Below are 57112 nucleotides of genomic sequence, written 5' to 3'. Positions count from 1 at the left end.
CATCGACGGCGGTCCGGGCATCCGCGATCTGGAACTGGCCATGACCGACGGGTACACCACCGGCGGCGGCCTCGGGCTGGGACTGAGCGGAGCGAAGCGGCTGGTGCACGAGTTCAGTGTCGACACCGAGCCCGGCCGGGGCACGACCGTCACGGCCGTGGCCTGGGTGGCCCAGGTGCCCGCCTCCCGCCCGGGGTTGTGATGGGCCGGGTGTGGGAGATCCCGGTGCACGACTCCACCCGGGTGCGGGACGCCCGGATGGCGGCCCGGGAGGCATGCGACGACTCCGGCCTGGCCCCCACGCGTACGGCGGCGGCGGAGCTGGTCGCCACCGAGCTGGCCACCAATCTGCTCAAGCACGCCGGCGGCGGCCGCATGGTGGTCAACCTGCTGGAGCCGGCGGCCGACGGTACGGGTGGGTCGGTCCAGCTGTACTCGCTGGACCACGGTCCGGGCATCGCCGACGTGGACGCCGCGCTGCGCGACGGCTACTCCACCGCCGACGGCTCGCTCGGCGCGGGGCTGGGCAGCTGCCGGCGCAGCGCCAACGCGTTCCATCTGTACAGCCTGCCCGGCCGGGGGACGGTCGCGGCGGCCCGGATCGACCCCGAGCCCGGCGAGCGCGGGGCGCCCCCGGCGCGGCTGCCCGCGGGCGGGATCACGGTCTCCCTCGGTCAGGACGCGCAGTGCGGTGACGCCTGGAGCTGGGTGCGCTCCGGGCCGCTGCTGACGCTGCTGCTCGCGGACGGTCTCGGGCACGGGCCGAAGGCCGCCCACGCCTCCACCGCGGCGGTGGCGGAGCTGCACCGCACCGGGCATCTGCCGCCCGCGGACATCCTGCGCCGACTGCACACGGCGCTGCGGCCCACCCGGGGCGCGGCGGTCACGGTGGCCCAGGTGGACACCGACCGGGCGGAGCTCAGCTTCGCCGGCGTCGGCAACGTAGGCGCCCGGGTGCGCACCGGGGGGTCCTGGTCGTCCCTGGTGCCCCATCCGGGAATCGTCGGGGCGTACTTCCCGGCGCAGGTCCCGGTGCGCCGGCTGCCGTGGCACCGGGACAGTCTGCTCGTGGTGCACAGCGACGGGCTGCCCAGCCGGTGGGCTCCGCCGGAGGACCCCGGGCTGCTCGCCCACGACCCCTCGGTGGTGGCCGCGGCGATCCTGCGCGACGCAGGCAGCCCCGCCCGCCCCGTTCGCGACGACACCAGCGTGGCCGTACTGGCCCCCGACCGCCGGACCAGCTCCCCATGACAGCCGCCCGCGACACCTGGATCATCGCCTCCGCCGCCGACGCGGCCCGCGCCCGTGCCCGGCTGGCGCGGCTCACCGCGGACGCCGGGGTGCCCGCCCTCGACCGGGCCCGTTTCCTCAGCGCGCTCGGGGTGCGGCTCGGGCGCGCCCTGGACGCGGGCGGCGCGGAGCTGACCGTGACCGCCGGGTCGGACGGCCGGCTCGGGGCCGCCCTGGACGGGCCGGAACCCTGGCGGCACACGCTCGTCTGCCCCGCCGCGGTGACGCTGCCCGACCCCGAGAACGCCCCGCTCGCCGAGGCGCTGCTGAGCGCCGACGAGGACGCCGCGGCCGTGCTCACGAGCCTCACCGAGACGGAGGAGCTGCTGCGCCTCCACCGGGAGGAGCTGCACCAGACCAACCAGGGCGTGCTGGCGCTGCACGCCGAGCTGGAGGCGGCGGCGCTGGCCCAGCGCGACCTGCTGGACGCCGAACGGGCGGCCCGCGCCGAGGCGGAGAACGCCCGCCGGCTGCTGACCTTCCTGGCCAACGCGAGCGCGGTGCTGCACGCCTCCCTGGACCACGAGGACATCCTGGGCCGGCTGCCCGAGCTGCTGGTGCCGGAGTACGCCCGGCATGTCGACGTCTGGCTGGTGGACGACGAGCGGACCCCGCCTGGCGACCGGGCGGCGGCCGCGGTGACGGCGGCGCGCACCGGCCGCCCCCAGCACGCGGGCCCCCACCCCGGGGAGCTGCCCGGGGTGGACGACCTGCCGGCCTCGGCGCTCTCCCCCGACCGGCCGCTGCTGTGCCTGCCGCTGGGCGCGCGCACCGTGCAGGGGGTGCTGACGCTGTCCGCGCCGGGCGACCGCTTCGACCCGGACACCACCGTGATGCTGCTGGAGCTGGCCCGGCGGGCGGGTATCGCGCTGGAGAACGCCCGTCAGTACGAACAGCACCGGGATGTCGCCGAGGCGCTGCAACGCGCGCAGCTGACCGAGCTGCCCGCCGTGCCGGGCCTGGACCTGGCCGCGCGTTATCTGCCGGCGACGCACGGCCTGAACATCGGCGGTGACTGGTACGACGCCTTCTCCCAGCCGGACGGCAGTGTGCTGGCGGTGATAGGGGACGTCACCGGGCACGGGCTGCGCGCGGCGGTCATCATGGGCCAGTTGCGCACCGCGCTGCGCGCCTACGCCGTCGAGGGCAACGGCCCGGCGCGGATCCTCACCCTGCTGCACCGGATGCTGCGCCACCAGCAGCCGGAGCTGTACGCGACCTGTGCCATCGCCCGGTTCACGCCCGGGGAGCCGGAGGTGGTGTGGGCCGCCGCGGGGCATCCGCCGGCCGTCGCCCGCGGCCCCCGGGGGGAGGTGCGGGTGCTGGAGGCGAAGCCGGGCATCATGCTGGGGGTGCCGCTGCCGTACGAGTACGAGGAGCACACCGTCGAGTTGCCGGCCGGGTCCGTCCTCGCGCTGTACACGGACGGTCTGGTGGAGCGGCGGGCCGCCGGGATCGACGCGGGCATCGACCGGCTCGCCCGGGCCATGCAGGTGCTCGGCGCGGCGGAGCTGGCGGAGCTGGACACGGCGGCGGACACGCTGCTCAAACCGATGCTGCACGACTCCGAACACGACGACGACATCTGCCTGTTGCTGTGCCGCACCACGTGCGGCTGAACGTCCGTGCGCCGGCCCCCCGACCGGGGGCCGGCGCACGACCAGGGGCTCTTGTCGGCGCGGGCGTTGCCGAAGGCCGGGTTCGGCAGGCCGCGCCGCGCCGTCGGAGGCGACGGCGGCGGCCGTGCCGGCCAGGGCAAGGGCTGCGGTGACGACGGCGCTGGTCGCCAACCCGCGAAGGCGCGTGTCCTGCCTCACTGGTTGACGTAGGGGCGCCTCCATCACACCGGGGGTGGGCGCCGTCCGCCGCTGCTACGCCGTCCGCGCGCCCCCGCCCCGGCATTCCCTCCTCCGGCCGGTCAGGCGGCGGACGGGAAGCGTTCCCAGACCCGGTGCGCGCCGAGCAGCCGGGTGATCTCCTGGAGCACGCCGGTGGCGGTGTCCCCGGCGATCACACCGGGTGCGTCGAGCGGGATGCCGGCCGCTTCCAGGGCCGCCTCGCCACCCTTGGCCGCGCCGATGGCCTTGCCGTGCCGGAACGCCTCGCCCAGCAGCAGCCCCACCCGGGGGTCGGGGGTGGCGAGTCCGGCGGTGGGCTGGCCGGCCTTGGCGTCCCGGGCGCCGTAGGCGTCGGCGCCCACGCCGGGGGTGCCCGCCACGAGCACCGCGTCGAACTCCACGGAGCGCGCGGTGGCGTAGGTCCGCTGGACGGTCAGGGCGTCGGCGCCGTCGCCGAGGGTGCCGCCGACCGGTGCCACGATCAGCGGGACCATGCCGCCGTCGAGGACCGCCTGGCGTACGGCGCGTACGCCGTCGAGGTCGCCGTCGGGGCCGGTGAGGATGCCGATGATCCGGCCGTCGGTGGGCCAGGTGTGCCCGACCTGGGAGAGGGCGGGGCTGGGCTCGACGTCGGCGAGGGGCACGGTGGGCTCGGGGGCGGGCAGTCCGAGGCCGGCGGCGACGCCCGCGCACAGCTCCGGGTCGATGTTCGCCAGGACCTGCAACGCCCTTTCCCGGATGGCCACTTCGTAGCACTTGCCGAGTTCGAAGGTGTAGGCGCCGATGATGTGCTCGCGCTCGGGCGGGCTCATGCTCAGCCAGAACCGGCGCGGCTGGCTGAAGTGGTCGTTGAACGATTCCGGCGCCTCGCGGACCTTGGTCGCCTCGGGGACGCGTACGGGCGTCTCGACATACGCGCCCAGATCGGCGCCCGCGGTGAACGGGCAGCCGCCGTCGAGGGAGTTGGGCCGGTAGGGGGCCACGCCCCGGTGGACGGCCGTCTGGTGGAAGCCGTCGCGGAGCATGTCGTTGACCGGGGCGTGCGGCCGGTTGATCGGGATCTGCGGGAAGTTGGGCCCGGCCAGGCGGGTGATCTGGGTGTCCAGGTAGGAGAAGAGCCGGCCGGCGAGCAGCGGGTCGTCGGTGATGTCGATGCCGGGGACGAGGTGGCCCACGTGAAAGGCGACCTGCTCGGTCTCGGCGAAGAAGTTGGACGGGTTGCGGTCGAGGGTGAGCAGCCCGATCGGCTGGATGGGGGCCAGTTCCTCGGGGACGATGTTGGTCGGGTCCAGCAGGTCGATGCCCTCGAAGGTCTGGTCGGGGGTGTCGGGGAAGGTCTGGATGCCGAACTCCCACTGGGGGTAGGCGCCCGCCTCGATGGCGTCGGCGAGGTCCCGGCGGTGGAAGTCGGGGTCGACGCCGTTGATGATCTGCGCCTCCTCCCACACCAGGGAGTGCACGCCCAGCTTCGGCTTCCAGTGGAACTTCACCAGCGTGGTCTCGCCGGCGGCGTTGACCAGGCGGAAGGTGTGGACGCCGAAGCCCTCCATGGTGCGGTACGAGCGCGGGATGCCCCGGTCGGACATGTTCCACAGGGTGTGGTGGGCGGCCTCGGTGTGCAGGGTGACGAAGTCCCAGAAGGTGTCGTGGGCGCTCTGCGCCTGCGGGATCTCCCGGTCGGGGTGCGGTTTGCCGGCGTGGATGATGTCGGGGAACTTGATGGCGTCCTGGATGAAGAAGACCGGGATGTTGTTGCCGACCAGGTCGAAGACGCCCTCGCTGGTGTAGAACTTGGTCGCGAAGCCCCGGGTGTCGCGGACGGTGTCGGAGGAGCCCCGGGAGCCGAGCACGGTGGAGAAGCGGACGAACACCGGTGTCTCGACGTCCTCGGCGAGGAAGGCCGCCTTCGTCACGTTGGCCGCGGTGCCGTAGCTGCGGAACACCCCGTGCGCCCCGGCGCCGCGGGCGTGCACCACACGCTCGGGGATGCGCTCGTGGTCGAAGTGCATGACCTTCTCCCGCAGGTGGTGGTCCTGCAGGAGCACCGGGCCGCGGGGCCCGGCCTTGAGGGAGTGGTCGGTGTCGTACAGCCGGGTGCCCTGGGCGTTGGTCAGGTAGCTGCCGCTCTGCGCCATCCGGGCCTGGTCGGCGCCGGTGGGCTGCCCGGTCGGGGAGACGGTGTCGGGGCCGGTCTGGTCGGGCTTGGGCGGGAAGGGCTCATGGGGGTCGGTCGGCTCGGCGACCGGCGGCGTCCTCGGGCCCGGCTTGCCCGGGACGCCGTCCTCGGGGCCCTTGGGTCCTCCCTGGAGGGCGTCGGCCACCTTGTCCGCGGCTCGCTTCAGAGGGTTGGTCTCGCTCATCAGTGGCAATTCCTTCGCTGGTCACGGGGGCGGGTCCGGCGCGGACGAGCGGGTGTCCGCCGCGCGGTGGCCACGCCGGGGGGCGTACGGCCGGCACCATGGCTTGCGTCGGGTGGGTCCCGGGCGGAGGGGGCCGGTGGCGGCCTCGTACCGAGGTCCCCGGGCCGGGGCGTCCGAAACCGGGAACCTCGGGGAGTTCCCGGTCGGGGTGAAGTCGGGCCGTCTCGTATCGAGTTGCCGGGACGGCAGGCCCGCCGGACGCGCTGATCCGGCCCGGAGACCGTCGGCAGGGCCACAGCCCCCTGCCGCGGACGTGTCCGTGGGCAGGGCCGGCTGCTCGACCCGGTGCAGGCCGCCGGTACCCGGCCGCCCGCACCGCCACCCTAGGCGCTGACACCGCGCGGCGCAGTCCGAACGGTGTTCCGAACGGTGTGCGGTGTCCGGCCGGTCAGGGACGGGCGACGACGCGCAGGGTGTCCAGGGAGGAGTCCGTCGCGTCCGGGACGAGGAAGCCGTGGGCGATGCCGCTGCGCAGATAGTCCACGATCTCGGCGGTGATCACCTCGCCGGGTGCCACGACCGGCACGCCCGGCGGGTAGGGGCTGAGCATCTCGGCAGCGATACGGCCCACGGCGCGTTCGGCGGGCACCTGTTCGGCGGGGCCGAAGAAGGCGTCCCGGGGCAGGATGGCCTGTTCCAGTTCCAGGGCGCCCGGCTCGGGCAGGTGCACGGCCGGCTGCCGCTCGATGGAGTCGGCCCGCTCCACCAGCGAGCGCACGGACTCCACCAGGAGCTTCTCGGTCTGCTCGTCGTCGGAATGGGTGATGGAGGCGCTGATCCGGCAGCTGTCGGAGCCGCCCATGTCGATGTGGCAGTTGGTGCGCAGCCACTCGGTCGCCTGCATGCCGCTGATGCCGAGGTCCCGTACGTCCACGACGATCTTCAGCGGGTCGAACTCGGCGGCCAGCCCCTCGTCGATGATCTCGCCGCCCATCACCCGCAGCCCGGGCAGTTCCCGCAGCCGGGCCCGGACGCGTTCGGCGCGGTGCAGGGCCTCGTCCAGCAGGTCGTGTCCCTGTTCGACCATCTGCCGCCGCCAGCCGTCGAGGGCGGCGTAGACCAGGCAGGAGGCGCTGGTGGTGCCGAGCAGGTCCTCGCGCTGGTTGAGCACGTCGGGGGAGACCCGGTCGCCCTGGAGGTGGAAGACCGAGCTCTGTTCGATGGCGCCGCCCATCTTGTGGACGCTGGTGACGACGAGGTCGGCGCCCGCGTCCATGCCCCAGGCGGGCAGGCCCGGGTGGAAGGGCAGATGGGCGCCCCACGCCTCGTCCACGATGAGGGGGACGTCGTCGGCGTGACAGACGTCGGCGACCGCGCGCACATCGGCGCAGGTGCCCCAGTCGGTGGGCGTGATCAGCAGCATGCCCTTGGCGTCGGGGTGCTCGCGCAGCCGGTCGCGGACGTCGTCGGCCTCCGGCGGATGGGCCATGTGCCGTTCGCCGTCGAACTTCGGGTGCACCCAGATGGGCTCCACACCGTTGATGATCACCGCCGCGATGACCGACTTGTGCGCGTTGCGGGACAGCAGCAGCTTCTCCCCCGGCCCGGCGACCGCGAGCATCGCGGTCTTGACCGACAGGGAGCTGCCGCAGGTGGAGAAGAACGCCTGGTCGGCGCCGACCGCGTCGGCCATCAGCTCCTGCGCCTGCTCCAGCACGCCCTGGGACTGGCGGCGGTCGTCCAGCCCGTTGAGGGTGAGCACGTCGGAGCGGAAGACGTCCAGCCCGAGGATCTCGGCCACCCGCGGATCGGTTCCCCGGCCCTGCTTGTGCCCGGGCGGCCCGAACACCACGTCCCCTCGTCGCCGGAACTCCTGCAGAGCCTCCAGCACGGGTACGCGGGAGTGATCCATGGCTGCCTCCTGAACTGTTCGGTCGCGCACCCACCGTGTTGCACAGGAGGGGCGCCCCAAACCCGGCGGCCCGGTGTCAGGGGCCGTCCGGGTGGAACCCGGCCGGGCACGGAGCACACCCGCCGCACCGAGGAGGTCTCGTGTCGCTGTACCGCAGGATCGGGGAGGAGGTCGCGCGGCGCGCCGACGCGCTGTGGTCGGTGGCCTCGGCGCTGCACGCGGACCCGGAGACCGCGTTCGCCGAGCACCGGGCGGCGGCGCTGCTCTCGGGCGAGCTGGAGGGCGCGGGGTTCGAGATGCGGCGCGGGACGGCGGGACTGCCGACGGCGTTCACGGCCCGTTCGGGGCGGGGGCGGCCGGTGGTGGCGTTCCCGCTGGAGTACGACGCGCTGCCCGGGCTCGGCCACGCCTGCGGGCACAATCTGATCGCGGCGGCCGGCCTCGGGGCGGCCCTGGTCCTGGACGCGGTGCGGGACGGCACCGAGGGCACGGTCCTCGCGGTGGGCACGCCGGCCGAGGAGGGCGGCGGCGGCAAGGCGCTGGAGGTGGAGGCGGGCGTCTTCGACGAGGTGGACGCGGCCTTGATGTTCCACCCGGGGGTGTACGACTGGGTGCGGGCCCCACTGACCGCGCAGGAGCAGTACCGGGTCGCGTTCCGGGGCCGGGCCGCGCATCCGACGGGCAACCCGACCGAGGGCATCGACGCGCTGGCGGCGCTGATCGAGCTGTTCAACGTGGTGTCGGCGCTCGGCCGACGGCTGCCGGAGGGCTCCCATGCGCAGGGCATCATCACCGAGGGCGGCACGGCCACGAACATCGTCCCGGAGTACGCGGAGGGGCGGTTCGGGCTGCGGGCGCTGACGACGGCCGCCCTGGACGAGCTGGCCGGGCAGCTGGGCACGGCCGCCGAGGGGGTGGCCCTGGCGACCGGCACGACCGTGACGGTGGAGCGGGTGAGCGTACGCTACGAGCACTTCCGGGACAGTCCGGCGCTGTCCGAGCGGTTCGCCGGGCATCTGGACCGGGCCGGGATCGCCCTCACCGCGCCCGTGCCCGGCGTCTATCTGGGCTCCTCCGACATCGGCAACGTCAGCAACCGGGTGCCCGCCATCCATCCCTTCGTCGCGATCATGGACGCCGGGGGTTCGGACCACACACCGGAGTTCGCCGAGGCCGCGGCCTCGCAGCGGGCGCGCCGGGTGCTGCTCGCCGTCGTGGAGGCACTGGCCTGCACGGCGGCGGACGTCCTGGGCGACGCGGGTCTGCGCGGCCGGGCCTGGGAGGAACTGCGCCAGGCCGAGGGGTGAGGGCCTGGCGCCTCCGGCGGATGGTGCCTTACGCCTCTTACGGGTCCGGGTCTTACGGGAAGGACGTCACCTTGGACGGGACGGTGTCGGTGCCCGAGGTGGGGGCGCCGGTGTTGTTGACGACGTGGGCGTACTGGCCCTTGCCCCCGAGGGAGATCACCATCAGGTGGTGCATCCTGACACCCGGGGTGACGGGCACCTGGAAGCCGTGGGTCTGGACGATCGACGGATCGGCCGTGAAGTTGCAGTAGCTGCCCAGGGCCCAGGCCTCGTGGGTGGTGACGGAGTCGGCGACCTTGTAGGCCGCGTAGCCGACGATGCCGTCATGGGTGACGGCGGCGGCGTTCGGGACGTCGTACGCCTTCTCGTTCTGGAAGAAGATCGTCCGGCCGCGTTCTCCGCTCCAGTAGACGTCGTACTTGTTGAAGTGCTCCACGAACAGGCCGGTGGCCAGGACGTCGTCGCCGTTGACGCGCAGGCCGTAGTCGGCGCGGTTGGTGTCCCAGCCGACGCCGCTGCCGTGGTCGGCGCGCCAGATCCAGGTGTGGTCGATGACGACGTCGTCGCTGTCGACCACCACGGAATCGGTGGCGAGTCCGGGTCCGGCGCCGCCGACGCGGATGAACACGTCCTGCATGGTGGTGGGGTTGGCGGAGTGGTCGGCGCCGGCGCCGGGGGTGCCGATGCGCAGCAGCGTGCCGGAGTTGACCGGTCCCGCGTCGATGAGGAAGCCGGCGAGCCGTACGCCGTCGACGTCGGCGACGTGCATCGCGTCGACGCCGTTGTCCGGGACCAGGGTGGCCAGGCCCAGGCCGAGGACGACGGTGTCGGGCCGGGTGACGTCGAGGGTCTGGTCGAGGTGGTAGACGCCCGGGGTGAACAGGAGGTTGAGGCCCTGGGCGAGGGCCGCGTTGATGGTGGCGGCGGTGGCGCCGGGCTTGACGACGTAGAACCTGTCGAGCGGGAGGGAGGTGCCGGCGTTCGCGGGCCAGGAGACGCCCCGGGCGTTGGTGCGCTTGGCCGGCACGAACACCTTGTAGGCGGAGCCGTCCAGGTAGAGGAAGGGCTTCTCGCGGGAGACCGGGGTGGTGTCCAGGGTGGTGTACGGGCCGGTGTCGAAGTTGGTGGCGGGGGCGCCCTGGACGCCGGAGAAGGTCATGTTCCATACGCCGTTGGTCCAGCCGCCGACCGAGCTGTCCCGGGTGTACCACTGCTGCTGGGAGTACGGGCCCACGGTGCCGTCGATCTTCGAGTCGGCGATGTAGCCCCCGGAGGCCCAGCCGTAGCCGTTGGGGGCGAGGTTGAGGCCGCCCTTGACGTGGATGCGGCGGAAGGGTGCCGCCTGGGCGACGGCCCAGCGGTCGGTGCCGCCCGACGGGGTGATCGCGAGATTCTCGGCCGAACGCCAGAAGTTCTGCGTGGCGTTGCCGTTGAACCAGCCGGCGTCGACCGTGACGTCGCCGTTGATCTGGGTGTCGTCGGGGTTCAGGCCGAGGCCGGAGATCGAGGTGTAGAAGCCGAGTTGGGCGTTGAGGCCGTTGTAGGTGCCGGGCTTGAGCAGGAACTGGTAGCGGCCGGTGCCGAACTGGGCGGACTCCTGCCGGGCGAAGACGTCGTCGAACTTCTGCTGGAGGTTCGGGGTGGAGGGGTCGACGACGATCACGTTCGGGCCGAGGTCGCCGCCGCCCTGGACCGGCGGCAGGCCGCTGGTGCCGGTGTGCACGGCCACCTCCCACAGGGAGTAGCCGTAGCCGGTGCCGCGCGCGGTGCCGTAGATCCGCAGGTACCGGCCGGAGCCGCTGACGTCGTAGGAGGCCGTGCCGCCGGTCGCGCCGGTGACGCTCTTGAGGGTGCTCCAGTTCTGCCCGTCGGCGGAGGCCTGGATCCGGAAGTCCTTGGCGTAGGCGGCCTCCCAGTTCAGGTCCACCTTGCACAGGTCCCGCACGGCGCCGAGGTCGACCTGGAGCCACTGCGGGTCGGCGGCCCGGCTGGACCAGCGGGTGCCGGTGTCGCCGTCGAAGGCGGCGGAGGCGGGGGTGCCGGCGTTCTCGGTGGACGAGGCGGTGGCGGGCCGGCCCTTGGCCGCGTTGCCGCTGTCGCAGCCCGCCTGGCCGCCGTCCACGCCGCCGAACACCCGGAACTCCCACAGGGAGTAGCCGTAGGGGGTGGCCCGGTGCACGCCGAGCATCCGGACGTAGCGGCCCCGGCCGGAGACGTCGAGGGTGTCGGCGCCTCCGTCGGAGCCGGTGACGGACCTCAGGTCGGTCCAGGTGCTGCCGTCCCCGGAGATCTGGACCTTGTAGTCCTTGCCGTAGGCGGCCTCCCAGTCGAGTTCCACCCGGGTGACCGAGGCGGTGGCGCCCAGGTCGACCCGGAGCCACTGGTCGTCGCCGGCGGCCGAGGACCAGCGGGTGCCGGTGTCCCCGTCGACGGCCTTGCCGGGCGCGGTGCCGGCGTTCTCCACGGACGACGCGGTGGCCGTCTTCCCCTGGGACAGGGGGATGTCGGCCGCGCCGGCCGAGGGGTGGGTGGCGGGCAGGGCGATCAGCGCGGCCGTTGCGGCCAGCGCGAGGCCCAGGGGTCTCCATCTCATACGGCGGCTCCAGACGTGGCGGGGCCGGCTCACCGGCCCCGCGGCTTAGTTCAGGTTTTGATTTAAGGGATGAACCAAGCCGGCCACAAGCCTTCGGACACCACCTCCTGCGGAACCGGGGCCCGGGGTCGCCGTGCGTCAGGCCCGGGACGGGGTGAACGACAGGGTCTGTTCGGCCGCGGTACGGCCGTCGCCGAGGGAGCCGTCGGCGGCCGTCCAGGTGCGCGGCGGGGTGGTCTCGGCGAGCCGGCCCGCGGTCGCGGACAGGCCGAGGACGAGCCCGCTGTAGCGGTTGACCAGACGGTGGGTGCCCGGTGCGGAGGAATTCGCGACCACGAACCACTGCTGTCCGACGGCCGGTCCACCGGCCGGGGCGGCGGTCACCGTGGGCCGCGCTCCCCAGGCCCGGCCCGCCGTCCGCGCGGAGTCCACCCCCAGCAGGCGGCCGGTCGCCGCATTCGCGATGGTGAAGGAACCGTCTCCGGTCGGGGTGAAGGACCACGACTCGCGGGCGGAACCGGTGGGCCGGCCGAGGGAGGTGACGGCGGAACCGCCGGACTCCTGGGCGAGGATCCGGCCGGTGCCGGCCGCGACGCGGTAGCGGCGGCCGGGGTCCACCGGCGGGGCGGCCGGGGTGGCGGAGTCCACGGTGATGTCGGTGTACTCGCCCGAGGAGCCGTGGGAGCAGCCGAAGGAGCAGTAGGCGCGGAAGGTCCGGCCGAGGACGGCGGAGCCGGTGCGGCTCGCCGGATCCAGGAACCAGCGGTACCAGGAGGCGGTGGTGTAGTCACCGGTGTCGCCGATGAGCTGCCACTTCTGGGTGGCCAGGTCGTCGGTGGCGTACAGGTACTGCGGTGCGCCGCCGCTCTGGTCCACGGCCTGCGGGGTGCCGATGTACCGGCCGAGGTAGGCGTCGTAGGCGATGTTCATCACGAACAGCGGTGAGGTCGGGGGCATCTTCCCGGCCGCGATCTGCTCGGCGGCGGTGCCGGTGTTCGCCGGGTCGTACTCGGCGCCGACGGGGGTGTAGCCGGTGGGGTGTCCGGCGTCGACGGGGACGATGTTGCTCTCCCGGCCGCCGGTGCCGGGCTGGGACCAGGTGCCGCCGTACCACTTGCGCCAGGAGCCGGGGGCCATCTTCGCGGCGATCGGGGCGCGGGCCACGTGTTCGTAGAAGGCCTTCCAGCCGCCGCTCTTGTCGACGATCCGCGAGCCGTAGAAGACGTAGAAGTAGCCGGACGCGGTGTCGGCGAACAGGCGCTGGTCGCCGTCGCCGTAGGAGTACGTCTCGTGCGGGAAGGCCGTGGTGTCGCCGCGCCTGGTGCTGTACGGCGAGGTGATCACATGGTCCTTGATGGTCCAGGTGCGGCCCCGGTCGGTGGAGACGGCGTAGTCGATGGCGTCGTAGTGCAGTCCGTCGCCGAAGGGGCGCGGGGTGAACTCGTTGTGCACCAGGCCGTACCAGTGGCCGGTGTCGGGGTCGATCCACACCCCGGACAGGTCGCAGTAGTTCTTCTGCGCGTAGCCGGAGCCGCCCGGCGCGTACGTCGCCTCTCGCCCGGTGGGGCTGTTGTTGCAGCGCCAGGTGGTGTCGTCGTTGCGGTCGGCGGGGTTGGCCGGGTCGGCCGCCTCGCTGAGGGTCCGGTCGAAGACGGCGGTGTCGAAGTCCTTGCCGGTGTAGAAGTCCCAGACCCGGGGGTCGTCGGCGCCGTACAGCGCGGCGGACTGCTGGTAGTGGAAGGTGCCGTCGCGGTCGGTGAACGGGGTGGCGGGGGTGTCGGTGGGATGCGGGAACGGCATGGGGGTGCCCACGGTCACGGTGTAGCGGGCGTCGGCGGGGGACGCGGTGCCGCTGCCCAGGACCAGGGCGACGGCGGCGGCCACGGCGCCGCCCGCTCGGATCGACAGTCGCACGGTAGCTCCTAGTTGCCGGAAGGCCGGTCGCACGGAACGATCCGGCCCCGGCCCCCGCGCGGCAATGGACTCCCGTCCCCCGCCTCTTGCACTTTCGCGCGGCCCACGGCCGGGTTCACGCACCCGGCGCGGGGCGGTCCGGCTCGGGCGGCACGGCGGACAGCGATATCTCCCGGGCGAGTTCGCACGCAAGGCGCTCGCCGGCCGCGGCCGGGCGCACCGTCCCGGTGCCCGCGGTGTCGCGGGACGGGGCGCGGCTGACGGTGATGCGGTCGTCGAGGAGGTTCCGGCCGAGACGGCCGCGACGGCCGTGCGGGCCGCCGTGTCCCCGCGGGCGGTGGGGGCCGTGGCGGACGTGGTGTGCGGCTGGTGGGCGCCGACGGACGGGCGCCCGCTCGCCCCCGGTCCGTGCGCCGCGCGCTACCGGCCCGCGTCGGACTGCCGCGCGAGCCGGTGCCGGGGCGCGGTCCGAAAGGTCCGTGCACCGGAACGCCCCTCGTGCGAGGGGTGATCGCGCCGGTGGAGTGGGTACGTCCCGGCCATGCGGGTGAGTGTGGTGGACGCGGGGTCGAACACGGTGCGGTTGGTGATCGCGGACGTGGAGGGGGGCGTGCCGCTGCCGGTGCACACGGTCAAGTGGAAGTTACGGCTGTCCGAACACCTGGGCCCGGACGGCACGATCGGCGACGAGGCGGTGCGGCGGCTGGTCGAGGCGGTGGACGCGGCGAGCGCCACGGCCCGCCGATGGCAGGCGGCGGGCCCGCTGGCCTTCGCGACCACGGTGGTCCGCACCGCGCCGAACCGGCGTGAGGTGCTGCACCGGGTGGCGTCCGGGACCGGGGTGCGCATGTGCACCCTGCCCGGGGAGACGGAGGCCGAGCTGACCTTCCTGGCGGCCCGGCGCTGGCTGGGCTGGAAGGCGGGCCCGCTGGCGCTGCTGGACATCGGCGGCGGCTCGCTGGAGGTGGCCTTCGGGCGGGGCCGGATGCCCGGCTTCGTGGCGTCCCTGCCGCTCGGCGCGGGCCGGCTGACCAGGGAGTACCTGTCCCTCCAGGACCCGCCCGGGCCAGAGGAGCTGAAGGAGCTGCGCCGCCGGGTCCGCCATGAACTGCGGGACGTGGCCGCGCGGATCCGCTGGGAGCGTCCACGCACCGCCGCCGTCACCTCCCGTACGTTCCAGCAGCTGGCCCGGCTGTGCGGGGCGCCGCCGGGCCGCTACGGCCCGTTCGTGGAGCGGGAGTTGGCGTGTCGGGACCTGCGCGAGGCGGTGCGCGCGCTGGCCGCGCTGCCCGCCGCCGAGCGGGCCCGGCTGCCGGGGATCTCCGCGCCGCGCGCCGCGCAGTCCCTGGCGGGGGCGGTGGTGGGGCACACGGCGCTGAAGCTGATGGGCCTGTCCCGGGCCGTGGTCTGCCCGTGGGCGATCCGCGAGGGCGTGCTGCTGCGCTGTGCAGAGGAGGGCGCCGACTGGTGGACGGACGTCACCACCGGCACCGGCACCACCGGTACCGGCGCCACGACCACCGGTACCGCCGCCGGCGTCGACGCCACCGTCGACGCCGGCGCGCCGCCCACGACGGCGGTGCTGCGCGTCGCGGGTCCCCCGGCCTGACCGGCCCGGGCCCGGGAGGCCGTGGTCAGGAGACGTGCCTGAGGCGGGGCAGGCAGCCGAACCAGTTCACCGTGTCCTCGTCGGTGGTGTAACCCAGGCACCTGATGCTTCTGTCGTGCAGGGTGCCGGTCCGCTCGACGCCCCCGTCCAGGTAGTCGTTCTTCTGGTGGGGCTGGACGAGGGTGTCGAACTCGACGGTGTACCAGCGGTGGTCCTGGTCCGGCACGCTGCAGTGGCGGGCGGTCACGTTACGGCTGGGCCCTTCACTCCATATGGGCCGTTCGGCGCGGTCGCAGTGGGCGCGGCCGGCGGCCTCGGCGGTGCCGGCGCCGGTGCCGAGCAGGGCGGCGGCGCCCGTGGCCACCGCCGCGCCGACGCCGAGCAGACGCTTGAGAGCAGGTTTCATCGTGTGGACCTCCTACCGGCTGTGCGGCCGGAATCGCTGTGTCACCTTGCTGTGATCGTCACACCGGTCCGCGGGTCCGGCCCGTCGGCCGCCGGCACAGTCCCCCGACCCGGTGACCCGGGTCCCGCCAATGCAGCAGACGGCGGCCCGGTACGGCGCTCCGGCGCCCGGCGACCCTCCCGGTATTGACATGTACCTGCGTCTGCCCCGAGGCTTCGTGCGTGAAGTTGCTCGATTGACGCTTGTTTCAAGCGCTTGCGAGCAACATCAGCCAGGACAGTCAATCCGCGAAGGTGCGAGGGGAGCTGTTCCGCCGTGCGAAGACTCCGACATCGTGTGCCATGGCCGGCCTGGGTTCCGCTGGGGCTGGCGACCGCCCTGGCCGCGACCGTGCTGTCCGGTCCGGCACCCGCCGAGGCCGCCCCCGCCGTCTCCGGCGCCGTACTGGACCCCGCCCACGCCGACGTCAACTGGCGGAGTCCGGTCTACGCCAAGGGCACCGGCGCCGGCCCCGAGAAGTGCCCCACCGATGCCGCCGACCCCGGCGGCACGGTCTGCCACCGCTTCGACCTCACCGTGTCGGTGCCGGACGGCTACTGGAACGACAACCCCGAGGGCGGCGTCCCGCTGTCCATCACCTGGGAGCGCCCCTCGGACGACTTCGACCTGTACGTCTACGACGACCACGGCGAACAGGTGGCCTCCAGCGCGGGCACCGCCGACCCCGAGGCCACGGTGATCCCGCGCGCGTCGGGGACGTACCACGTACTCGTGGTGCCGTACGACGTGCACGACAACTCCTTCACCGGCACCGCCTACCTGCCCGCGACCACGGACGCCGGCGACCTCACCTCCTTCTCCGGCGAAGACGGCCGGTACACCATCAAGGCCGGCCGGCTGACCGCACAGGCCGACTTCCTGAAGGGCGGTCAGCTGCGACTGCAGGCCGACCCGTCCGGCGCGACGAGCGATCCGGCCGGAACCGCCATCGTGCGCCGGCGGCCCGCGCTCCAGCGGAACACCTCGTCCTTCGACGCCGGCGACTACTACGGCATCCGCGCCCCGGGGGCCGTGCTGCGCGTGTACAAGAAACCCCTGCGGTTCGGGCTGTACCGGTCCGACAACCGCACCCGGATCTGGCAGGAGGACAAGCCGCTGCGCTGGTCGACCGGCGGGATGCGGCAGAGCCTCGCGCGCGGCGCGGACGAGCAGTTCTTCGGCGGCGGCGAGCAGAACGGCAGTCTCACGCACCGCGGCCGGACGATGTACGTGGCCAACAGCTTCGACTGGAACGAGGGCGGTTACAACAACTCCCAGCCGTTCTACCTCTCCAGCGCCGGCTACGGCGTCTTCCGCAACACCTTCGCACCCGGCGTGTACACCTTCGGCTCGCCGGTGACGACCGGTCAGCAGGAACGCCGGTTCGACGCCTACTACTTCCTCGGCGACGCCAAGCAAGTGATCGGCAAGTACACGGCGTTGGTGGGCCGGCCCTTCATGCCCCCGGTGTACGGCCTGGAACCGGGCGACTCCGACTGCTACCTGCACAACGCCAACCGGGGCGAGCGGCACACCCTGGACGCGCTGAAGATCGCCGACGGCTACACCGAGCACCGGATGCCGCTCGGCTGGATGCTGGTCAACGACGGGTACGGCTGCGGATACGAGGACTTGGAGCAGACCGCCCAGGGCCTGAAGGACCACCACGCCCAGCTCGGCCTGTGGACCGAGGACGGCATCGACAAGCTCGCCGAGCAGGTGAAGGCGGGTCAGCGGGTGGCCAAGCTGGACGTGGCCTGGGTCGGCAACGGCTACAAGTTCGCGCTGGACGCCTGTGACGCCGCCAAGAAGGGGATCGAGGACAACAGCGACGCCCGGGGCTTCGTGTGGCTGCCGGTGTCCTGGGCCGGCGCCCAGCGCTGCGGGGTGCTGTGGAGCGGCGACCAGAAGCTGTCCTGGGACTACATCCGCTGGCAGATCCCGACGTACGCCGGCGCGACGATGTCCGGCATCGCCTACAACACCGGGGACGTGGGCAGCATCTACCGCCACGACGCCGAGATGTACACCCGCGACCTCCAGTGGAAGGCGTTCCTGCCGGCCATCATGACGATGGACGGCTGGGCGAGCGACCTCACCACCGGCAAGCCCGCCGACCAGCAGCCGTGGCGGGACGGCGAGCCGTACACCTCGGTCAACCGCAAGTACCTCCAGCTGAAGGAGCGGCTGCTGCCGTACATGTACACGCTGTCCGCCGAGGCGGCGAAGACCGGTGTGGGGGCGGTGCGGCCGCTGTGGCTGGAGTACCCGGACGACCCGGCCACCCTCGGCGAGCGGGCGAAGTACGAGTTCCTGTCCGGGCCGGACTTCCTGGTCGCGCCCGTCTACGAGGACTCCGACACCCGTGACGGCATCTATCTGCCGAAGGGCACCTGGACCGACTACTGGACCGGGCGCACCTACCAGGGGCCGACCACGCTCGACGGCTACCACGCCCCGCTGGACACCCTGCCGCTGTTCGTGCGCCAGGGCGCGATCGTCCCCATGTGGCCGCAGGGAACCACCAGTTGGCAGACCCGCGACCGGCACGAGCTGGACTGGGACCTGTACCCGGCCGCGCACGGCACCAGCCACTACACCCTGTACGAGGACGACGGCGTGACCCGCGACTTCGCCCGGGGCGCGGCGGCCACGCAGAAGGTGTCGGTGCGCTCCGACGCCCGGGGCACGACCGTGACGGTCGGCGCGAGCCGGGGCGCGTACGCGGGCAAGGTGGACGCCCGGGCGTACCGTTTCACGGTGCACGGCGAGTCGGCACCCGCGCGGGTCCTGCTGGACGGCCGCCCGCTCCCGCGCTCCGCCTGGTCCCACGACCCCGCCACCCGTGTCACGACCGTCACCACGGCCCGGCTGCCGCTCGACCGCGGCTTCTCCCTGCGCCTGCCGGCCACGCGGTGACACCCCTGCCGCACGCTCGGTGACGTGACCGCGACGGCCCGCCGGAGGGCGGGGCCCAGCCTTGCGGGCCCCGCCCTCCGGAACACCCCCGGCAGTACGGTCCGACCTGCGCGACTGGTGCGAACGGCGGGACGGTCGTAGCGTCGGGGACACGCGTTCGGACCAAGCACGACGGGCGGGAGCGGCGATGCGCGCATCAGTGGTGGGAACGACGGTCACCCTGGCGGCGGGAGCCCTGCTGACAGCGGCCATGACGACGGCCTCGGCCAGTCCCCCGGACACCGCGACGCCACCGCGCCACACCCGCGCGGCCCAGCCCGTCCTGGTCGACTGCCTGTGGCAGCGCACCGTCCGCCCCATCGACTTCATCCTGGCCTGCGGCGACGGAAACAGCCGCCTCACCGGGCTGCGCTGGTCCGAGTGGGGCCCGGGCGAGGCGACCGCCGTGGGCGTGAACGTGGTCAACGACTGCGAGCCGTACTGCGCGGCCGGCACCTTCCACTCCTACCCGGTGACCGTCCGCCTCGACGGTGCGAAGCCCTGGAAGGACCGCCCGGGCGTCGACCACTACACCCGGATCAGCCTCACCTACCCGGGCGACCGCCCGGAGGGCTACCAGCAGGTCATGAGCTACCCGCTCTGGGACTGACGGCCCGCCGCCGGGCGGCGGACCGGGCGTTCCCCGGGCCGCCACGGCCGGTTGCCGTCCGGGTGTGCGTCGTACGGTGCGCCCCGGTGGTCCGCGCGGGCGAACCCGCGGCCCCGGCTCCCGCCACCGGCGGTCCGTCCACGGTCATGTTGGTGTGGCCCCGCACGCCGGCGCCCCGCGCGCCGACCGAAAAGAGGTCACATGCCCCGACGCCCCCGCCTGACCGGTGCCGCCACGGCCGCGCTCGCCCTCGGCCTGGTCGCCGCCGCGCCCGCCACCGGGACCGAGCCGCCCGTCGGCGACGCACGTGTCGTCACCCGCTTCGACCCGGCCGCCGGGCAGAGACCCGAGAACATCGCGCTGGAACCCGACGGCTCCGCCGATCTCACCTTCGCCTTCGCCCGTACGGTCGCCCGCGTGGCCCCCGACGGGACCCGCACCACCCGCGCCGAGCTGCCCGCGGTCGCCCGCCCGGACACCCCGCTCGTGCGCGGTGCCGTCGTCACCGGGATCGCCCGCGCCCACGACGGCACCCTGTACGTCAACTACGCCACCGGCACCCGGGCGACCGGCGTCTGGCGGATCTCCCCCGGCGGCGCCCCGGTGCAGATCGCCGCGCTGCCGTCCGACGGATTCCCCAACGGCCTGGCCCTCGACGGGCACCGGGGCGTGCTCTACGCCGCCGACTCGGCGCGCGGCACCGTCTGGCGCGTCCCCGCCTCGGGCGGCCGGGTCACCGCCTGGTCCCGCCGGACGGAGCTGCGGCCGTCGCGCACCGGGGCCTTCGGCGCCAACGGCATCAAGCTCCACCGCGGCGCCGTGTGGGTGTCGAACACCTCCCGGGGGACGCTGCTGCGCTTCCCCGTCGGCGAGGACGGCTCCGCCGGGGCACCGGAAATCCGGGCGCGGGGGCTCGACGGCATCGACGACTTCGCCTTCCCCGGCTCCGGCCGAACCGTCCTGGCCGCGCTGAACGGCAGCGACCGGGTCGTGCTGGTCCGGCGCGACGGCAGCCACACCGCCGTCCTCACCGAGGCGGACGGGCTGGCCGGCCCGACCTCCGTCGCCGTACGCGGGCGTACGGTCTACGTGCCCAGCGCCGCCTACCGGACCCAGCGCGACCCGAACCTGCTGCTGGCCCGGCTGCGGTACCACTTCGGCCGCCTGTAACCGGGCCGCGCGCCCGCCGCGGCCGGGACGGACGCGGCCGCGAGCAACCGCCGTGGACCACCGGGGCGAACCGGCGGCCGGCGCGGGATGCCCCGCCCTGCGGGGTGCCGTGCCGTGCGGCCGGTACGGCGCCGGTGGCCCGCATCCGGGAGGCGCGCGGCGACGTCTCCCACCGCCCGGGGGCCACGGCCGTCGGGCGCGGGTGGGTCAGGCGATTTCCACCAGCAGGTCGCCGCCCTCCACCTGCTGGACCCGGTTGATGGCCAGGCGGGAGACCCGGCCCGCCTTCTGGGCGGTGATCGTGGCCTCCATCTTCATCGCCTCGATGGTGGCGACCGTGGCACCGGCCTCGACCTCGTCGCCCTCGGTGACGGCCAGGGTCACCACACCGGCGAAGGGTGCCGCGACATGCCCCGGATCGCTCCGGTCGGCCTTCTGCGTCGCCGGGACGTCCGAGGCGGCGGCCCGGTCCCGGACCTGGATGGGCCGCAGCTGGCCGTTGAGCGTGGACATCACGGTGCGCATACCGCGCTCGTCGGCCTCGCCGATCGCCTGGAGCTCGATCAGCAGCCGGACACCGGGCTCCAGGTCGACGGCGTACTCCTTGCCGGGGCGCAGGCCGTAGAAGAACGCCTTGCTGTCCAGCACGCCGGTGTCGCCGAAGGACTGGCGGTGCGTCTCGAACTCGCGGGTGGGGCCGGGGAACAGCAGCCGGTTGAGGGTGGCCCGCCGGTCCTTGGCCAGCCCCTCGCGGTCCTCGGCGGACAGCTCGGGTTCGGGCCTGGGCGCGGCCCGCCCCCGGAGCGCCTTGGTGCGGAACGGCTCCGGCCAGCCGCCGGGCGGGGTGCCCAGCTCGCCGCGCAGGAAGCCGATCACCGAGTCCGGGATGTCGAACGTGCCCGGGTCCGCCTCGAAGGCCTCCGGGGCGACCCCGGCGCCCACCAGGTGCAGGGCGAGGTCGCCGACCACCTTGGAGGACGGGGTGACCTTGACCAGGCGGCCGAGGATGCGGTCGGCGGCGGCGTACATCGCCTCGATGTCCTCGAAGCGGTCGCCGAGGCCGAGGGCGACGGCCTGGGTGCGCAGGTTGGACAGCTGGCCGCCGGGGATCTCGTGGTGGTAGACGCGGCCGGTCGGCGAGGCGAGGCCCGCCTCGAAGGGGGCGTAGATCCTGCGGACACCCTCCCAGTAGGGCTCCAGGTCGCCGACCGCCTGGAGGTCGAGGCCGGTGGGCCGTTCGGAGTGGTCGGTGGCGGCGACGATCGCGGACAGCGACGGCTGGGAGGTGGTCCCGGCCATGGAGGCCACCGCGCCGTCGACCGCGTCCACGCCCGCCTGGACCGCGGCGAGGTAGGTGGCGAGCTGGCCGCCCGCGGTGTCGTGCGTGTGCAGGTGCACGGGCAGGCCGAACTCGCGGCGCAGCGCCGAGACCAGCTTGGCGGCGGCCGGCGCGCGCAGCAGGCCCGCCATGTCCTTGATCGCGAGGACATGGGCGCCGGCCTCGACGATCTGCTCGGCCAGGCGCAGGTAGTAGTCCAGGGTGTAGAGCCGCTCCGCCGGGTCGCCGAGGTCGCCGGTGTAGCAGAGGGCCACCTCGGCGACCGCCGTGCCCGTCTCCCGTACGGCGTCGATGGCGGGGCGCATCTGGCCGACGTCGTTGAGGGCGTCGAAAATGCGGAAGATGTCGATGCCGGTGGCGGCGGCCTCCTGCACGAAGGCGTCGGTGACCTCGGTCGGGTACGGCGTGTAGCCGACGGTGTTGCGGCCGCGCAGCAGCATCTGGAGGCAGATGTTGGGGACGGCCTCGCGCAGGGCGGCCAGCCGCTCCCAGGGGTCCTCGGCGAGGAAGCGCAGCGCCACGTCGTAGGTGGCGCCGCCCCAGCACTCCAGGGAGAGCAGCCGCGGCAGGGTGCGGGCGACGGCCGGGGCGACCGCGAGGAGGTCCTTGGTGCGCACCCGGGTGGCGAGCAGGGACTGGTGGGCGTCGCGGAAGGTGGTGTCGGTGACGCCGAGGACCGGCGACTCGCGCAGGTGCCGGGCGAAGCCCTCGGGGCCGAGGTCCACGAGGAGCTGCCGGGACCCGGCGGGCGGTTCCCCGGCGGGCAGCGGCGGCAGCTTGGTCAGCGGGTCGGGCAGCTCGGGCCGCTCGCCGTGCGGCTTGTTGACGGTGACGTCGGCGAGGTAGGTGAGCAGCTTGGTGCCGCGGTCGGCGGAGTGCCGGGCGGTCAGCAGGTGCGGGCGCTGCTCGATGAAGGAGGTGGTGACCCGGCCCGCCTGGAAGTCGGGATCGTCCAGGACCGCCTGGAGGAAGGGGATGTTGGAGGCCACACCGCGGATGCGGAACTCGGCGACCGCGCGCCGGGCCCGGCCGATGGCGGCCTGGAAGTCGCGGCCCCGGCAGGTGAGCTTGACCAGCATCGAGTCGAAGTGCGCGCTGATCTCCGTACCGGCGTGGGTGGTGCCGCCGTCGAGCCGGATGCCGGAGCCGCCCGGGGAGCGGTAGGCGCTGATCCGGCCGGTGTCCGGACGGAAGCCGTTGGCGGGGTCCTCGGTGGTGATCCGGCACTGGAGGGCCGCGCCGCGCAGGGTGACCGTGTCCTGGGAGAGGCCGAGGTCGGCGAGGGTCTCGCCGGCGGCGATGCGCAGCTGGGCCTGGACCAGGTCGACGTCGGTGACCTCCTCGGTCACGGTGTGCTCGACCTGGATGCGCGGGTTCATCTCGATGAACACGTGGTGGCCGGCGCGGTCGAGGAGGAACTCCACCGTGCCGGCGTTGCGGTAGCCGATCTCGCGGGCGAAGCGGACGGCGTCGGCGCAGATCCGGTCGCGCAGCTCCGGGTCCAGGTTCGGCGCGGGGGCCAGCTCGATGACCTTCTGGTGGCGGCGCTGCACCGAGCAGTCGCGTTCGAAGAGGTGGATGACGTTGCCCTCGCCGTCGGCGAGGATCTGCACCTCGATGTGGCGGGGTTCGACGACGGCCTTCTCCAGGAAGACGGTCGGGTCGCCGAAGGCCGAGGCGGCCTCGCGGGAGGCGGCCTCGATGGACTCGCGCAGCCGGGCCGGGTCCTCGACGCGGCGCATGCCGCGGCCGCCGCCGCCCGCGACCGCCTTGACGAAGACGGGGAAGCCGATGTCCTCGGCGGCGCGCACCAGTTCGTCCACGTCGGTGGAGGGCGGGCAGGAGCCGAGGACCGGCACGCCCGCCGCGCGGGCGGCGGCGACCGCGCGGGCCTTGTTGCCGGTCAGCTCCAGCGTGTCCGCGTCGGGGCCGACGAAGGTGATGCCCGCCTCCGCACAGGCGCGGGCCAGTTCCGGGTTCTCGGACAGGAAGCCGTAGCCCGGGTAGACGGCGTCGGCGCCCGCCCGGCGGGCGGCGGCCACGATCTCCTCGACGGAGAGGTAGGCCCGCACCGGGTGCCCCGGCTCCCCGATCTCGTAGGCCTCGTCGGCCTTCAGCCGGTGCAGCGAGTTGCGGTCCTCGTGCGGGAAGACGGCGACGGTACGCGCGCCGAGTTCGTAGCCCGCCCGGAACGCGCGGATCGCGATCTCTCCACGGTTGGCGACCAGCACCTTGCGGAACATCCTGGATTCCCTTCAGCTGCCTGTCGGCGACGAACACCCTGGTCTCGGCCCGCCCTGCCGTCACTCGCGGCAAACCCTAGGGGCTGCCCTCACGGGCCGAGGTGCGAAAACCATCACACCGGTGGGGTGGCCGGCGCCACAAGGGCGCGCCGCCCCGGCCGGACACCGGCAGAGGCGGTCCCGCCGGAGCGGACCGGTGTTCGAGCGCGAACGGGCGGCCGGTACGTTGGGCGGAAAGAAGCCGAGGTGCGCCGTTGTCCCTGGCACGACCAGGATCCTCAGCACTCGTCCGCGTTTCCGAGAGAGGGACAGCCGTGATCTGGTGCCCGCGATGCGACCAGGGCTGGGTCGTCCGTGCCCGCGTCCCGCGCCGAAGCGAGATCTTCCTGGTGTGCGAGGAGTGCGACACCGTGTGGGTGGACCGACAGCCGCACGCCGGTCCGCCGTTCCTCATCCTGGAGGAGTACCTGGCCCGGTTCGGGCTGGACGGCCTCTGGTCGAACATCGAGCTGCTGACCGAAAGGTGATCTTCGCCCCCATTGATCCACCTCCGAGTGGGGGCAGCTCGGCGCGAATGACGGTCCTGATACGGGAAGGCAATGACACCGGTTCTTTTTTGATCACGAACTCTCGTATAGTGACCGCGAATTCACGACCTGTGCCATGTCTCCCAGCCGCACGAGGACCAGACCGGACTGATGACCGCGCCCACGCATCCCGGCGACCGACCCTCCCTCCGTACGTTCGTCTCCGCTCTCGCCGTCACCGGTGTGCTGTCGGCGCTCGCGGTCTGCGCGGCCGTGGCGGTGGCACCGGGCGCGGCACGCACCCCGCTCGCCGGCGGCGGAGCCGTGGCGGCGGTCGTCCTCAGCGCGGCGGTGGCCACGGCCGCGCACGCGCGGCGCACCACGCGGGCCACCCGGCAGCGGCTGGAGGAGGTCACCCAGGACGTCGGACGGCTGCTCCAGCAGCAGGCCCGCACGACCGAGGAGGCGGGCCGGGAGCAGCAGCGGCTCGTCGGTGAACTGACCCGGCAGCGCACCGAGCTGACGGAGTCGTTCGCCGCCGAACGGGACCGCCTGATCGCCGAGGGCACCCGGGAGCTGGACCGGCTCCGGCAGGAGAACGCCCGGCTGGCGGGCGAGTTGGAGCAGGCCCGGCGGGAGCGGTCGGCCGCGATCTCCGCGACCTCCAACGCCGCCGCCCGGATGCAGGCCCTGGCCACGGCCACGCTCGCCGACCTGCGGGCGATGGAGGAACGGCACACCGACGAGGACGTGCTGACCGATCTGCTCCACCTCGACCACCGCACCGCCCAGGCCGGCCGGCTCGCGGACTCCATCGCCGTGCTCACCGGGGCGCGTTCGGGGCGCCGGTGGGCGCGGCCGATCGGGATGGAGTCGATCCTGCGCGGCGCGATGGGCCGGATCGCCGGCTACCGGCGGGTGCGGGTGCACTCGACGAGCGAGGCCGCCGTCGCCGGGCACGCCGCCGAGGGCGTGATGCACGCGCTCGCCGAACTCCTCGACAACGCCGCGAACTTCTCGCCGCCCACGGCCGAGGTCCACGTGTACGTGGAGGAGGTGCCGTCCGGGGTCATCGTGTCGGTGGAGGACAGCGGGCTGGTGATGGGCGATGTGCAGCTGCGCCGCGCCGAGCGGGCGGTCGCCGGGGACGTCGCCGAGCTGGGCGGTCTGACCGGCACCCGGCTCGGGCTCGCCGTGGTCGGCCGGCTCGCCCGCAAGCACGGGCTCAAGGTGTCGTTCCGGCCCTCCGCGCGCGGCGGCACGGGCGTGCTGCTGCTCATCCCGCAGTCCATCCTGACCAGCCCCGCCCCCGCCGAGCCGGCCGCCGCGGCCCCGCCCGCCCAGAGCGCGGTCCCCGCGCATGGCGGGACGCCCGCGCCGGCTCCGGCCGCGCTGGAGGCCGCCCCGGTCCACGAGTCCGCCGCGCCGCCGGAACCGGGCCCGGCCGGGCTGCCCAAGCGGCGCCGGGGCCGTACGCTCGCCGAGGCCGAGCGTGCCCGGTCCGCGTCCGGCACCGAACCGCGCAGCGCGCCGACCGCCGACGAGGGCAAGGCCCGCGCCGCCCGCTTCAGCAGCTTCCGCCAGGCCGTCCGCCCGTCGGCACCGCCGAGCCCGCGACCGGCGGCCCCGGCCGGCCCGTCGGAGGACGAGCCCCCGGCCCGCCCGGCCGATCCGGCCCACCCCTCCGACCCAGCCGACTCGGCCGGCCCGGCCCACCCCTCCGACCCGTCCGTTCCGTCCGATCGCTCCGATTACTCCGGCCCGCCCGGCACATCCGACGCGCCGCACGCGCCGGCGCCGGACGCCCCCGCCTCCGTGGCCCCGGCCACCCCGGACGGCCCCATCGCCATGCCCACGGCGGCGGCCCCGGACGACCGGACCACCGCGGCCGGGACGACCGCCGACAACGGGACCGCCGCAGCCGGGACGACCGACGGCGACCGGACCCCCGTGCCCCCGGCGACCGCCGCCCCGGCCGGGCGTCCCCCGTACGAGGCCGACGGATACGGCCCGTACGGGACCGACGAGCACGGCTCCCCCGCCCCCTCCCACCCGCGGACGCCCACTCCCACGCCCACTCACTCGCAGCACCCGCACTCGCACTCGCACTCGCACCCGGAAGGCGACACCACTTCATGACCGGCCCGACCACCGCCGACGACAAGCTCACCTGGCTCCTGGAGGGCCTGCTGGAGAGGACCCCGGGTGCCCGGCACGCGCTCGTGCTGTCCCGGGACGGGCTGAAGCTGTGCCGGACACCGGAGCTGAGCGTCGACCAGGCCGACCAGCTGGCCGCGATCGCCGCCGGCATCCAGTCCCTGTCGCACGGCGCGTCCGTGGAGTTCGGCGACGGCAGCGGCGGGGTGCGCTCGGCGATGACCGAGTTCTACGGCGGTGTGCTGTTCATCGTGGAGGCGGGCGCCGGCGCCCATCTGGCCGTGATCACCACCGAGGACGCGGACGCCGGTGTCGTCGGGCACAACATGAGCGAGCTGGTCGAGCAGCTCGGCACATACCTGACCGCTCTGCCCCGTACGTCATGAGCGGACCCGGCAGGAACCGTCCGGGCCGCGACGACGCTCCCGACCGGCTGTACACCATCACCCAGGGACGCAGCCGGTCCGACCCCGACAACCCCTTCGACCTGGTCACCCTCGTGGTCGCCGAGTCGGAGCCGACGGCCGGCATGCAGTCGGAGCACGTGGCGATCCTGAAGCTGGCCCAGTCCCCCGTCTCGGTGGTGGAGATCGCCGCCGAGCTGCGGCTGCCCGTGGGCATCACCAAGGTCCTGCTGTCCGATCTGCTGGCGGCGGGCCGGGTCAGCGCCCGGCACCCGCGCCGGCCGGCCATCACCGATCCCGACATCCTGGAGCAGGTGCTCGTTGGACTTCGCAACCTCTGACATGGGGGTCCCCCCGCTTGAGCGGAGCCGAGAGCGGGGAAGCACCCCGTTGGGTGCCTCCGCCGACCAAGGCTTCAAGATCGTGGTCGTGGGCGGCTTCGGCGTCGGCAAGACCACGCTGGTCCGCTCGGTCAGCGAGATCCGTCCCCTCAACACCGAGGAGACGATGACCCAGGCCGGCGAGGCGATCGACGACATCGCCCAGGTACGCGGCAAGTCCGCGACCACGGTGGCCTTCGACTTCGGCCGGATCACCCTGGACGCGCGCAATGTGCTGTACCTGTTCGGCGCGCCGGGCCAGGAGCGGTTCTGGTTCCTGTGGGACCGGCTGTTCACCGGCACGCTGGGCGCGGTCGTGCTGGTGGACACCCGGCGGATCGACGACTCCTGGTACGCCATCGACCGGCTGGAGCACCACCGCACGCCGTTCATCGTGGCCTGCAACGACTTCGGCGGCCCGGTGCGGGCCGGCGCGGACGTCCGCGAGGCCCTCGACCTGGATCCGCATGTGCCGCTGGTCGACTGCGACGCCCGCTCCCGCGAGTCGGGCAAACAGGTGCTGATCACGCTGGTGCAGCACGTGAAGAACCGGTACGCCGACCCGTCCGCGCGGGCGGGCCTGCCCCGACAGGAGTACGTGTGACCACCCCCGACGCCGTCCCGCTCAGCGGACCGCGGTTCCAGACCGAACCCGCGCGCCTGTACCGGGAGATGCGGCGCGATCACGGCGCCGTGGTGCCGGTGCTGCTCGACGGTGACATCCCGGCCTGGCTGGTGCTCGGCTACCGGGAACTGCACCAGGTCACCGGCGATCCCGTGCTGTTCAGCCGGGACTCGGACCTGTGGAACCAGTGGGAGAACATCCCCGAGGACTGGCCGCTGCTGCCGATGATCGGACGCAAGCAGCCGTCGATCCTCTACACCGTCGGCGAACGGCACCGGCAGCGCGCGGCGATGGTGAGCAACGCGCTGGAGGCGGTGGACCCGTTCGAGATGCGCGGGCACGCCGAGCGGTTCGCGGACGAGCTGATCGACGCGCTGTGCGCCGCGGGCGAGGCCGATCTGATCGCGCAGTACGCCATGCTGCTGCCGGTGCGGGTCCTCGCCCGGCTGTACGGGTTCTCCGACGAGGACGGCCCCGGACTGGTCACCGCCCTGAACGACATGATCGACGGCCGGGAGCGGGCACTGGCCGGGCAGGCGCATCTGGCCGGTTCCATGGCCCGGTTGGTCGCGGACCGCAGGAAGGAGCCCGCGGACGACGTGGTCTCCCGGATGCTCGCCGACGACAGCGGGTTCAGCGACGAGGAGATCGTCCAGGACCTGATGGTGATGATGGCGGCCGGGCACCAGCCGACCGCGGACTGGATCGGCAACTCGCTGCGGCTGATGCTCACCGACGACCGGTTCGCCGCCTCCCTGTTCGGCGGGCGCAACAGCGTCGCCGAGGCGATGAACGAGGTGCTGTGGGAGGACACGCCCACGCAGAACGTGGCGGGCCGCTGGGCCGCCCGCGACACCCGCATCGGCGGCCGGGCCGTCCGGGCGGGCGACCTGCTGCTGCTCGGTCTGCAGGGCGCCAACTCCGATCCGCAGGTGCGCACCGACGCCTCGGAGCTGACCGGCGGCAACAACGCGCACTTCTCCTTCGGCCACGGCGAGCACCGCTGCCCGTTCCCCGCGCAGGAGGTCGCCGAGGTGATCGCGCGGACCGGCATCGAGGTGGTGCTGGACCGGTTGCCGGACATCGACCTGGCCGTGCCCGCCGACTCCCTCACCCGGCGGCCCTCACCCTGGCTGAGAGGACTGACCAGACTCCCCGTCCGGTTCAGCCCGGTCCCAGCCCGCTGATCCCGCGTCGCCCCGGCCGGTGCGTCGTGCGGCCGGGGGTCCGGGGGGGTCTCTCCCCGGACCGGCGCCGTACCCGCGCACATACGACCACTGCCCTGGGAGGCACGTCACGATGACGACCGGTACCGCAGCACCCCGTATCGCCCTGGACCCCTTCGTGACCGACCTGGACGCCGAGAGCGCCGCCTTGCGCGCGGCCGGTCCGCTCGCCGCGGTCGAACTGCCGGGCGGCGTCCCGGTGTGGGCCGTCACCCACCACGCCGAGGCCAAGGCGCTGCTCACCGATCCGCGCCTGGTGAAGGACATCCAGGTGTGGGGGGCCTGGCAGCGCGGCGAGATCCCCGCGGACTGGCCGCTGATCGGCCTGGCCAACCCGGGCCGCTCCATGCTCACGGTCGACGGCGCCGACCACCGCCGGCTGCGCACGCTGGTCGCGCAGGCGCTCACCCCGCGCCGGGTGGAGCGGATGCGGGAGCGGATAGGGAAGCTCGCCCAGGGCCTGCTGGACGCGCTGCCCGCGGACGGCGGGACCGTCGACCTGAAGTCGGCCTTCGCCTATCCGCTGCCCATGTACGTCATCGCCGATCTGATGGGGATGGACGAGGCGCGGCTGCCCCGGCTGAAGGTGCTGTTCGAGAAGTTCTTCTCCACCCAGACCCCGCCGGAGGAGGTCGGGGCGACCCTGGCCGAGCTGGCGGGGATCATGGCGGAGACGGTGGCGGCGAAGCGGGCCGAGCCGGGCGACGATCTGACCAGCGCGCTGGTCCTCGCGGCGGAGGACGGCGACCGGCTCACGGACGCGGAGATCGTCTCCACGCTCCAGCTGATGGTGGCGGCGGGCCACGAGACGACGATCTCGCTGATCGTCAACGCCGTCGTGAACCTCTCCACCCACCCCGAGCAGCGCGCCCTGGTGCTGTCCGGGCGGGCCGACTGGTCCGCCGTGATCGAGGAGACGCTGCGCTACTCCACGCCGACATCCCACGTTCTGATCCGGTTCGCGACCGAGGACGTGCCGGTCGGTGACAAGGTGATCCCGGCCGGGGACGCGCTCATCGTGTCGTACGGCGCGATCGGCCGCGACGAGAACGCGCACGGCCCGACCGCGGGCAGCTTCGACATCACCCGTGAGACGCGCAACCGGCACATCTCCTTCGGCCACGGCCCACACGTCTGCCCCGGCGCCGCGCTGTCCCGGCTGGAGGCGGGGGTCGCCCTGCCGGCGCTGTACGCCCGTTTCCCGGGCCTGGACCTGGCGGTGCCGGCGAGCGAGCTGCGCAACAAGCCGGTGGTCACCCAGAACGACCTCTTCGAACTGCCTGTACGGCTGAACCCGTAGGCCACCGGCGCAGCGCCCTCGGCGCACGGCGTCGGTGCCATGCGCCGAGGGCGTCAACTTCACGCCCGTCGATTCACCTCGGGCAAGGGTGAGCGACACCGAGACGAGGAGGCGATTTCGGCCACGGCTGAGCTGGCAATTGGTGTCAGGCATACATGGGTGACTGGCGGGGCCACGGCCCCGGGGGCGACGAGCCGTCGAGGGGAAGGGGCGCGGGAGACCAGCGGCTGAAACCCGCTGAACCAGGTTGGCGAGAGCCGTTCGGCCGTCTCTTCCCGGGGGGCGCACGCATGCGCTGCGCTGACTGGCGTTCAGGCGTCGCCACCGGCGCATTCACGACCGGCCGGGGGCGCACTCCAGCAACGCCGAGGCAAGGGGAAGTCCCATGACCACACCTCCCACCGCTCCGCTCCGGGTCGCGCTCGTCAACGGCGGCTTCGAAGAGCCCACCGTCAGCAACTACGAGATCCTGCCGGACGCCTCGCAGGCACAAGCGCCGAAGCACGTCCCGGGCTGGCTCACCACCGCGACCGACCACATGATCGAGCTGTGGCGGTCCGGGTTCAACGGCGTACCGTCGGCCGAGGGCGCGCAGTTCGCCGAGCTGAACGCCAACGAGGTCGCCACGCTGTATCAGGACCTGCCGACCACGCCCGGGTCCACGCTGTACTGGCGGCTCTACCACCGTGGCCGGCTGGGGCAGGACACCATGGCCCTGGACATCGGCGCGCCAGGCTCACCGGTGGAGCAGCGCCGCTTCACCGACGGCACCACCGCCTGGGGCTACTACACCGGCACCTACACCGTCCCGGTGGGGCAGACGGTGACCCGTTTCTCCTTCCGGTCCGTCTCCGCGGCCGGCGGCAACCGGGGCATCGGCAACTTCCTCGACGGCGTGTTCTTCGGCACCGCTCCCTTCGTGGAGCTGACCAAGTCCGCCGTCCCGGTGGGGCCGTTGCAGGTGGGTGACGTCATCACCTACCGCGTCACCGCGAAGAACGAGGGCGGCGGTCCGGCGGAGAACCTGGTGCTGACCGACGACATCCCGGAGGGCACGACGTATGTGCCCGGGTCCCTGCGCGTCGTGGACGGCCCGAACGCGGGCCCGAAGACCGACGAACAGGGCGACGACCAGGCGTACTTCGACGAGGACACCAACAGGGTCGTCTTCCACCTGGGCAACGGCGCGTCCGCCGGGCAGGGCGGCAGCCTGCCCAGCACCGAAACCGTCCCGGCGGGCACCACGGTGGAGTACCGGGTGGTCATCGACCGGTCCGCCGGCGGCACACGGATCAGCAACACCGCCACCGCCACCTACGAGAACCGGCTCGGCGACACCCCCGAACCGCTGACCTCCACGTCCGACGAGTCGGTCACCGAAGTACTCCCGGCCGCCGACCTGAACGTGACGAAGTCGGCCGACGCGACCACGGTGACCGTCGGCCAGACCGTGACCTACCGCATCACCGTCCGCAACACCGGCCCCAACCAGGCCACCGGCGTCGTCGTCACCGACGAGCTGCCGTACGGCCTCACCTTCCTGTCCGCCGACAGCGCGTCCGGCACGTACGACCCGGCCACCGGCGAGTGGACGGTCGGCGACGTGGCCGACGGCGCCACCGCGACCCTCGTCCTGCGCGCCAAGGCCACGGAGGCGGGCCCGCTCACCAACGCCGCCACGGTGGCCGGCAACGAGACGGAACCGGACACCGCCGACAACACCGACTCCGTCACCGTCTGCGTCGAACCGGCCCCCTCCTGCTGCGCCCCGTGCGCACCGCGCGACTAGCGGCCGGCACCGCCTGACGCACCTCGCCAGGGCCCCGGCACCGTCTGGGACGGTGCCGGGGTCCTCGCGCGCGGCACCCGCTCACCCCCGTATGCCGGAGCGGCGTCTTGACTTCGAGTGCGCTCCAGCTCGTAGCGTCACCGGTGAGACGACGACCCAGTGCGAAAGGGAAACGCCATGCACAAGCGCGGCCTGCGGGATCTTCAGGTGTCGGCCATCGGGCTCGGCTGCATGGGGATGTCCGTCTTCTACGGCTCCGCCGACCGGGCGGAGGGCATCGCGACCATCCGGCGCGCCCTGGATCTCGGCATCGACTTCCTGGACACCGCGCAGCTGTACGGCCCGCTCACCAACGAGTCGCTGGTCGGCGAGGCGGTCAAGGGGCGCCGGGACGAGTACGTGATCGCCACGAAGTTCCATTACCGGATGGACGACGCCGTGCCCGGCGACATGAGCACCATCGGTCCGCAGGACGGCTCGGCCGAGCACGTCCGCAGCTCGGTGGAGGGCTCGCTGCGACGCCTGGGCACCGACCACATCGACCTGTACTACCAGCACCGTGTCGACCCGAACGTGCCCATCGAGGAGACCGTCGGCGCGCTCGGCGAGCTGGTCGCCGAGGGCAAGGTGCGGTACATCGGGCTGAGCGAGGCGAGCGCGGAGACGATCCGGCGCGCCCACGCCGTGCACCCGGTCACCGCCGTGCAGAGCGAGTACTCGCTCTGGTCGCGGGACGTGGAGGCCGAGGTGCTGCCCGCCTGCCGGGAACTGGGCATCGGTTTCGTGTCGTACTCGCCGCTCGGCCGCGGCTTCCTCGCCGGCCGCTTCTCCTCGCCCGAGGAACTGGACCAGGGCGACTACCGCCGTACGAGCCCGCGCTTCACCGACGCCAACCTGGCGGCGAACCTGCGGCTGGCGGAGAAGGTCAAGGAGATCGCCGCCGAGAAGGACGTCACCCCGGCCCAGCTGGCCCTCGCCTGGGTGCTGGCCCAGGGCGAGGACGTGGTGCCGATCCCGGGCACCAAGCGCCGTACCTACCTGGAGCAGAACGCCGCCGCGGCCGGCATCGAACTGACCGGGGAGGACCTGGCCCGTATCGACGCCGAGCTGCCCGAGGCGGCGGGCGAGCGGTACGACGAGGCGGGGATGCGCGCCATCAACCTGTAGGCGGGCAGACCGTGGGGCCGGGGTGCTGTGAGGAACCCCACGCGGGTGCCAACCGGCCTGTTCGGAGGGTGTTTCCCCCGGTCACCGGCCGCGGCGCGGGGCCGGTGCGGTGACGACTCGGCCGTCCCGTCTGCCACCATGGTCGGCGCCCTGACCAGGCGGCCCGGCCATGCGACGCAGCCGGCCCACGGACCCCGCCGGTCGTTCTCCCGCCCCCTGGTTGTCGAGTACCCCGCCGTGCCCTCTGCCTCTGCCGTGCCCACCCCCGCCCACGCCCCGGCCTCGCGTTCGCCGTGGCGGTCCCTGCGCCACCGGAGCATGCGCTGGTGGTCGGCGGCCAACTTCGTCTCCAACGCCGGTACGTGGATGCAGCTCACCGTGCAGAACCTGCTGGTGCTGCACATCACGGGCTCGGCCGCGGCCACGGGTCTGTCGATGTCCGTCCAGGCGGCGCCCGCCCTGCTGGTGAGCCTGCTCGGCGGCGCGGCCGTGGACCGCTGGCCCCGGAAGCCGACGGTCGCCGTCAGCCAGGCGCTGCTCGGCGCGGTCGCCTTCACCACGGCGCTGCTCGTGGCGCTGGACCGGATCGACATGACGGCGCTGCTGGTGCTGGCCGCCGTGACCGGCGTCATCGCCACCGTCGACGGGCCGGCCTGTGCCCTGCTCGGCAACGATCTGGTGCCCGTGGCGGACGTGCCGTCGGCGATCGGGGTGGGCGCGCTGGTGCACAGCGCGGGCCGGCTGGCCGGCACCGCCCTGGCCGGGGTGGCCGTCGGCTTCCTGGGCACGGCCTCCGCGTACGCCGCCAACGGGCTGTCGTTCCTGTTCGTGGCCTCGGTGGTGCCGTTCCTGCGGCCGGCGCCCGGGGCCGCCGGGGATCCGGCGGCCGGGCCGCGGACGGCGCCGGCACCCGCGGAGCTGACCGTACGGGAGGGCCTGGCCTTCTTCGTGCGCAGGCCCCGGCTGGTCGCCCTCGCGGGCATCACGGGTCTCAGCTCGGTCTTCGGCCGCAACTACGGCCTGACCCTCGCCGTCCTGGTCACCGGGCCGCTCGCGGGCGGCGCCGGGTCGTTCGGCACCGTGTCCACCGTGCTGGCCGTCGGCGGCATCATCGGCGCGGTCCTCGGCGCCCGGATGCGCAGGCCGTCCGTGCGGACCGTGGGCCTGCTCGCGGCGGCGGGCGCCCTGCTCCAGGTGGTGGCCGGTCTGTCGCCGTCGCTGGCGGTGCTGCTGGTGCTGGTGCTGCCGATGGCGGTCGTGGAGTCCGTCTCCGACACCGCCGGTACGGCCGTGCTCCAGACCGACCCGCCGCCCCATCTGCGCGGCCGGGTGCTCGGGGTGTGGAGCAGCGTCGGCACGGTGTGGAGCCTCGGCGGGCCGCCGCTGCTGGGCCTGCTGATGGAGTGGGCCGGGGCGCGCGGCGCCCTGGTGGCGGGCGGACTGCTGATCGCCGGCTCGATCGGCGCGGGCCTGCTGGTGCGCCGCCGGAGCGGGCCGATGCCGGTGCCGGTGGCCGCGAGGGGCGGCGATGTGACCGGCCGCGAGGCCCTGGGTACGGCGGCCTGACGGCCGGACCCCGGGCAGGCGGCCCGGATCAGGCCGCCGTCCCGGGCAGGTGGTACACGTGGAAGGCCTGGCCGATCACCGGCTGGGCCACATTGCGTACGCGCACCCCGCCGGTGGTCATGCCGTGCTCGGTGCCGGCGTGGGCGTGGCCGTGCACCGCCAGGTCGGCACCCGCGGTGTCGATCGCCTCGGCGAGCAGATAGCTGCCCAGGAACGGATAGATCTCCAGCGGCTCCCCGGCCAGGGTGTCCGGCACCGGGGAGAAGTGGGTCAGCGCTATCCGTACGTCGCAGTCCTGCTCCTCCAGGTCCTTCAGGGCGCTGTGCAGGCCGTCGGCGAACCGGCGGGTGTAGCGGACGAACTCCTTCATGAGGGGTTCGCCGAACTCCCCGGCGCAGCGGCCGACGAAGCCGCCGCCGAAACCCTTGGTCCCGGCGACCCCGATCCGGCCGCCGTCGGCGGTGACGACGGCGGCCTCTCCTTCGAGGACGTGGGCGCCGGCGTCCCGGAGGATCGCGCTGACCTCCTCGGGCCGTTCGTCGTGGTGGTCGTGGTTGCCGAGTACGGCGACGACGGGCACCCCGAGGTCCTTGATCTCACGGGCGACGACCGCGGCCTCCTCCGGTGTGCCGTGCCGGGTGAGGTCGCCGGCGAGCAGCAGCACGTCGGCGCACCCGGGCAGGGTCTCGAAGGAGGAGCGCAGCGTGCCCTGGCTCTCGGGGCCCATGTGAATGTCCCCGACGGCCGCGACGCGGATCATGTCAGGTCCTCTCCGTGGTCGGGCGAGGAGGTCCCGGCGATCAGCAGGTCGCTGTGGACGGGATGCCCCGCCAGTTCCTCGCGGGCCATGCGCAGGATGTCGTCCCGGCACTGGGTGGACGGCACGGTTCCGGTGAGCAGGACGACGTCACCGCGCAGTTCGAGTCGTACGCCGAGTTCCCCCAGTTCCCCGGCGGCGAGGTGTTCGGCCAGGTGGGCGACGCGGTAGTCCAGGTTTCCGGCCGCCGGCGGGGGCGGCGGGCTCGTGTCGGTCATGGCCGGCCCTCCTGGGCGTCGATCACGTTCAGCCGTTCGAGGAGGAAGAGGAAGGCGGCGGGCATGGGCTCGGCTCCGCAGGCCCTGCGGACCGCCTCCCAGTCGACCTTCTCGCGCACGGCGCGGGCCACCGGCAGGACGGATCCGAAGTCGCAGTAGTGCTCGGAGAAGGCACTGATCAGGCTCTGGATCAGATCGGTCGGGCTGAGGACGGGCATGAGCACCGAGTCGACCGGCAGGACGTGGGCCCGGTCGAGCATCTCGCGGGTGACGGGCTGGTGGGCCAGCGAGAAGATGATGTCGACGTTCTGCCCGTGACAGGTGGTCTTGATCAGCCAGTCCTCCGGCGGGACCCGTACGCCGAGTCCGGCCTCCCGCAGGGTGGCGGCCACCGCCTCGGCGTCCTCGGGGAGGATGGCGAAGTCGGCGTCGTGCTGGAGGTAGCGGCTGCCGCCGTGGGCGTAGACCGCCACGCTGCCGGCGAGCGCGAAGGGATGGCCCGCGCGTTTGAGGAGGGCGCCGATCTGCTTGGCGGCCTCCAGGATCGCCTGGCTGCGGTCCTGCGGCAGCTCCGCCGGGTCCGGGCCGGACCCGGGCGGCTGCTCGTTCGGCTCCGGAACGGGCGCGGGCCGCGGCTCCCCGGGATCCGGGGCCGACGCGGGCTCCGTCTTCGCCGGATCGGGGGCCGACGCGGGCCACGCCCCCGTACGGCCCGAAGGCGGCGCGGACGGCAGTTCCGTCGGATCGGTGGCCGAGTCGGCCCTCGGTTCGGTCGGATCGAAAGCGGAAGCGAGCCCCGGTCCCGTCGAGCCCCTCGGCCCGGACATCGGGCCCCTCGGTCCGGAAGCGGAAGCGAGCCCCGGCCCCGTCGGACCCGCGGGCCCGGAAGCGGACGCGGCTCGCGGTGTCGCGGGCTCGGGCGCTGGCGCGCGGTGCGGCCCGTGCGGGGCGAGGCGGAGTTCGGTGACCTCCGCCCGCCGCAGGGGCGCGGTGTCCTCCCCGTCGTGCGTCATGACCTCTCCATTCGGCACCCTTGCACCCCGGGCGGCCGGATCGGCCCGGGGGCCGTACGGGTACCCGGGGTAGCGTCCGCGACACGGCGCCGGGGGAAGGTTCACTCCTCCACGACGAGTGCCGGGGTACCGGCGGTGAGGACCCGGCCGCGGAAGAAGGCCGGGTCCCGGCGCCGCATCACCAGCATGATCACCGCGCCGAGGAGCAGCAGCCCGACCCCGATGACGAAGACGGAGCCGACGCCGAGGACGGCGGAGCCGCTGCCGTAGGCCGGGTCCCACATGTCGTACAGCGTCTTGCCGAAGACGGCGGTGAGCAGGATGCCGCCGAGGACCGGGAAGAAGCCCTTGAAGAGGGCGTCGCGGGCGGAGCGGGTGAGGTCGCGGCGGAAGTACCAGGCGCAGGCGAACGCGGTGAGCGCGTAGTAGAAGCAGATCATCAGGCCGAGGGCGTAGATGGTGTCGACCAGGACGTGCTCGCTGAGCAGCGACATCACCGCGTAGAAGACGCCGGTGGCGACGCCGGCGGTGACGGTGGCCCGGCCGGGGGTGCGGTACCGCTCGTGGACGCGGGCGTAGGAGGCGGGCAGGGCCTGGTACGTCGACATGGCGAGCACCGTGCGGGCGACCGGGATGAAGGTGGTCTGGAGGCTCGCCGCGGCCGAGGCGAGGACGGCGGCGAAGAGCAGGATGCCGCACAGCCGTCCCATGACCGGGCCGGCCAGGGCGGCGAAGACGTTGTCGGAGGTGGCCGGGTTGGCCAGCCCCAGGCCGTGGGTGCCGGAGCCGACGGCCATCTGGGCGGCGACGCCGGTGACGAGGTAGGAGCCGACCAGGACGACCATGGCGATCAGGGCGGCCCGGCCCGGTGTCTTGTCGCTGCCGACGGTCTCCTCGTTGGCGGTCAGACAGGTGTCCCAGCCCCAGTACATGAAGATCGACAGGGACAGTCCGGCGCTGAAGGAGGCGAAGGAGTCCACCGCGAAGGGGTTGAGCCAGGACCAGGAGAAGTCGGTGTGTCCGGGGAAGGCGCCGGTGCGGGCCTTGTCCAGGGCCAGGACGACGAAGAGGGCGAGCACCACGAGCTGGAGTCCGACCAGCGCGTACTGCACGCCCTTCGTGGTGGTCATGCCCCGGTAGCTGACCGCGGTGGCGGCGGCGATCAGGGCCAGACAGGTGACGATGTGCACGGCTTTGTCGCCGTCGAGGTCCGCGATGGCGTCGCTGCCCGCGATCTCCCCGGCCAGCAGCCAGAAGTAGGTGGTGGCGACGCCGGCGAGGTTGGACAGCACGATCACGGTCGCGATGACCAGGCCCCAGCCGCACATCCAGCCGACGTGCGGGCCGAACGCCTTGACGGTCCAGGTGAAGGAGGTCCCGCAGTCGGGCACGGCCTTGTTCAGCTCGCGGTAGGCGAAGGCGACCAGCAGCATCGGCAGGAAGCCGGCGAGGAAGACGGCCGGCATGTGCAGTCCCACCTCGCCGGCGGTGGAGCCGAGCGTGGAGGTGAGGCAGTAGACCGGAGCCACGGTGGACAGGCCGATGACCGCGCTGCCCAGCAGGCCGATGGAATTGCCGCCGAGGCCCTTGCCCCGTACTCCGTCGCCGGGTGCCGTGTCGCGGGCGTCCGGCCTCATCGCCGTCTGTGTCATGACACAGGACGCTAAATGCTGCGATTTCGGTTGAGGGTGGTTCAGATCACCCGTCAAGCGCCTTTATTTCGCAGGCCGAATCGGGAAACCAGCCGGTATTTGAACGGAGAATGACGCTAGTCGATCCGCCTGATGAAGGCAATGTGACACGCGTCCGCCATTCGGGAACCGAAGAGCCACCCGGAATGTCCGATTCCAAATCTGTCGGTGTGACGTGCGTCTCACGCACCCCGGGCGCACGCTGGGAGGCATGGCACCCCGGCCCAGGCGCGCGCGAGCGCGGCAGCCGTGGCAGTCCGCCCGTGCGCTGCTGGTACTCCCCGTCGCGCTCATCGTGGTGATCACCGTGGTGGACATGCGGGCCCCCTACGACGTGCACCTCGGACCGGCCCTGGTGATCGCCCCCGCCCTCACCCCCTCCTTCGCCGGTCCCCGCACCACCGCGGGAGTCGGCGCCCTCGCGGTGGCCGCGCAGATCCTCCTCGGCGCCACCCACGGCGGGCTCGGCACCACCAATCACATCGTCCAGATCATCACCCTCACCGTGCTGGTCGTGCTCACCGTGCTCTACAGCGCCCTGCGGATGCGCCGGCAGGCCCAGCTGGCCCGGGTCCGCACGGTCGCCGAGGCCGCGCAGCACGTACTGATGTGGCCGCTGCCCGAGCGGATCGGCGCGGTGCGCGTCGCCTCGCTGTACCTGGCCGCCGAGGACGAGGCGCAGATCGGCGGCGACCTGTACGCGGCGGCCCGGTGCGACGACGCCGTACGCGTGCTGATCGGGGACGTCCGCGGCAAGGGGCTGCCCGCCATCGGGGAGGCGGCGCTGCTGCTCGGCGCCTTCCGGGAGAGCGCGCACCGGCGCGTCCCGCTGACGGAACTCGCCGCCACGCTGGACCAGAGCATCACCCGCTACGCCGCCGAGCTGGACCGCCCGGAGGAGGCGGGCGAGCGGTTCGCCACCGCGCTGCTCGTGGAGATCCCGGACCGCGACCCGGTCACCCGGATGACCAGTTGCGGTCATCCGCCGCCGCTGCTGCTGAGCCCCGGCCACGTCGTCACGGCCCCGGGCCTGCACCCGTCGCCGCCGCTCGGGGTGCCGTACGGCGCCGGGCACACGCTGGACGAGTTCTCCTTCGAGCCGGGCGACACGCTGCTGCTGTACACCGACGGGGTCGTGGAGGCCCGGGACGAGCGGGGCCGGTTCTATCCGCTCGCCGACCGGGTGGCGCGCTGGACCGGGGACGGCCCGGAGGCCCTGATGCACCATCTGCGGCGCGACCTGCTCGCCCACGCCGGCGGCCGGCTCGGCGACGACGCCGCGCTCATCGCCGTCCACCGCACCACCACCGCGCACCGCACCACCGCCGAACGCCGCCGCCACGGGTGAGCGTCCGGCGCCGGAGCCGACGACGGGACGGCGGAGGCGTTCACCCGCCCGTGCCGCGATGTTCAGCCCGGAGGGTGGCCGGCCCCGCGGGGCCTTGCGAGAATCCGCCACGCGCCCGGCGGCGGACTCCCCCGCCCGCTCAGACCCGAGTGAGGTTCCCGATGTCCGTACGACACCTGCCCCCACGACGCCTGCCCCTACGGCCCCTCCCCCGACGCCTGCCCCCGCGACGCCTCGCCCGGCCCCTGCTCGCCGGCCTCGCCGCGCTGTCCGCGCTGCTCATCCCGGTGGCCGCGCACGCGGCGCCGCGCGGACCCGCGCCGGCCCGCTTCGACCTCCAGGCACACCGCGGCGGCCTCGGCCTGACCACCGAGGAGTCGCTGGAGGCCTTCGGCAAGGCACTGCGGCTCGGGGTGTCCACGCTGGAACTGGACACCCAGGTCACCCGCGACCTGAAGGTGGTCGTCACCCACGACCGGCAGATCAGCGGCGTCAAGTGCCGGGACACCGGCCCGGCCTCCCCCGGCGACCCGATGTACCCCTACACCGGCAAGTACATCAAGGATCTGACGCTGGCTCAGGTCAAGACGCTGGACTGCGGTTACCGGCAACTGCCCGGCTTCCCCGAGCAGGAGGTCGTCCACGGGTTCCGGATGGTGGAGCTGAAGGACGTCCTGGGACTGGTCAGGAGCTACCGCGCCCGGGGCGTGAAGCTGAACATCGAGACCAAGGTGGAGGCCGGCGCGCCCGAACAGACCGCGCCGCGCGAGGTGTTCGTCCGCCGGGTGTACGAGGAGATCCGCCGCTCGGGCATCGAGCGGCAGGTCACCATCCAGTCGTTCGACTGGGGTGCGCTGAAGGTGATGCACCGGCTCGCCCCCAGGTGGCCGCTGGTGGCGCTGACCAACTACGACTTCCTCCAGGTCGGCCGGCCCGGCGCGTCCCCGTGGCTGGGCGGGATCGACGCCGACGACTACGGCGGGGACTTCGTCCGGGCGGCGGCGACCCTGCCCGGCGTCACCACCCTCTCCCCCACCTACGGCTTCCCGCAGAACGGGAAGGTCGGCGACCCGGGTTTCCGGTTCTACTCCGACGCGGCCATGATCGCCGAGGCACACGCCCGGGGGCTGAAGGTGGTGCCGTGGACCTGTGACGACCCGGCGACCGTCGAGGCGCTGATGGACCTGGGCGTCGACGGGATCATCACCGACTATCCCGACCGGGTACGGCGGATCATGGCCGGCCGGGGCATGCGGCTGCCGCGCTCGTATCCTCCGCACGGGCAGGCCTGACCGGCGCCCCGGGCAGGCGGAGCGTGGGCCCCGCCCCGAATGGGGCGGGGCGGGGCCCACGTCCGGTTCGGGCGACCGGCGGGTGAGCGTGGTACGCCCGCGGGCCGCCCTGGACGGGCGGGGGCGGGGGCCTTCGACGGACCCTAAGACCCCTTTCCGGGCATTCCGGTTCCGTGTCCGGGGACGGTTTCCTCCCATCCCGCCGGGGGCGGTCTTCTCCGGTCCCGCCGGGGACGGCCGCCTCCGGTCGTTCCCTGGGGCCGGCTTCCGGTCGTCGCGGGTGCGGCGACCGCCCGGCCCGCCGCACGGCCCGTCGTACGCGTCGTACGACGAGGGGGCGGGGCCGGGGTCCGGGAGGTGGGTCGGACCCCGGCCCCGGGTCTGGTCACGGCTTGCGGGCTACCGCGCCGTACATGGCGATGTCCTCGTCCCGGATGCCCTGTTCGCCGCCGCCGTCGGGGTGCCACTTGTGCACCTGGACGATGCCGGGCCCGACCAGGTCCAGGCCGTCGAAGAACGCGCGGGCCTCGGCCAGGGTGCGCAGCCGCATCGGCATGTCGCGGGCCGCGTACTCGCGGGCGACCCGCCCCACCTCGTCCGGGGCGAACTCGGCGGTGCCGATGGACATCGCGAGGTAGCTGCCGGAGGGCAGCGGCTCCAGCAGCCGGCGCACCACACCGACCGCGTCGTCCGCGTCCAGCATGAAGTGCACGATCGCGATGACGGTGAGGGCGACGGGCCGGCCCAGGTCCAGCGTCTCGCGCAGTTCGGGGGCGCCCAGGATGGCCGCCGGGTCGCGGAAGTCGGCCTCCAGGTACGCGGTCCGGCCTTCGGGCGCGCTGGCCAGCAGGCCCTGGGAGAGGGTGAGCACGATCGGGTCGTTGTCGACGTAGACGACCCGTGCCTCGGGCGCGACGGCCTGGGCGATCTCGTGCAGGTTGGGCGAGGTCGGGATGCCGGTGCCGATGTCCAGGAACTGCCGCACTCCCGCCTCCTCGGCGAGCCAGCGCACCGCACGGTTCATGAAGTCGCGGTTGGCGCGCATGTGCACCGGCAGCGCGGGCCACTCCCGCACCATCGCCTCGCCCGCCTCCTTGTCGGCGGGGTAGTAGTCCTTCCCGCCGAGTATGTAGTCGTAGATGCGGGCGGAGTGGGCGTTCTCGGTGTCGATCCGGTCGGCCGGCCATCCGTTGTCGGGCAACGCCGTATCTCCCATTCGGGTTCGGGGTCGGGCCCTCGCGTCGGCACGTGCGGGGGCGGATACGCGGGGTGGTGCGACGGGCGGATACGGTCGGCGGCTCACCACTCCTCACGCAGCGCGGCGAGCAGGGTCTCGGTCTTCCGGGCGGGCGGCGCCTGGGCGCTCAGCCGGTCCAGGGCCTCCCGGTAGACCACCACCTCGTCGGGCTTGTCCAGGTACTCGGCCCTGGCCAGGCCGCTGAGGTAGGTGATGTCGGGCAGTTCGCGGGCCCGGAACCGGAAGAGGTGGAAGGCGCCGGCCCACAGCGCGGGATGCGGTCCGCTCGCGAACGGCATGACCTGCACGGTGACATGGGGCAGCCGGCCCACCTCGATGAGGTGGTCGATCTGCGCGCGCATCACCTTCGGGCCGCCGATCGGCCGGCGCAGCACGGTCTCGTCCATCACCACCCACAGCCGCGGCGGTTCGGCCCCGGTCAGCAGCTTCTGGCGGCGTGTGCGCAGCGCGATCCGGCGTTCGGTGACCTCGGTGGGGGCGTGCGGGTAGGAGGCGGTGAGCAGGGCGCGGGCGTAGTCCTCGGTCTGCAGCAGGCCGTGCACGAACTGGTTCTCGTAGCCGCGCAGTTGCAGGGCGGCCTGCTCCAGGCTCAGATAGGCGGGCAGCCAGTGGGGCACGACGTCGCGGTAGGTGTGCCACCAGCCGCGCTTGTTGGCCTCGCGCACGGACTGCAGGAAGGTCTCGACCTCCTCCTGGTCCGCGACGCCGTAGACCTGGAGCAGTTTCTCGGCGTCCGCGAGCCGCAGCCGGGCCACCTTGGCGGCCTCCATGCGGCGGATCGTGGAGTGGCTGACCCCGATGGCCGCGCCCGCCTCGGCATAACTGAGGCCGGCCCGGGTGCGCAGCTCCTCCAGCCGTCTGCCGAGGATCATGCGCAACACGGAGGGCGCGCCGCCCCACTCGGTCTCCATGGTCGAGCCCACCCCCCTCGTCGTTTTCCGGCCGCGCAGGGCGGACCGGTTGCCCGCCGCCCATTCGATCACGTTCCGTCGGATGCAGCATGCACTTCGCCACTTGCAAATTTCAACTTGCCGGTTGCGATGCCCGGTTGGCAGGTGCCAGAGTGGACCCGCTGCTCCGGCCCGACCCACGGAGCAGGCGGCACGTCCGGTTCGGGGAAGACAGGCCGTCGGCAAGGCCTTTCGGCAGGCGGCGGAGGTGTCCGGCGCCCGAACGGCCGGTCCGCCGACCGCGACCCCACCCACGAGGCCGGACGAAAGGCCACGGCGATGACTCCGTCCTCTCCCCCGACGGCTCCCCCGCCCGGCCGCCGGCCACCCGCCGCAGCGGACCGCTCCCGCGCGGCGGGGGTCGCACCCGGTATCCCGGTGGTACCGGGCGGGGTGAGCGTGCCGCCCCGACGCGCGGGCACGACGCCGGCGCCGGGCGGGCCGGATGCCGTACGCCGTCCCGCGAGGACTCCCGCGGCACCGGACGACGGGCGGCGGCCGGCTCTTCCTGACGGGAGCCGCCGCGCCGCCCGGCGGGGCACCACGGGGCGGGCTGCGGGTGCCCCGGTCCCGGCGCCGCCGGCCTTCCTGCCGGCCGTCGGCGCCGGCCCCTGAACCACCCGGAGGCGAGTGTCCTGGTCGACTCCCTGGGCTCTGCGGCCCCGACCGGCTCGCCTCCGGGGCTGCCGTCGCCCCCCGGCCCGCCCCTTTCCCATGGCGTCCCGCCCGGCCGGAGGCCGTCAGACGGGCGGCCCGGCCGTGCCCGACCGGCACAGCGGACATATGCTGCGAAATGCCGCCCCGAAGGGAGTGCTCATGGCCGACACGCCCACCGATCCCGCCGCCGCGCCGGACCCGACCGGTCCCCCCGCCGCGCCGGGCCCACAGGATCCGTCGGCGCCGGCGCCCGGCTCCCCCGCCGGTGAGCTGACGCTGCGCCCGCTCGGCTTCGAGCACCTGGCCGCCGTACTCGACCTAGGTCACCGGGTGTACGACACCGACGCGATGCCCTACACCGGCTGGTCGCTGTCGGCCGTCGCCGGGCATCTGGACGCGCCGGACCCGGCCTGCCTGGTGCTGCTCGACGGGGACCGGGTCGCCGGGTTCGTGCTCGGTTCGCTGTCCTTCGAGCAGCGCGCCGACTGGGGCTATCTGGAGTGGATCGCCGTCGACCCCGACTACCAGGGGCGCGGGGTGGCCTCCCGGCTGGTGCGGGAGTGCTGTGCGCGGCTGGCGGAGGCCGGCGCGGTGTGCGTGGTCACGGACGTGGAGCGGCGCAACACGGCCTCCGCCGAGCTGATGCGCCGCAACGGCTTCGCGGAGGAGGCCAGCGTCAGTCTCTTCGTCCGGCCGCTCGCCGACGCGCCCGGTACCGGTACCGGCCGGGCCCGGGGCAGCGCCGGGCCGCGCCGCCATCTCACCCGCGCGGCGGCCGAACGAGTCCGCTGACGCCGGCCCTGTCCTCTGTGACGCCCTCCGCCCCGGCCGTGTCCGCCCCGGCCCGGCCGGCGCCGTCCGGCTCCTCGCGGCGGGCCGGGCGGCGGCGACGGTCCGGCCAGCGCACGTCATAGGCCCAGCCGAGGCGTTCGAACCAGCGGATCAGCCGGGCGCTCGCGTCGAGCTGGCCGGTGAGTACGCCGTGCCGGGCGCTGGTGGGGTCGGCGTGGTGCAGGTTGTGCCAGGACTCGCCGAAGGACAGCGGGGCCAGCCACCACACGTTGCCCGAGCGGTCCCGGCTGCGGAAGGGACGGGAACCGGTGGCGTGGCAGATGGAGTTGATGGACCAGGTGACGTGGTGGACCAGGCAGATCCGGACCAGCCCGGCCCAGAACAGCGCGGTGAGGGCGCCCTGCCAGGACCGGGTCAGCGCCCCGCCGAGCAGGGCGGGCAGCGCGAGGGAGGCGAGCGCCAGCAGGCCGAAGCGCCGGGAGACCAGCATCAGGGCGCGGTCGCGGAGCAGGTCGGGCGCGTAGGCGCGGGGTGAGGCGTGCTCGGTCTCGAACAGCCAGCCCAGGTGGGCGTAGAGCAAGCCCTTGGCGAGGGCGCGGGGCGAGCGGCCGTACCGCCACGGGGAGTGCGGGTCGCCGTCCCGGTCGGAGTACCTGTGGTGCTTGCGGTGGTCGGCCACCCAGGTGATGAGCGGGCCCTGCACGGCGAGGCTGCCGGCCAGCGCGAGGGCGATCCGCAGCGGGCGGCGGGCCTTGAACGAGCCGTGGGTGAAGTGCCGGTGGAAGCCGACCGTGATGCCGAGCCCGCTGACCAGGTAGAAGGCGACGGCGAGCCCGAGGTCGACGGGGCTCAGCCCGTGCCGCCAGGCCAGCGGCACGGCGGCGAGCAGGGCGAGGAACGGTACGGCCACGAAGACGCCGATCATCAGTTGCTCGCCGGTGGGCCGGGACCGGCCGCGAGCCGGCGCCGGCGGGGCGGCGTCGGAGATCTCAAAGGACATGACGGCCCTTTCTTCCGCCCGGGCGGACCACCTGGGCGGACTAGTCGGCGGCGGTGAAGGCGAGTACGGCGTTCTGGCCGCCGAAGCCGAAGGAGTTGCTGACGGCGGCCGCCATCCGGTGCGGGCGGGGCACCTTGGTGACGATGTCCAGGTCCATCGCCGGATCGAGCGTGTCCAGGTTGGCGGTGGGCGGGATCAGCTGGTGGCGCAGGGTGAGTACGGTGCAGGCCGCCTCGATGGCCCCGGCGCCGCCGATGGCGTGCCCGATGGTGCCCTTGACGGCGGTGACGGGCGGGGGGCGGCGGAAGACGCGGTGCAGCGCGTTGTGTTCGGCGGCGTCCCCCTGGGGGGTGGCGGTGCCGTGCGCGTTGACGTGGTCGATGTCCTCGGGGGTCAGACCGGCGTCGGCGAGGGCGGCGCGGAGGGCGCGGGCGGCGCCGTCGCCGTCGGGGTGCGGGGCGGTGAAGTGGTGGGCGTCGCAGGAGGCGCCGAACCCGGCGAGCAGCGCCTCGGGCCGTACCCCTCGGGCTCGGGCGTCCGCGGTGCGTTCCAGGACGAGGACGGCGGCGCCCTCGCCGAGGACGAAGCCGTCCCGGTCCCGGTCGAAGGGGCGGGAGGCGGCGTCGGGGCTGTCCGCGCGGCGGGACAGGGCGCGCATCTGGGCGAAGCAGGCGGCGGTCATCCGCAGCCGGGCCGACTCGCTGCCGCCGGCCAGGACCAGGTCGCAGCGGCCGGACAGCAGCAAGTCCCGGGCCAGTCCGAGCGCGCTGGTGCCGGAGGCGCAGGCGGTGCTGACCACCATGTTGGGGCCGAGCGCGCCGAGGTCCAGGGCGATCTCCGCGGCTGCCATGTTGGGCACGCTGCGCGGCAGCGCCAGCGGGGAGACGCGCTCGGGGACGGCGTCGGCGAGCCGGTCGAACTCGGCCTGCCAGCCCTGCATGGAGCCGGTGCCGACACCCATCACCACGCCGACCCGGGCGCCGTCCCAGTCGGCCGGGGCGAGCCCGGCGTCGGCGACGGCCTCGCGGGCGGCGAGCAGCGCGAAGGTGGTGAACCGGTCGAGCCGGCGGGCCAGCCGGTGTCCGAGCAGGGCGGGCGCGTCCAGGCCGGGGACCTGGCAGGAGAAGGCCACGGGCAGCCCGGCCAGGGCGGGGTCGGTCGCGGCGGTGGACTGCCCGGCGCACAGCCCCGCCCAGGCCGCGTCCCGGCCGATGCCCGCCGGGGTGATCAGACCGAGTCCGGTGACGGCGACCGGGGCCCGGGGCGCGCCTGTCTGCACCTGCTGCATGAGTCGTGATTATCCGGACCGGACGGCCCGGCCCCGCGCCACACCGGTCCGTTCGGCCGGGGAGGCGGCCCGCTACCACCCGAATGCGGGAACGAACCAAGCCACCCGGCCCCCGACCGGTCGGCTCGACCGGCGCGGCACGGCCCCCGGCCGGGCAGACACGGCCGGTCCCGTACGACGCCCCGCCGGGGCGGGCGGGGGCCGGGCGGGCGTCGTCGTTGCCGGGCGCGGTGGATCAAGTGTCTTCCGTCGGTTCCGCCGCGCCGCGCGGTCGCTCCTCCAGGGCGTGGGCCGCGGTCGACCAGGTTTCGGCGAGGGCGGTTTCCAGGGTGTCCAGGGGGTGGTCGGAGGTTTCCAGGCGGACGGCGGGGCCGATGTGGACGTGGACATGGGGGCGGCGCAGCGGCGCGGTGGCCCAGCCGGCGAGTTGTTTGGCGCGGCTGCCGGACGTGACCCGGCGGGCCCCGGCGTGTCCGACGGGGATCACCGGCGCGCCGGTGGACAGCGCGAGCCGGACCACCCCGGACTTCAGGCGGCCGGGCGGACGGTCGTGGGAGGCGCGGTAGCGGGGCAGGCCGCCCTCGGGGTAGACGAGCACGTCCCGGCCGGCGGCCAGGGCGTCGGCGGCGTGCCGCAGGGCGTCCGCGGCGCGGCGGCTGCCCCGGTGCACGGGTACGTACCCCTCGTGGGTGAGGGCCCGGCCCAGCAGCGGCACCCGCCACAGCCCGGCCGTGGCCAGCACCACGGGGCGCAGGCCGAGCCGGTGCAGGGTGCCGAGGAGAAGGACCGGGTCGAAGAACGAGGTGTGGTTGGCGGCGAGGAGGCGACCGGTGCCGGGCGGCCGCGCCAGATTGCCGGTACCGGTCACGCTCGTGTCGCTGACTACGGGCATCAGCGCCCCGGCCCACGCCGACAGCATCGGGCGCTCCTCTCCGCCGTGTCCCCCGGACGCCCATCGTCACCCGTGCCCCGCCCGCCCGCACCCCTGCCCCGAATGCCCGTCCGGCGTGCGGTGACCGCGGGCCGGTGGCTGAATGACCGGCATGGACTTCCTCGCCGCGTACGACGCGATCCCCCAGGACGACGTACCGCAGCGGGTGGCTCTGCTGCGGCGGGCCATGACGACCGGCAGGGCGGACCTGTTCGCCGAGCTGCGCGCCCACCGGCCGGTGTTCGGCACGCCCATCGGGGTGTTCGTCACCCGGCACCCCGATGTGCTGGAGGTGCTGTCGGCGCCCGAGACGTTCACCGTGGGCGTGTTCGGCCCGATCCTGGAGGACGTGCTGGGCGGGCCGTTCGTCCTCGCCCGGGACGGCGCGGACGTGCACTGGCGGGAGCGCGGGTACGGGCAGCTGATGCTCGCCGCCGAGGACGCGCCCCGGGTGCGGGAGCTCACCGCGCGGATCGCCGACGAGGTGCTGGACGAGGCGATCGGCCGGGGCGCGGACACCTTCGACCTCGTCCAGGACTACGCCCGCCTGGCCGCCGCCCGCGTCGCGGTCGCCTATCTGGGCTTCACCGGTATCGAGGAGGAGACGCTGCACTCCTGCACGCGCCGGATGCAGTGGGCGTTCGCCATCAACCCCGGCCGTGACCCGGAGATCCACGCGGCGGGTGTGGCCGCCGGCCGGGAACTGCACGACCGGGTCGCCGAGGTGATCGCCCGCCGCCGGGCCGCACCCTCGGACGACGGTCCGGACGACGTGCTGGGCCGGATGCTGAGCACCCGGCTGCCCGCCGCGTACGGCTTCGACGACGAGCGGGTCAACGCCAACCTGGTCGGCTATCTGACGGGCTATCAGCAGAACGCCACCCAGTGCACGGCCACCGCGCTGAAGGAACTCGCCCTGCGCCCCGAGGTGTTGGCGGAGGCGGAGCGCGCGGCAGGCGAGAGCGATCCGTCCCGCTTCGACGCCTATGTGTGGGAGGCGCTGCGCTTCCACCCGTTCGTGCCGGTCACGCCCCGGCTGTGTGTGCGCGACCACCTGCTGGCCGCGGGCACCGGGCGGCAGACGCTCATCCCGGCCGGGAGCGTGGTGCTGGCCTGCTTCGCGTCGGCGATGTTCGACGAGGACGTGCTCGACGCGCCAAAGGAGTTCCGGCCCGGACGCCCGCCCGCGCACAACCTCGTCCTCGGCTACGGCGCCCACGACTGCGTCGGCCGGTACGCGGCCCGGGTCATCGTGCCCGAGCTGGTGCGACGGGTGCTGCTGCGCCCCGGTGTGCGTCCGCTGACCGGAGCCGAACGCGCCCTGGACTACGCGGGCACCCCCTTCCCGCAGCACTACACCGTGCGGTCCGGCCGGGACGCCGTGCCCGCGCCCTGACCCCGGGCCCCGGCCGGTTCCGTCCACCGGCCGCCCGTGAATCGACCACTGCGTGAATCGACCACCGCGTGAATCGACCGATCCGCGAACCGAGACCGGAGGACCGATGACCGTCACCTCCCGACCGCCCCAGGAGGGGACGCCGCCCTGGACCGGGGCCAGGGACAGGTCCCGGGACGGGCTGCGCAACCGCTTCGAGACCCATCTGCTGACCCACTACGGCCCGGCCTGGCAGACCGCCCAGCGCAGCCGGTGGCTGCACCGCAGGCTCAACTCCACGCTGACCGACCTGGCCGTGCTCAAGGCGCCGCCGCGCCCCAACCCGCTGAGCACCAAGGCCCCCTACACCTCCTGGGACTCGCTGACCGACCGCTCCTGGGTGGGCCGGCAACTGCCGCCGGTGACCGGGGGGCGGAGGGACCTGCCGGCGCCGGAGCGGGTGGCCGAGCTGTTCCGGCGCGAGGGCGAGGGCCGCTGCTGCGCTCGGTCCACCGCGCTGCTGCCGGCGTTCGCGCAGTGGTTCACCGACGGCTTCCTGCGCGGCCACGCGGCCACCGGCGACCCGCGGCGCACCGACTCGCCGCACACCCTGGACATGTGCCAGCTCTACGGCGACCGGGAGGAGGTCACCGCCTGTCTGCGCGCCTTCCGGGGCGGCCGGCTGAAGAGCCGGATCGTCGACGGCGGCGAGTTCCCGCCCGCGCTGTGCGAGGGCGGGCGGATCAGGGAGGAGTTCCGGGCGATCCGGCCGGTGCGGTTCGACGAGGTCCCCGAGGAGTTCGTGGACACGCTGTTCGCGTGGGGCGGGGAGCGCGCGCACGCGCACATCGGGCCGATGGCGCTGAACGTCCTGTTCCTGCGCGAGCACAACCGGGTCGCCGGGGTGCTGGCCGCCGCGCATCCGGACTGGGACGACGAACGGCTCTTCCAGACCACCCGCAACACGCTGATCGTGCTGATGATCCGGGTGATGCTGGAGGAGTACATCAACCACATCACGCCGTACCACTTCGGTTTCGTGCTCGATCCGGTGCGCACCGACCGGGGGGTGTGGCACCGGGAGAACCGGGCGACGATCGAGTTCAGCCTCGTCTACCGCTGGCACAGCCTGATCCCGTCGACGTACACGATCGCGGGCCGGCCGGTGCCGCTCGCGCACACCATCGCCAACGGGCAGCTGGTCCTGGACCGGGGCCTGGGCCCGCTGTTCCAGGACCTGTCCCGGCAGCCGGCCGGTCTGTCCGGTCTGTTCAACACCGACCCGCTGCTGCTGCCCATCGAGGAGCGCAGCGTCGCCGTCGGCCGGGAGCTGCGGCTGGCCTCGTACAACGACTACCGGGCCTACTACGGCTTCCCCCGGGTCACCGACCCGCGGCAGATCTCCGGCGATCCGCGGGTCCGGCAGGCGCTGCTGGAGGTGTACGGCGACGTCGACGCGATCGACCTGCACGTCGGGCTGTTCGCGGAGGAACCGGAGCCCGGGGCGATCTTCGGCCGGCTGCTCGAACGGATCATCTCCGTCGACGCGTTCTCCGAGGCGCTGAACAACCCGCTGCTGGCGCCCCGCCTGTTCGGGCCCGCCACCTTCTCCCCCGAGGGCTGGGAGATCATCCGGCACACCCGCGGCTTCTCCGATCTGGTGCACCGCAACCTGCCGGAGGACAAGGGGCGTTACGTCGTCTCGCTGGGCCGGAGCGCGGCGGAGGCCCGGGCCGCGGCGGGCTGAGCGGATTCAGTCCCCGGCCGCCGCGTGGGCGCGCAACGCCTCGGCGGCGGTGCGCAGCTGCTCCGCCGCCGTGGCGCAGGCGGCGGCCTGCCGTTCCAGCGTGGGGCGGCTCCACTCCGGGGCCGCCGGGCAGCCGGCGAGGGTGTCCACGGTGGCACGCAGCCGCCGGGCGTACTCCTCCAACAGCTCGGCGTCGGACCGCAACGCCTCGGCGCGGTCGAGGAGTTCGGCTTCGGACGACGTGACGTGGGCGGGCTCGGTCACCATGGCGGGCTCCCGTGGGGGTGGGGGCGTCAGCGTGGCAGAACGGCGCCGGCGCTGCGGTGGAGCATGAACTGGGGGCAGGTGAGGACCAGTCGGGGGCGGGCCGTGGCGATGCCGAGCCGGCGCAGGTGTCCGGCGAGGGGTTCGGCCGCCCCGGTGTCCAGCCGCAGCCGGATACCGCGGCCGCTGTGCAGTCGCAGTCGGCCGTGGGCCCGGACCTGGGTGCGGATGGTGCTCTCGCCCCGGCGGCCGTAGAGGATCCAGTCGGCCTCGGGGCAGCGCGCGCCGGGTGTGAGGCGGCCGTCGACGGCGAGGCCGAGTTCCGGGGAGCGGACGGCGAGGTCGCGGCCCGTCAGCCTGGCCTCGGCGCTCACCCGGACAGCGGGCTGGCCCCAGATCTCCCGGGCGACGGCCCGCGCCTCCTCGCTGGTGACGGCGAGGGAGACGACGTAACGGCCGGTGCGGCGCAGGTCGACCCGGCGCAGCAGGTCCACGGCGACGTCGTAGGGGCGGGGCCGCCACAGGTCGTCCACCAGTACGGACAGGGAGATCTCGGTGTACGGGCCGATGGTGGTGCAGCGGTGCTCGTACAGCGACAGCACCGCCAGCGCCCGTCGGCCGAGCCGGCTCGGCGTCATCCAGGTGACGTCGGGCAGCAGTCCGCGGGCGGTGTCCGCGTCGACGGGGAAGCACAGGTGGGCGGCGGAGGAGTCGTAGTAGCGCACGGGCACGTCGACCGGGCCGGCCGTGGTGGGCAGCGAGGCGGTGGGCAGGGTGAGGAAGGGGTAGCCCTCGGGCGGGTTGGCGCGGTCCTTGAGCTGGTAGGCCTGGGTGCGCACGACGGGGCCGCGGTAGGGGGTGAGGGCCTCGTCGACGCGTTCGCGGGCCTCGGGGACGACGGTGCGCAGGTGCTCGATGTACTCGTGGAGCATGTGGCAGAGCGGGAACTCGTGGGTGGGACCGGTGTAGTCGACCTCGTACCAGTGCGGGTGCGGGTCGAACGCGGAACCCGCGCCGCGGCCGTCGAGGACGGGCACGATGTCGTGCTGGTTGGTGATGCTGGCGACCCAGGTGCGCGGGTCGGCGGGCTTTTTGTTGTCGACCGGGGAGCCGACGGCGACGACGTGGGTGACCCGGTAGGCGCGGCAGAACTCCTCGTTCTGCGCGAGGTTCATCACGGCGATCCCGCCCTCGCTGTGCCCGATCAGCGCGAGGTCCGCGCCGCGTGGGATGCCGTAGTCCCGCAGGGCGAGCAGGATCGCGCGGGTGTACGGCGAGTCGGGCATGAACAGGTTGCGCCAGGCGCCGATGAAGTCCTGCGGGGAGTCGGTGCGGGGGCGGCCGGGCGCCATGCCGGGCGCCTGGAGGACGTAGCGGACGACGCCGTCCGGGCCGCGCACGTTCTGCAGCAGGATCCGCCCGTTCGTGGAGAGCGTCTCGATGTTGCGCAGGAAGCCGAGGAGGGATCCTTTCGTGGCGATGACCTGCCGCTCCTGGTCGGTGAGGCCGACGGCCTCGGCGGCGCCCTCGCCCCGGTCCAGGCCCGCGAGGTGGGCGGCGCTGACGCCGTGCAGCGGGTCGGCGGACAGTTCGCGGCCGGTGGCCAGCGCCCAGCCGGTCTCGTCGTTCTGCGGATCCTCGTCCAGCAGGGCGCGGATCGCGAGGAGTTCGGCCATCAGCGGGGCCAGCCCGGACAGCGCGCGCTGGGCCCCCTGGTCGCGGAACAGGGCGCGCAGGGACCGCACGGCCGCCAGGTCCTTGTCGGTGGTGACGGCCTCGGTCAGCCGGCGCATGCCGGGATCGCGCACGAACTCGGGGTGGTCGACCAGCACGGCGGCGATCCGCAGCCGCAGCGAGGTGACCGCCACCAGCGCGGCCAGGCTCTCCCGGCCCAGCGCCTCGCCGGCGGCGCCGAGGACGTGGCCCATGCCCTTCGGCGCGGTGATCGCCGAGCCGCCGAGGCCCTGTTTGTTGGTGAGGGCGCGCAGCAGGGCCCACTGGGCGGCCAGGCCGGTGCGCGGGCGGCGGCGCGCGGAGGCGGTCAGGGCGGGGGTGAGCAGCGCGGTGCTGGTGCGCGCGGAGACCGCGCGGATGCCCTCGGCGACGTCCACCACCTCCCGCGCGCACCGGCGCAGCAGTTCCCTGGCGTCCTCGCCGTCCGGCGCGGGCCGTCCGGGTGCGGTGCCGTCCGCTCGCATCCGACGCTCCCTCGGCTCGACGACATGGGGCGGGGCCGGGGGCCGCGCCGACGGGCGTGGCCCCGCTCCCATGGTCGGCCGGCGGGGCCGCGCCCGCACCTTCATCCATCCAGGTAGAGGATGCCCGCGGGGGCCGCGCCGCGCGCCGAGCCTGGGCTCCGGGGCCGCCGGGTCGGCGCATAATCGCCGCCCATGACCCCCTGCACCACCCCGCCCCGCCCCGCGGGAGGCGCGCCGTGACCGTGACCCCCGAACATCCGAAGGGCCCGCGTGCCCCGCTCCCCGACACCGTCCCGGTCGGTCTGCCGCTGCGCACCGGCTATCTGCTCACCCTCGTGGTGGGCCCGCTGGCCGTGCTGGCGCTGGCGCTGCCCGTCGCCCTGGCCGGTGGCTGGGGGCCGCGCTGGTACGACGCGGTCCTCGGCGCCGGGATGTACGCGCTGTCCATCATGGGCATCACCGCCGGCTACCACCGGCACTTCACCCATCTGTCGTTCAAGGCGAAACGGCCGCTGCGGATCGCCCTCGGGGTCGCGGGCGGCCTCGCCATGGAGGGCCCGGTGACGATGTGGGTCGCCGAGCACCGGCGCCACCACCAGTACGCGGACCGGGCGGGCGACCCGCACTCGCCGTGGAAGTACGGCACCACCCGGCGGGCACTGCTGAAGGGCCTGTGGCACGCCCAGGTCGGCTGGTTCGCCTCCTCACCGGTCCGCTCCCACTACCCCCGCTACGCCCCCGACCTGCTCGCCGACCCGGACGTGCGCCGCCTGGACCGCTGCTATCCGCTGGCCATCGCCGTCTCGCTCGCGCTGCCGCCGGTCCTGGTCCTGGCGGCCACCCGGGACGCGCGGTCCGCGCTGGTCACCTTCTTCTGGGCGAGCCTGGTGCGGTACGCCGTCGTGCACCATGTCACCTGGTCGGTCAACTCCGTGGCGCACGCCTTCGGTCCGCGCCACTACCGCACCCGCGACCAGTCCCGGGACGTGCCCTGGGTGGCCCTGCTGACCTTCGGCGAGGGCTGGCACAACCTCCACCACGCCGACCCCAACAGCGCCCGGCACGGCGGGCTGCGCGGCCAGCCGGACCTGACGGCGTGGCTGATCGCCCGGTTCGAGCGGTGGGGCTGGGCGTACGACGTGCGCTGGCCGGACGGACGGCGGATCGCCGCCCGGCTGCACGCGGAAGCGGCCGGCCGTCGGGCGCCGCACCGTCAACTGCCGGGGAAGTAGCGGGAGAAGGAGGACGAGTCGACGGCGAACATGCCGTTGAAGGGCTGGTTCAGCCCGTAGACCAGCAGCACGGTGAAGGTGATGAGCGCGGTCAGGCCCATCACCATCACCACGTGGGTGATGCTGCGCCGTACGCCGAACATGAACATGAAGGCCACGGTCAGCAGGCCGCCGACGATCAGCCCGAACCACAGCACGGGTGACAGGGTGTTGCCGACATCCGCCTCCCGGCCGCGCCGGGCGTCGTCCAGCACGCTGAGCTGGGCCAGGGACTCCTGGAGCGTGGCCTGCTGGGCGGGGCTCGACCCGGCGGGGAGCTGGCCCGCCGCCCTCAGGTCGTTCAGCAGGTCCCAGCCGCGCCGGTCCGGCGGCTGCCCGGCGGCCATGCCGGGCCACTCCTCGGAGACGACGTGGTGCACATACGCGTCAACGGCCTCCCTGGTCCGTTCGCCGGACGGGACGGGCAGCCCGGCGGAGAGCAGCCGGATCTGGTGGGCGGCGCTCGCCTCCACCTGCACATGTTCCTCCGCGGCGGACCGGGCCTCCCACACGGCCACCATCGACAGACCGAGCACGAGGGCGTAGAGCACGCTGACCATCATGGAGATGTACTCGGCGACGTCCTCGCGCGGCTCCTCGTCCGGGGCGGGCGGCCAGAAGTGGTGCCGGACCGCCACGGCGCCCGCGGCGATCACGGCGATCCCCAGAACGACGGCCAAGGTCTCGATCATCGGCGCGGTCTCCTGTCGTCTCGATATGCCCGGCCCGGGAACGGGGGTGGGGGCGGCGGGGGCTGAGGGCTGGGCTGGGGACGGGGGGTCGGGGTTACTTGCCGATGCGCCGCGAGCCGAACAGCGCGGCGGCGAGGGCGGCGGGGATCAGCAGCAGGAACAGCACGGCGAGCAGACCCAGCCCGGTCGGCCTGCCGCCGGGCCGGATGAACCGGGACATGATGGAGGGCGTGGACGACGAGGAGGAGGGGGTGCGGGGGGTCGCGGTGGACGAGGTGGTGGGGGAACGGGACTGACCGCCGGTGGCCTGTCCCCCGGTGGCCTGACCACCCGTGGACTGCCCCCCGACCGCCTCGCCTCCGGTGGCCTGACCACCGGTGCCTTGTCCCCCGGTGATTTGTCCCCCCGTCGCCTGACCGCCGGATGCCCGGCCGCCCACTGCTTCGCCTCCGGTGGCCTGACCTCCGCTGCCTTGGCCGCCCGTCGTCCGACCGCCGGCCGCTTCTCCACCGGTGGCCTGACCACCCGTTGCCTGACCTCCGGTGGTCTGCCCTCCGGTGGCCTGGCCCTGGCCGGTGGTGGCTCCGCCTTGGCCGGCCGTGGTTCCGGCCGCGGCGCCCGCGGTTCCCGCGCCGGCGGCTGCTCCGGCGCCACCGGCAGTGGTCCCGCCACCACCGCCTGCCGCCGCCGCTGCTCCGGCCGCGGCTCCCCCGGCGCCCGCCGCCGCTCCCCCGGCGGCCGCCGCACCGGCACCACCGGCAGCCGCAGCCCCTCCTCCTGCCGCCGCGCCCGCACCGGCGGCCGCACCGGCACCCGCAGCGGCCCCGGCGGCGGTACCCGCACCGGCCCCAGCACCCGCCGCCGCACCCACACCCGCCCCCGCAGCCGCTCCGACCCCTGCTCCGGCACCGGCAGCCGCACCCACACCCGCGGCAGCGCCGGCACCGGCACCCACAGCGGCCCCGGCACCGGCAACTGCCCCAGCACCGGCGCCTGCGGCCGCCGCTCCGGCGGCGGCACCCGCACCGGCCCCAGCACCCGCCGCCGCACCCACACCCGCCCCCGCAGCCGCTCCGACCCCTGCTCCGGCACCGGCAGCCGCACCCACACCCGCGGCAGCGCCGGCACCGGCACCGGCACCGGCAGCCACCCCGGCGCCCGCCACCGCGCCCGCACCCGCCACCGCGCCGACAGCCGCCCCGACTCCCGCACCAGCGCCCGCTGCCCCTGCCCCTGCCCCTGCTCCGGCAGCACCGGCACCGGCGACGGCACCGGCTCCGGCAGCCGCACCAGCAGCGGCACCAACTCCCGCACCAGCACCCCCGGCACCGGCAGCCGCACCCGCACCCGCACCCCCTGCGACCGCGCCGGGCGCGCCGGGCGCGCCCACGCCAGGGGCAGGCACGGCCACCCCCGGAGCGGGCGCACCAGGCAGCGGCAGCGGCGGAGGCGGCGGGAAGACGGCACCCGGCGGCACCGGCAGCACCGGGGGCGCACCGGGCGGAACCGGCGCGGGAGGCGGCACCGGCGCAGGGGGTGGCACCGGCGGAGCGGGAGGCGGCGGGGGTGGGGCGGGTCCAG

General features: G+C 74.0%; 43 protein-coding genes and 1 pseudogene (1 of these 44 cut by a window edge). 25 read left to right on the top strand and 19 right to left on the bottom strand.

All coding sequences use genetic code 11. The annotated features are described in order from the left end of the window. The 3 genes in view from ABD350_RS29610 to ABD350_RS29600 are tightly spaced (each overlapping or abutting the next) and all read left to right on the top strand, a layout consistent with a single transcriptional unit that may run on beyond the window. On the top strand, nt 1-202 hold the 3' portion of the coding sequence (locus ABD350_RS29610) for an ATP-binding protein (protein ID WP_344351823.1). 242 nt of this gene lie to the left of the window's left edge; the window shows 202 of its 444 coding nt (coding positions 243-444); its start codon lies off the left edge, out of view; the stop codon is at nt 200-202. Beyond that, the gene (locus tag ABD350_RS29605; RefSeq protein WP_344351821.1) at nt 202-1251 is read left to right on the top strand and encodes a SpoIIE family protein phosphatase; all 1050 of its coding nucleotides are present in this window, start codon (nt 202-204) and stop codon (nt 1249-1251) included. Before ABD350_RS29610 ends, ABD350_RS29605 begins: the two co-directional genes overlap by 1 nt. Continuing rightward, entirely contained in the window at nt 1248-2909 is a 1662-nt protein-coding gene (locus tag ABD350_RS29600; protein WP_344351820.1) for a PP2C family protein-serine/threonine phosphatase, read from the top strand. Before ABD350_RS29605 ends, ABD350_RS29600 begins: the two co-directional genes overlap by 4 nt. Before the next feature lie 299 nt (nt 2910-3208). Here the strand turns inward: ABD350_RS29600 and ABD350_RS29595 are convergent, their stop codons facing one another. Together ABD350_RS29595 and ABD350_RS29590 are read right to left on the bottom strand one after the other, a co-directional pair. Beyond that, a complete protein-coding gene (locus tag ABD350_RS29595) occupies nt 3209-5488 on the bottom strand; it encodes a catalase (protein ID WP_344351819.1) in 2280 nt (759 codons plus the stop codon). A 448-nt stretch (nt 5489-5936) separates the two neighbouring features. Then, nucleotides 5937-7400: an aminotransferase class I/II-fold pyridoxal phosphate-dependent enzyme gene (locus ABD350_RS29590; RefSeq protein WP_344351818.1), complete on the bottom strand. Its 1464-nt coding sequence runs from the start codon at nt 7398-7400 to the stop codon at nt 5937-5939. Between the two features lie 140 nt (nt 7401-7540). On the opposite strand from ABD350_RS29590, the gene ABD350_RS29585 reads away from it, so the two are divergent. After that, nucleotides 7541-8707, top strand: a complete 1167-nt coding sequence (locus ABD350_RS29585; protein ID WP_344351817.1) for an amidohydrolase — start codon at nt 7541-7543, stop codon at nt 8705-8707. 52 nt (nt 8708-8759) lie between these two features. Here the strand turns inward: ABD350_RS29585 and ABD350_RS29580 are convergent, their stop codons facing one another. Both ABD350_RS29580 and ABD350_RS29575 read right to left on the bottom strand, forming a co-directional pair. Further along, nucleotides 8760-11300 carry a discoidin domain-containing protein gene (locus ABD350_RS29580; RefSeq protein ID WP_344351815.1) on the bottom strand — a complete coding sequence of 847 codons (2541 nt, stop codon included), beginning with the start codon at nt 11298-11300 and terminating at the stop codon, nt 8760-8762. Nucleotides 11301-11438: 138 nt separating this feature from the next. Then, nucleotides 11439-13214 (bottom strand): RICIN domain-containing protein, encoded by a 1776-nt coding sequence (locus ABD350_RS29575; RefSeq protein ID WP_344351813.1) that lies wholly within the window; start codon nt 13212-13214, stop codon nt 11439-11441. Between the two features lie 541 nt (nt 13215-13755). Here ABD350_RS29575 and ABD350_RS29570 point away from each other — a divergent pair. Next, the gene (locus ABD350_RS29570) at nt 13756-14823 is read left to right on the top strand and encodes a Ppx/GppA family phosphatase (protein ID WP_344351811.1); all 1068 of its coding nucleotides are present in this window, start codon (nt 13756-13758) and stop codon (nt 14821-14823) included. Nucleotides 14824-14848: 25 nt separating this feature from the next. Here ABD350_RS29570 and ABD350_RS29565 read toward each other — a convergent pair whose 3' ends face one another. Continuing rightward, nucleotides 14849-15229, bottom strand: a complete 381-nt coding sequence (locus tag ABD350_RS29565; RefSeq protein WP_344351810.1) for a hypothetical protein — start codon at nt 15227-15229, stop codon at nt 14849-14851. A gap of 336 nt (nt 15230-15565) precedes the next feature. Here ABD350_RS29565 and ABD350_RS29560 point away from each other — a divergent pair, with 336 nt between their 5' ends. The 3 genes from ABD350_RS29560 to ABD350_RS29550 all read left to right on the top strand — a co-directional run bounded on the left by ABD350_RS29560 (nt 15566) and on the right by ABD350_RS29550 (nt 20006). Continuing rightward, complete coding sequence (locus ABD350_RS29560) at nt 15566-18187, top strand: glycoside hydrolase family 31 protein (RefSeq protein WP_417801507.1); 2622 nt, start codon at nt 15566-15568, stop codon at nt 18185-18187. Nucleotides 18188-18374: 187 nt separating this feature from the next. Further along, nucleotides 18375-18836: a hypothetical protein gene (locus tag ABD350_RS29555; RefSeq protein ID WP_344351809.1), complete on the top strand. Its 462-nt coding sequence runs from the start codon at nt 18375-18377 to the stop codon at nt 18834-18836. A gap of 201 nt (nt 18837-19037) precedes the next feature. Next, complete coding sequence (locus ABD350_RS29550) at nt 19038-20006, top strand: SMP-30/gluconolactonase/LRE family protein (RefSeq protein WP_344351808.1); 969 nt, start codon at nt 19038-19040, stop codon at nt 20004-20006. A 207-nt stretch (nt 20007-20213) separates the two neighbouring features. Here ABD350_RS29550 and ABD350_RS29545 read toward each other — a convergent pair whose 3' ends face one another. Beyond that, on the bottom strand, nt 20214-23588 hold the full coding sequence (locus ABD350_RS29545) for a pyruvate carboxylase (protein ID WP_344351807.1): 3375 nt from the start codon (nt 23586-23588) through the stop codon (nt 20214-20216). Between the two features lie 314 nt (nt 23589-23902). On the opposite strand from ABD350_RS29545, the gene ABD350_RS29540 reads away from it, so the two are divergent. The 10 genes from ABD350_RS29540 to ABD350_RS29495 all read left to right on the top strand — a co-directional run bounded on the left by ABD350_RS29540 (nt 23903) and on the right by ABD350_RS29495 (nt 34729). Beyond that, the gene (locus tag ABD350_RS29540) at nt 23903-24115 is read left to right on the top strand and encodes a hypothetical protein (protein WP_344351806.1); all 213 of its coding nucleotides are present in this window, start codon (nt 23903-23905) and stop codon (nt 24113-24115) included. 171 nt (nt 24116-24286) lie between these two features. Further along, nucleotides 24287-26254, top strand: a complete 1968-nt coding sequence (locus ABD350_RS29535) for an ATP-binding protein (protein WP_344351805.1) — start codon at nt 24287-24289, stop codon at nt 26252-26254. Further along, nucleotides 26251-26658, top strand: coding sequence for a roadblock/LC7 domain-containing protein (locus ABD350_RS29530; RefSeq protein WP_030611435.1), 408 nt, complete (start codon nt 26251-26253; stop codon nt 26656-26658). The genes ABD350_RS29535 and ABD350_RS29530 overlap by 4 nt, the downstream gene beginning before the upstream one ends. Continuing rightward, nucleotides 26655-27017, top strand: a complete 363-nt coding sequence (locus ABD350_RS29525) for a DUF742 domain-containing protein (protein WP_344351804.1) — start codon at nt 26655-26657, stop codon at nt 27015-27017. Before ABD350_RS29530 ends, ABD350_RS29525 begins: the two co-directional genes overlap by 4 nt. Further along, nucleotides 26998-27660 (top strand): GTP-binding protein, encoded by a 663-nt coding sequence (locus ABD350_RS29520; protein WP_382466634.1) that lies wholly within the window; start codon nt 26998-27000, stop codon nt 27658-27660. Before ABD350_RS29525 ends, ABD350_RS29520 begins: the two co-directional genes overlap by 20 nt. After that, nucleotides 27657-28868 carry a cytochrome P450 gene (locus ABD350_RS29515; RefSeq protein ID WP_344351800.1) on the top strand — a complete coding sequence of 404 codons (1212 nt, stop codon included), beginning with the start codon at nt 27657-27659 and terminating at the stop codon, nt 28866-28868. Before ABD350_RS29520 ends, ABD350_RS29515 begins: the two co-directional genes overlap by 4 nt. Before the next feature lie 112 nt (nt 28869-28980). Then, the gene (locus ABD350_RS29510) at nt 28981-30207 is read left to right on the top strand and encodes a cytochrome P450 family protein (RefSeq protein ID WP_344351799.1); all 1227 of its coding nucleotides are present in this window, start codon (nt 28981-28983) and stop codon (nt 30205-30207) included. A 385-nt stretch (nt 30208-30592) separates the two neighbouring features. Beyond that, nucleotides 30593-31996 (top strand): isopeptide-forming domain-containing fimbrial protein, encoded by a 1404-nt coding sequence (locus tag ABD350_RS29505; RefSeq protein WP_344351798.1) that lies wholly within the window; start codon nt 30593-30595, stop codon nt 31994-31996. Between the two features lie 177 nt (nt 31997-32173). Further along, a complete protein-coding gene (locus tag ABD350_RS29500; RefSeq protein WP_344351796.1) occupies nt 32174-33163 on the top strand; it encodes an aldo/keto reductase in 990 nt (329 codons plus the stop codon). A gap of 318 nt (nt 33164-33481) precedes the next feature. Next, nucleotides 33482-34729, top strand: a complete 1248-nt coding sequence (locus tag ABD350_RS29495; RefSeq protein WP_344352096.1) for an MFS transporter — start codon at nt 33482-33484, stop codon at nt 34727-34729. A 28-nt stretch (nt 34730-34757) separates the two neighbouring features. Here ABD350_RS29495 and ABD350_RS29490 read toward each other — a convergent pair whose 3' ends face one another. The 4 genes from ABD350_RS29490 to ABD350_RS29475 form a co-directional block, all read right to left on the bottom strand. Continuing rightward, nucleotides 34758-35489: a metallophosphoesterase family protein gene (locus ABD350_RS29490; RefSeq protein WP_344351795.1), complete on the bottom strand. Its 732-nt coding sequence runs from the start codon at nt 35487-35489 to the stop codon at nt 34758-34760. Further along, nucleotides 35486-35764, bottom strand: a complete 279-nt coding sequence (locus ABD350_RS29485) for a BON domain-containing protein (RefSeq protein WP_344351793.1) — start codon at nt 35762-35764, stop codon at nt 35486-35488. The genes ABD350_RS29490 and ABD350_RS29485 overlap by 4 nt, the downstream gene beginning before the upstream one ends. Next, a complete protein-coding gene (locus ABD350_RS29480; RefSeq protein WP_344351791.1) occupies nt 35761-36591 on the bottom strand; it encodes a nucleotidyltransferase family protein in 831 nt (276 codons plus the stop codon). Before ABD350_RS29480 ends, ABD350_RS29485 begins: the two co-directional genes overlap by 4 nt. A gap of 287 nt (nt 36592-36878) precedes the next feature. Then, nucleotides 36879-38429, bottom strand: coding sequence for an APC family permease (locus ABD350_RS29475; protein WP_344351790.1), 1551 nt, complete (start codon nt 38427-38429; stop codon nt 36879-36881). Nucleotides 38430-38679: 250 nt separating this feature from the next. Between ABD350_RS29475 and ABD350_RS29470 the strand changes: the two genes are divergently transcribed. Together ABD350_RS29470 and ABD350_RS29465 are read left to right on the top strand one after the other, a co-directional pair. Continuing rightward, nucleotides 38680-39816: a PP2C family protein-serine/threonine phosphatase gene (locus tag ABD350_RS29470; RefSeq protein ID WP_344351789.1), complete on the top strand. Its 1137-nt coding sequence runs from the start codon at nt 38680-38682 to the stop codon at nt 39814-39816. A 161-nt stretch (nt 39817-39977) separates the two neighbouring features. Further along, entirely contained in the window at nt 39978-41108 is a 1131-nt protein-coding gene (locus ABD350_RS29465) for a glycerophosphodiester phosphodiesterase family protein (protein WP_344351787.1), read from the top strand. 385 nt (nt 41109-41493) lie between these two features. On the opposite strand, the gene ABD350_RS29460 is transcribed toward ABD350_RS29465, so the two are convergent. Beyond that, the gene (locus ABD350_RS29460) at nt 41494-42309 is read right to left on the bottom strand and encodes an SAM-dependent methyltransferase (RefSeq protein WP_344351785.1); all 816 of its coding nucleotides are present in this window, start codon (nt 42307-42309) and stop codon (nt 41494-41496) included. A gap of 98 nt (nt 42310-42407) precedes the next feature. After that, a complete protein-coding gene (locus tag ABD350_RS29455) occupies nt 42408-43277 on the bottom strand; it encodes a helix-turn-helix domain-containing protein (RefSeq protein ID WP_344351783.1) in 870 nt (289 codons plus the stop codon). Between the two features lie 855 nt (nt 43278-44132). Between ABD350_RS29455 and ABD350_RS29450 the strand changes: the two genes are divergently transcribed. Next, entirely contained in the window at nt 44133-44765 is a 633-nt protein-coding gene (locus ABD350_RS29450) for a GNAT family N-acetyltransferase (protein WP_344351782.1), read from the top strand. On the opposite strand, the gene ABD350_RS29445 is transcribed toward ABD350_RS29450, so the two are convergent. The 3 genes from ABD350_RS29445 to ABD350_RS29435 form a co-directional block, all read right to left on the bottom strand. Further along, nucleotides 44734-45765 (bottom strand): acyl-CoA desaturase, encoded by a 1032-nt coding sequence (locus ABD350_RS29445; RefSeq protein ID WP_344351781.1) that lies wholly within the window; start codon nt 45763-45765, stop codon nt 44734-44736. The two genes, ABD350_RS29450 and ABD350_RS29445, sit on opposite strands and share 32 nt — an antisense overlap. Nucleotides 45766-45805: 40 nt before the next feature. Then, entirely contained in the window at nt 45806-47053 is a 1248-nt protein-coding gene (locus ABD350_RS29440) for a beta-ketoacyl-[acyl-carrier-protein] synthase family protein (protein ID WP_344351780.1), read from the bottom strand. A gap of 235 nt (nt 47054-47288) precedes the next feature. Then, nucleotides 47289-47972 carry a lysophospholipid acyltransferase family protein gene (locus ABD350_RS29435; protein WP_344351778.1) on the bottom strand — a complete coding sequence of 228 codons (684 nt, stop codon included), beginning with the start codon at nt 47970-47972 and terminating at the stop codon, nt 47289-47291. Nucleotides 47973-48087: 115 nt separating this feature from the next. Between ABD350_RS29435 and ABD350_RS29430 the strand changes: the two genes are divergently transcribed. Together ABD350_RS29430 and ABD350_RS29425 are read left to right on the top strand one after the other, a co-directional pair. After that, complete coding sequence (locus ABD350_RS29430) at nt 48088-49380, top strand: cytochrome P450 (RefSeq protein ID WP_344351777.1); 1293 nt, start codon at nt 48088-48090, stop codon at nt 49378-49380. 106 nt (nt 49381-49486) lie between these two features. Further along, nucleotides 49487-51106, top strand: a complete 1620-nt coding sequence (locus tag ABD350_RS29425) for a peroxidase family protein (protein WP_344351776.1) — start codon at nt 49487-49489, stop codon at nt 51104-51106. A gap of 6 nt (nt 51107-51112) precedes the next feature. Here ABD350_RS29425 and ABD350_RS29420 read toward each other — a convergent pair whose 3' ends face one another. Together ABD350_RS29420 and ABD350_RS29415 are read right to left on the bottom strand one after the other, a co-directional pair. Then, the gene (locus ABD350_RS29420) at nt 51113-51373 is read right to left on the bottom strand and encodes a hypothetical protein (protein WP_344351774.1); all 261 of its coding nucleotides are present in this window, start codon (nt 51371-51373) and stop codon (nt 51113-51115) included. Between the two features lie 26 nt (nt 51374-51399). Continuing rightward, nucleotides 51400-53568 (bottom strand): acetoacetate decarboxylase family protein, encoded by a 2169-nt coding sequence (locus ABD350_RS29415; RefSeq protein WP_344351772.1) that lies wholly within the window; start codon nt 53566-53568, stop codon nt 51400-51402. Between the two features lie 236 nt (nt 53569-53804). Here ABD350_RS29415 and ABD350_RS29410 point away from each other — a divergent pair, with 236 nt between their 5' ends. Next, a complete protein-coding gene (locus ABD350_RS29410) occupies nt 53805-54800 on the top strand; it encodes an acyl-CoA desaturase (RefSeq protein ID WP_344351770.1) in 996 nt (331 codons plus the stop codon). Here ABD350_RS29410 and ABD350_RS29405 read toward each other — a convergent pair. Next, a complete protein-coding gene (locus tag ABD350_RS29405; RefSeq protein WP_344351768.1) occupies nt 54782-55531 on the bottom strand; it encodes a bestrophin-like domain in 750 nt (249 codons plus the stop codon). The genes ABD350_RS29410 and ABD350_RS29405 overlap by 19 nt on opposite strands. A gap of 94 nt (nt 55532-55625) precedes the next feature. Further along, the gene (locus tag ABD350_RS29400) at nt 55626-55751 is read right to left on the bottom strand and encodes a hypothetical protein (RefSeq protein ID WP_344351766.1); all 126 of its coding nucleotides are present in this window, start codon (nt 55749-55751) and stop codon (nt 55626-55628) included. A gap of 252 nt (nt 55752-56003) precedes the next feature. Between ABD350_RS29400 and ABD350_RS29395 the strand changes: the two are divergent. Further along, nucleotides 56004-57112 (top strand): annotated as a pseudogene (locus ABD350_RS29395) (hypothetical protein); the annotation flags it as partial.

This window comes from Streptomyces nogalater, assembly GCF_039532885.1.
In the GTDB taxonomy this organism is placed as follows: Bacteria; Actinomycetota; Actinomycetes; order Streptomycetales; family Streptomycetaceae; genus Streptomyces; species Streptomyces nogalater.
Note: the sequence above shows the minus strand (reverse complement) of the source record. Positions and strands in the feature narration are given on the sequence as shown.

Excerpts from the sequence above, each read along its gene's own strand:
- ABD350_RS29605 (WP_344351821.1), top strand. The coding sequence starts at position 202 with ATGGGCCGGGTGTGGGAGATCCCGGTGCACGACTCCACCCGGGTGCGG.
- ABD350_RS29600 (WP_344351820.1), top strand. The coding sequence starts at position 1,248 with ATGACAGCCGCCCGCGACACCTGGATCATCGCCTCCGCCGCCGACGCG.
- ABD350_RS29595 (WP_344351819.1), bottom strand. The coding sequence starts at position 5,488 with ATGAGCGAGACCAACCCTCTGAAGCGAGCCGCGGACAAGGTGGCCGAC.
- ABD350_RS29590 (WP_344351818.1), bottom strand. The coding sequence starts at position 7,400 with ATGGATCACTCCCGCGTACCCGTGCTGGAGGCTCTGCAGGAGTTCCGG.
- ABD350_RS29580 (WP_344351815.1), bottom strand. The coding sequence starts at position 11,300 with ATGAGATGGAGACCCCTGGGCCTCGCGCTGGCCGCAACGGCCGCGCTG.
- ABD350_RS29570 (WP_344351811.1), top strand. The coding sequence starts at position 13,756 with ATGCGGGTGAGTGTGGTGGACGCGGGGTCGAACACGGTGCGGTTGGTG.
- ABD350_RS29565 (WP_344351810.1), bottom strand. The coding sequence starts at position 15,229 with ATGAAACCTGCTCTCAAGCGTCTGCTCGGCGTCGGCGCGGCGGTGGCC.
- ABD350_RS29555 (WP_344351809.1), top strand. The coding sequence starts at position 18,375 with ATGCGCGCATCAGTGGTGGGAACGACGGTCACCCTGGCGGCGGGAGCC.
- ABD350_RS29550 (WP_344351808.1), top strand. The coding sequence starts at position 19,038 with ATGCCCCGACGCCCCCGCCTGACCGGTGCCGCCACGGCCGCGCTCGCC.
- ABD350_RS29545 (WP_344351807.1), bottom strand. The coding sequence starts at position 23,588 with ATGTTCCGCAAGGTGCTGGTCGCCAACCGTGGAGAGATCGCGATCCGC.
- ABD350_RS29535 (WP_344351805.1), top strand. The coding sequence starts at position 24,287 with ATGACCGCGCCCACGCATCCCGGCGACCGACCCTCCCTCCGTACGTTC.
- ABD350_RS29530 (WP_030611435.1), top strand. The coding sequence starts at position 26,251 with ATGACCGGCCCGACCACCGCCGACGACAAGCTCACCTGGCTCCTGGAG.
- ABD350_RS29525 (WP_344351804.1), top strand. The coding sequence starts at position 26,655 with ATGAGCGGACCCGGCAGGAACCGTCCGGGCCGCGACGACGCTCCCGAC.
- ABD350_RS29510 (WP_344351799.1), top strand. The coding sequence starts at position 28,981 with ATGACGACCGGTACCGCAGCACCCCGTATCGCCCTGGACCCCTTCGTG.
- ABD350_RS29505 (WP_344351798.1), top strand. The coding sequence starts at position 30,593 with ATGACCACACCTCCCACCGCTCCGCTCCGGGTCGCGCTCGTCAACGGC.
- ABD350_RS29500 (WP_344351796.1), top strand. The coding sequence starts at position 32,174 with ATGCACAAGCGCGGCCTGCGGGATCTTCAGGTGTCGGCCATCGGGCTC.
- ABD350_RS29495 (WP_344352096.1), top strand. The coding sequence starts at position 33,482 with ATGCGCTGGTGGTCGGCGGCCAACTTCGTCTCCAACGCCGGTACGTGG.
- ABD350_RS29490 (WP_344351795.1), bottom strand. The coding sequence starts at position 35,489 with ATGATCCGCGTCGCGGCCGTCGGGGACATTCACATGGGCCCCGAGAGC.
- ABD350_RS29485 (WP_344351793.1), bottom strand. The coding sequence starts at position 35,764 with ATGACCGACACGAGCCCGCCGCCCCCGCCGGCGGCCGGAAACCTGGAC.
- ABD350_RS29480 (WP_344351791.1), bottom strand. The coding sequence starts at position 36,591 with ATGTCCGGGCCGAGGGGCTCGACGGGACCGGGGCTCGCTTCCGCTTTC.
- ABD350_RS29475 (WP_344351790.1), bottom strand. The coding sequence starts at position 38,429 with ATGACACAGACGGCGATGAGGCCGGACGCCCGCGACACGGCACCCGGC.
- ABD350_RS29470 (WP_344351789.1), top strand. The coding sequence starts at position 38,680 with ATGGCACCCCGGCCCAGGCGCGCGCGAGCGCGGCAGCCGTGGCAGTCC.
- ABD350_RS29465 (WP_344351787.1), top strand. The coding sequence starts at position 39,978 with ATGTCCGTACGACACCTGCCCCCACGACGCCTGCCCCTACGGCCCCTC.
- ABD350_RS29455 (WP_344351783.1), bottom strand. The coding sequence starts at position 43,277 with ATGGAGACCGAGTGGGGCGGCGCGCCCTCCGTGTTGCGCATGATCCTC.
- ABD350_RS29450 (WP_344351782.1), top strand. The coding sequence starts at position 44,133 with ATGGCCGACACGCCCACCGATCCCGCCGCCGCGCCGGACCCGACCGGT.
- ABD350_RS29445 (WP_344351781.1), bottom strand. The coding sequence starts at position 45,765 with ATGTCCTTTGAGATCTCCGACGCCGCCCCGCCGGCGCCGGCTCGCGGC.
- ABD350_RS29440 (WP_344351780.1), bottom strand. The coding sequence starts at position 47,053 with ATGCAGCAGGTGCAGACAGGCGCGCCCCGGGCCCCGGTCGCCGTCACC.
- ABD350_RS29435 (WP_344351778.1), bottom strand. The coding sequence starts at position 47,972 with ATGCTGTCGGCGTGGGCCGGGGCGCTGATGCCCGTAGTCAGCGACACG.
- ABD350_RS29430 (WP_344351777.1), top strand. The coding sequence starts at position 48,088 with ATGACCGGCATGGACTTCCTCGCCGCGTACGACGCGATCCCCCAGGAC.
- ABD350_RS29425 (WP_344351776.1), top strand. The coding sequence starts at position 49,487 with ATGACCGTCACCTCCCGACCGCCCCAGGAGGGGACGCCGCCCTGGACC.
- ABD350_RS29420 (WP_344351774.1), bottom strand. The coding sequence starts at position 51,373 with ATGGTGACCGAGCCCGCCCACGTCACGTCGTCCGAAGCCGAACTCCTC.
- ABD350_RS29415 (WP_344351772.1), bottom strand. The coding sequence starts at position 53,568 with ATGCGAGCGGACGGCACCGCACCCGGACGGCCCGCGCCGGACGGCGAG.
- ABD350_RS29405 (WP_344351768.1), bottom strand. The coding sequence starts at position 55,531 with ATGATCGAGACCTTGGCCGTCGTTCTGGGGATCGCCGTGATCGCCGCG.
- ABD350_RS29400 (WP_344351766.1), bottom strand. The coding sequence starts at position 55,751 with ATGTCCCGGTTCATCCGGCCCGGCGGCAGGCCGACCGGGCTGGGTCTG.